The following is a 49,451-nucleotide window of genomic DNA, read 5'->3' as shown; positions in this document are numbered from 1 at the left end:
GCTCAAAGAATGTTACTGTCGTTTGATTTCCGAAGAAACCAAATTACCTATTAGTTCATATATATGAATTAACGTGTTAGTCACTCTTCAAGACTTAAAATCAAATATTTTTTTGATAGTGTCCTGTGAGTGCCCACACAGATTGTCTGATAAATTGTTAAAGAGCGGTGCGACTTAATCTTTTGATTATCGACTTTAGGTCGTTGTCGCGAGGTGTCGTATACTACGTTTTTTATTTAGAAAGTCAAGCGATTATTTTCAACTATTTTCTTTCTTCACCTCTGTTATCACGGGGCTTCGAGGTTTTCTTCGAGCCGGTTTGTCGTGACAACGGATGCGCATTATAGGGAGCTCGAAAAATCTCGCAAGTGTTTTTTGAATATTTTTATTCAACCGTTTCCTTTTTAAACAAATCGTGCAAAACAACCACGATTCGTTTAAATATCGAGCTAGAGATTATCAAATTCAGTTGCGAAAGCCGCAACATTATCCCAATTGGTATATTCAATTTCTGTATTTGGGTCGGTTGGTCCGTCTGTCATTTTCATAATGAGCCGGATCATCACTCTATCAAACCATTTATAGCGAGGGTAAAACAGCGCGCCTGCAAAAACAGACTTCACGGTAGGCTGCCATGGACACTTCTCTAAGAACTTACGAGTATAGGCATTCGTCTCAACGGTATTCTTGCCTTCTTTTCTTGCTGTAAGGTTAACGGCAAAGAACCCCGTTTTCATCGAATTAAGCTGAGTCTGATGGGTTGTGGCAAAACGTACTAACTGCTTATTGAAATGTCCATAACGAATAGAAGCTCCCACTAGCACCTTTTCGTAAGCAAATAAGTTAAAGCTTTTATCTGAATTCAAATCACGAATATCACACTCACGCCCAGCGCGACGTAATTGATCTGCCATTTTAAGTATGATTTTTTTGGTTTGCCCATCGGTGCTTGAGTGCAAAAGTAGATAACTCATTTTTATTCCTAATCGTTACTATCTATATACGTTAGCGGCGCAGCTATATTACTCACGCCAGAAAGTAGGGGTCAGTAATACTAATAAAGTAAACACTTCCAAACGACCAAACAGCATCGTGACAACTAAAATCCATTTACCTGCAGGATTCATTGTCGTGAAGTTATCAGCAACAGTACCTAAGCCAGGGCCTAAGTTATTCAACGTTGTCGCAATCGCTGAGAATGCAGAAAACTCATCCACCCCAGTGGCGATTAAAAGCAGCAAGCTAACCACGAAAACTAAAGCATAAGCAGAGAAGAATCCCCAGACAGCTTCAATGATCCTTTCTGGCAGCGCCCGTTGTCCTAATTTAATGGTATAGACCGCATTAGGATGCACTAATCGTTTTAACTCTCGGGAACCTTGCAGGAACAGTAAAAGGATACGAATCACTTTTAATCCCCCACCCGTTGACCCTGCACAACCACCGACAAACGCCGCACATAGTAGAAGCATTGGCAAGAACAGCGGCCAGCCAGAAAAACTGTCAGTGGTGAAACCCGCAGTAGTCGCCATCGAGACCACTTGGAAAAAGGCTTGATCCAACGTTTGCCCAAAGCCAGCATATACGGAGTGATACATCAGCACCGCGGTACAGATCACGACTAGAACAAACTGGAAACTGATGAACATTCTAAATTCAGGGTCGCGCCAATAAATTCCGAGGCTTCTTCCCGTTAAAACCGCAAAGTGCAAGCCAAAGTTACAACCCGAGATAATTAGAAACACGCCAATAATGGTATTAATGGAAGGACTATTAAAGTAGCCTATGCTGGCATCATGAGTAGAAAACCCACCGATCGCGATGGTTGAAAAACTGTGTGATATCGCATCGAACACATCCATACCGGCGATCCATAATGCAATCGCACACGCGATAGTTAGCAACACATAAATAAGCCAAAGGGTTTTTGCCGTTTCCGCAATTCGCGGACGCATTTTGTTATCTTTTAATGGCCCCGGCATCTCTGCACGATAGAGCTGCATTCCCCCGACACCTAAGAGAGGCAAAATCGCGACGGCGAGTACAATGATCCCCATCCCTCCAAGCCATTGCAGCATCTGCCGATAGAATAAGATCGCTTTCGGAAGAGAGTCTAATCCCGTCAGAGTTGTTGCACCGGTGGTTGTTAGCCCAGAAAAGGACTCAAAGAAGGCATCTGTAACAGATAAATTGGGTTTTTCAGAGAAGATAAACGGCAGTGCCCCGACACTCCCTAGCACCGTCCAAAACAGAACAACAATTAAAAAACCTTCTTTTGCTTTTAATTCATGTCGACTATTTCGCGTAGGCAGCCATAAAAAAAGCCCTATCAGCAACGCCGTTATAAAAGTTTGACTGAATGCTCGTCCCGCACCATCGCGATATATCAGTGCGACAATACCAGGTATGACCATAGTAAAAGAGAAGATAATGACGAGTAACCCGACAATACGAGTTATTGCGCGAAAATGCATTCGGCCGGTTCCTTGCTATGCTGTTTGCTCTTGTGACGGTTCTAAGAGAGTAACTTCCCCACGACTGATATCACGTAATTTATCATTGACCTCCTGCTCACAAGTAGCAGGAATAGAAATTTGCAAAGATACAGACTCATTATAATCACTGAGCAATATAGTACCATTTACCTGAGCTAATAATTGCTCAACTCCATTGATAAGTGAGTAATCACATACCACATTGAAGATTTTTTGAGGGACTTTAGTTTGTGTTGGGAGCAACTTCAGCGCCTGCTGAACCCCACTGCCATAAGCACGGACTAACCCACCCGTACCTAGCTTTATTCCACCAAAATAACGCACAACAACGCAAGTGATCTCACCTAAGTTGCTACCTAATAGCTGCGCCATAATGGGTTTACCTGCCGTTCCCGTAGGCTCTCCATCATCGGAAAAACCTAATTGCTGGGAATCATCAGGTCGCCCCGCAACAAATGCCCAGCAATGGTGCCGGGCATCGGGGTATTGCGCTTTAATCGATTGAATATAATCTTTCGCAGCGTCAATACCCTCCGTATGAGCGATATAAGTAATAAAACGGCTTTTTTTGATCTCTTCCGAAAAAGAGATCGTTTCTGCCGGAATTGAGTACGCTTTCATTACGGTAAATGCAAATCTCGAGTCATATTTTCAATATGGTTATGATGGATAACGATATTATCTTCAATTCGAATACCACCGTAAGGTTTGAAGTGCTCGATTTTATCCCAATTAAAGTGCTGACTGAACTCCCCTGTACGCCAGGCAGAAAGCAAGGACTCAATAAAGTAAAGACCCGGTTCGATAGTTAACACCATTCTTGGTTCCAAAATACGAGTACAGCGTAAGAATGGATACATTTTCGGCGCTGCTAAATGAGTACCATCTTCATCCTGCATAAAACCTGCTACATCATGAACTTGCAAACCTAATGGATGACCTAATCCGTGTGGTAAAAATGGTGTTGTTAAACCATTTTCAACCATAGCATCTTCGCTAATCCCTTTCACAATTCCATGCTTAGTAAGTAATTTCGCAATACGGTGATGCATATCTACATGGTAATCGGTATAACGCACGCCAGCTTTAATTGAAGCGATCAAAGCGAGTTGTTCTGTATTCAAATCTGCAACTAATTCTGCAAATTCGCTTTTGTTCTTAGCGGCATAAGTACGAGTAATATCAGCGGCATAACCGTTATACTCAGCACCAGCATCAATCAAGAAGCTACGTAATTCACTCGGAACCGTTTGCTGTAATTTAGTGTAGTGAAGCACGGCTGCATTTTCATTTAAAGCTACAATGTTACCGTAAGGCACATTCGTATCACGATGCCCTGTCGCTTCTAAATAGCTAATATTAATATCAAACTCACTTGCCCCAGCTTGAAAAGCTTCGAAAGCTGATAAGTGACCATTCACCGCCATTTTTTGGGCTTCGCGCATGCAGTACAGCTCATAGTCTGTCTTATATGAACGGTGATAGTGATAATAATCGAGTACAGGTTTTGGGTTGATATTGTGTGTCGAAATACCTAAAGATTCGGCTTTGTTTGCAGAGGAGCCGATATAAGCTAGATGCTCTTTCGGTAAATTCGCTAAAAAGCCTTTAATTTCATCCGCATTTTTCAGATGAATAAGCTCAACTTCTTTCGTCCAGAAGCTAGTTGGTAAAGGTTCAACGCTATGCCAATAATCAACTGGTGAGTAAAACCATAACTTCGGTTTATTCACTCCATCGACTAATAACCAAGAATGCGGGACGTCCGTCACTGGAACCCATGCTTTGAAATGTGGATTCACTTTAAATGGGTAGTCACTATCATCGAGGAAAATGCGAATTGGCTCTCCTGAATGAATCAAGATGGCATCTAATTTACTGCGTTGCAAAACTTGCTGAGTCGTTTTTTGTAGCGTTTTAATATGTTCTGCGTAGAGTCCAGCCAGTTTTTCCATTTCGTTCAACCTTTCAGTATTAGTTAGAAAAATCAAGCTTATCACGTTCTGCTAATAACGTGTATGCACTCAATGACAAGATAAGATTAATACATTGATTATTAATAGAAATATCATTTTCACCTTGTGTTATTTACCTTAATTCCTGTGAGCCGCCTTCCAGTTTTGTTATTAATCATTTGCATTTAATTAACATTATCGTCACACTGATTTTCATCTGGTCATACCAGATAAGACCGCCACATAAAGGAGAAAAGCATGCTTTATCAAAGTGAGACAATCTCTATTCAATGGTTGAAAAAAGGTATTGCAGAACTGGTGTTTAACTCATCAGGACCAATCAATAAATTGGATACTCATACCGTCGCTTCACTTGATGAAGCAGTTGCAGTACTCGAACAACAAAGCGATTTACAAGGCGTTATTTTGCGCTCAGATAAACCCGCTTTTATTGTTGGCGCAGATATTAAAGAATTTTTATCTCTATTCGAAGCATCCAAAGAAACCCTCAGTGACTGGCTTGGTTACGCGAATAGTATATTTAATCGCCTTGAAGATCTCCCTGTTCCAACTATTAGCGCAATTAATGGTTATGCCCTAGGCGGTGGATGTGAGTGTGTACTCGCTACCGATTTTAGAATTGCGTCACCCGATGCCAGAATTGGCTTACCTGAAACAAAGTTAGGAATTATGCCTGGCTTTGGCGGATCAGTCCGTTTGCCTCGACTTATTGGTCTTGATAGCGCTCTGGAAATTATCACTGCGGGTAAAGATGTTAGTGGATCTCAAGCATTGAAACTCGGTTTAGTGGATGCGATTGTCGAAACTGAAAAATTACCGCAGGCAGCCTTGCACATCATCGAACAAGCTATTTCTGGCGTATTAAATTGGCGTCAAGCACGGCAGCCAAAACTTGAGCCGCTAAAACTTAGCGCACTAGAGCAAGCAATGAGCTTTAACGTTGCTAAAGGTATGGTCTATCAAGTTGCTGGAAAACACTATCCAGCACCAATGAGTGCAGTCAATACTATCGAGAAAGCTGCAAACTGCACTCGAGATGAAGCTCTGAAACATGAAACTGCTGCTTTCGTCCCGCTGGCTCATAGTGATGTTGCTCGTGCATTAGTTAGCGTTTTTCTGAATGACCAACAGGTTAAATCGACCAGTAAAAAAATCGCAGGTTCCTCTACTGCACCGGCACACGCAGCTGTACTGGGTGCAGGCATTATGGGTGGAGGTATTGCTTATCAATCTGCGAGCAAGGGTGTTCCCGTTCTGATGAAGGATATCAATGAGAAATCCTTAGATTTAGGTATTGATGAAGCTAGAAAGCTGCTTAATGGTCAATTTGAACGAGGAAAAATCACTGCAGATAATATGGCAACAACCTTAGCCTCTATCCATCCGTCTTTATCTTATGCTGGCATTGATAATTCTCAGGTGATCGTTGAAGCTGTCGTTGAAAACCCTAAAATAAAAGCCGCCGTGTTATCCGAAGTGGAATCACTAATCACATCAGAGACTATACTGGCTTCAAATACTTCAACTATTCCAATCACTGAACTAGCGAACTCTCTTAAACGCCCAGAAAACTTCTGTGGTATGCATTTTTTCAATCCTGTTCATCGCATGCCTTTGGTCGAAATTATTCGAGGTGAAAAAACCAGTGATGCCACCATCGCTAAAGTGGTTGCTTATGCGAATAAAATGGGAAAAACCCCTATTGTTGTAAATGACTGCCCTGGCTTTTTCGTTAACCGCGTTCTTTTCCCTTATTTCGCTGGGTTTAACTTATTACTTCAAGATGGCGCCGATTTTAGAGAAATCGATAAAGTCATGGAAAAAGAATTTGGTTGGCCAATGGGGCCGGCTTATCTACTTGATGTTGTCGGGATTGATACCGCATTTCATGCAGAGCAAGTCATGGCTCAAGGATTTCCGCAAAGAATGCAAAAAGTCGGTAAGAACGCCATCGATATTATGTTTGAACAACAACGTTTTGGTCAGAAAAATGGCAAAGGCTTTTATCAATATGAAAAAGATAAAAAAGGAAAACCAAAGAAAATTGATGACCCAAAAACCGATGAATTATTAAGTTCGATTCGCCAAAGTAAGCGTTCATTTACTAAAGATGAAATTATTGCTCGAATGATGGCGCCAATGGTGAACGAAGTGGTTCGCTGCCTTGAAGAAGGCATTATACAAAGCCCTTCAGATGCCGATATTGCGCTAGTTTATGGACTTGGTTTCCCGCCATTCCGCGGAGGTGTTTTCTGCTATCTTGATACACTCGGTAGCCAGTCTTATGTCAAAACTGCGGAGTCCTACTCCCATTTAAGCCCGCTTTATCAAGTTCCAAATGGATTGAAAGAAAAAGCGGCCACTAACGCCAGATACTATCCGCAGCCACCGGTTGTGGCTATTGATGTTAAAAAAGTTGCGAGAGGTTAATCCTATGGAAAATGTCTTCATTATTGATGGTATACGCACACCAATGGGCCGTTCCAAAGGCGGTGTATTTCGTCATGTAAGAGCAGAAGACCTCTCTGCACACCTGATGAATGCAATTTTTGAACGCAATCCCAATGCGAAAAAGAAAGAGTTGGATGACATTATTTGGGGATGTGTTCAGCAAACCTTAGAGCAAGGTTTTAACATCGCAAAAAATGCCGCTTTATTGACTGATATTCCTCATACAGTTCCTGCGGTCACGGTCAATCGCCTATGTGGTTCTTCGATGCAAGCCATTCATGACGCAAGCCGTTTCATTATGACTGGAGATGCACATTCCGTTTTGATTGGAGGTGTTGAGCATATGGGTCATGTTCCAATGACTCACGGTATTGATTTCAATCCAAAGCTCACATTACGCGTAGCAAAAGCCTCTGGAGCCATGGGTTTAACTGCCGAAATGCTCGCCAAAATGTATAAAATCAGTCGCGAAGAACAAGATGCCTTTGCATTGAGATCTCACCAACGCGCGGCAGCGGCAACTAAGAATGGTAAATTTAGCCGTGAAATCGTTCCGATTTCAGGACATGACGCTGATGGCAATCTTATTTCAATCAACTATGACGAAGTCATCCGTTTTGATGCCAATTTGGAAGGACTTGCTGCATTAAGACCCGCTTTCGACCCTGTCAGTGGTACCGTGACCGCAGGTAATTCGTCAGCACTGTCCGATGGTGCTTCAGCCATGCTACTTGCCAGTGCGTCTTATGCCAAACTGCATGGATTGAAACCTCGTGCAAAAATTCGCGCCATGGCCGTGGTTGGTTGCGATCCTTCAATCATGGGTTTTGGGCCAGTTCCTGCCACTGAATTAGCATTAAAGCGTGCGGGGCTGACGTTGAATGATATTGATATTATTGAACTTAATGAAGCTTTCGCGGCTCAGTCTATTGCTTGCCTAAAAGGGCTGCAAATTTCAGAAAGCCAAGTGGATCAGAAAGTGAATTTAAGTGGTGGAGCAATCGCTTTAGGGCACCCTCTCGGTTGCTCTGGCGCAAGGATCACAACTGCGTTACTTAATCAGTTAGAACAACATGATAAGCAGTTTGGTTTAGCTACAATGTGTATTGGATTTGGGCAAGGCATCGCCACAATTATCGAAAGAGTCTAATTCATTTTGCCGTTACATTGTCGTATCTTGCAATGTTCCCGCCTAGTCAGGGGCGGGATTTTTTTATCCACGAACCAGCTCAGTGAAATCAATCAATCAACCAATCAACCAATCAACCAGAATATTGAATACAACTCAGTCCATCCCCTAAATAGTTCAGGTCACAGGTAGGCGGCAAGTAAAGCTATCCCTTGAGCATACTGGAGTATGTGATAGGGTAGCTTTATGAAGCTAACACCCCTGTGGCTTGAAATATGACGGGGATACTCAAATCACAAAAAGTCGAAGGCATCGCCGAACAACTGGGTGGACTTTGCCCCCCTCTCATTACAAAACCTATCCCGCGCAATCTTCGCCATCTCAAAACGACCCGCAATATAAATATCATGCCCAGATAAGTCACCGAAATCTTCTAGCACGGTACTCAAAACAGTTCCTGTTCTTCCACGCCAATTTTCATCCGGTTGCTCGACAACAGGAACCACTTTCAGATTAGGATAACGCTCACTAATAGCCTGCAATTCACCGAGGTCATACAAATGCTCTAACTGGCGACCGCCCCAATAGAAAGTAATATCCCGTTGAGGGTTTTCAGCCAAAGCAGCCAATAGAATAGAATGGGTATAAGAGAAGCCGGTACCGCCTGCGATCAAGATCATCGGGTTTTGGCTATTTTCGCGGAACCACGCTTTACCGTGAGGAATATCAATATCAATACGTTGCTGTTCTAAAATGCGATCCATCACCGCCATAGCGTATAAATTAAATTCCGACGCGCCAATATGCAGTTCGATAGATTGATTATTTTCGGGAGTAGAAGCCATAGAGAATGGTCGTTTGTCTCTTTCATCCATAACGACCATAAGATATTGACCCGCTTTAAAATGAAAAGGTCCGTCTGGCAACAAAATAACCCGATAAACTGTATCCGTGATAGATTCAACAGATGTGACTTTACAGCTCAAAGTTGCCATGATTTTCCTCTTACTTTTCAATAATATTTAACTGTTCCCAGATATCATCTACGCGGGATTTGACACTCTGCGTCATGACAATAGGGCGTCCCCATTCACGGTTGGTTTCTCCCGGCCATTTATTGGTCGCATCCATTCCCATTTTGGAACCAAGCCCAGAAATCGGTGATGCAAAATCGAGATAATCAATCGGCGTGTTTTCCATCATGACAGTATCACGAGCAGGATCCATACGTGTTGTGATGGCCCAAATAACATCTTTCCAATCACGAGCATTGATATCATCATCACAAACAATCACGAACTTCGTATACATAAATTGGCGCAGGTAAGACCAGACGCCCATCATTACTCTTTTTGCGTGTCCTGCATACTGTTTTTTCATGGTAACAACCGCCAGACGATAGGAACAACCTTCTGGTGGCAAATAGAAATCCACAATTTCAGGGAACTGCTTTTGCAAAATAGGCACTAAAACTTCGTTCAGCGCTTCCCCTAATACTGCAGGTTCATCTGGTGGACGGCCTGTATAGGTAGAGTGATAAATCGCATCGCGACGTTGAGTCACATGAGTCACAGTAAATACTGGGAAGTCATCAATCTCGTTATAATAACCAGTGTGGTCACCGTAAGGGCCTTCTGGTGCCATTTCGCCCGGTTCAATATATCCTTCAAGGATAATTTCCGCCCCTGCAGGAACCTCTAAGTCGTTAGAAATACACTTTACGACTTCCGTTTTATTGCCTCGGAGTAACCCAGCAAAAGCATATTCAGATAGCGTATCAGGAACTGGTGTCACTGCGCCTAAAATCGTTGCGGGGTCAGCACCTAGCGCCACAGCGACTGGGAATCGTTCACCTGGATGTGCCTGACACCACTCCTGGAAATCCAGCGCACCACCACGATGAGATAACCAACGCATAATAACTTTATTTTTGCCAAGGACTTGCTGGCGATAGATACCTAAATTTTGGCGTTCTTTATGGGGACCTTTAGTGACCGTTAAACCCCAAGTAATCAGTGGCGCAGCATCTTCCGGCCAGCAATGCATAACGGGGATCTTAGTCAGATCAACATCATCACCTGCCCAAATTTCTTCCTGACAAGGCGCTGAGCTTAAGCGTTTAGCTGGCATATTCAGCACTTGTTTGAATTTCGGCAACTTGTCCATTAAGTCACGAAAACCCTTAGGAGGATCCGGTTCTTTCAAGAAAGCGAGCAACTTACCCACATCATGTAAGGCTTTAATATCTTCTTGCCCCATTCCCATAGCAACGCGCTTGGTTGTACCAAACAAGTTACACAGAACGGGCATATTATAGCCTTTAGGGTTTTCGAATAGTAAGGCTGGTCCCCCTGCTCTTAGTGTACGATCTGCGATTTCAGTCATTTCCAAATAAGGGTCGACTTCCATCGTAATGCGTTTTAGTTCGCCTTGCTTTTCAAGCTGCGCGATGAAATCTCTAAGGTCACGGTATTTCATTATCTTCTTTTACTATTACAGGGGGAACCTCATTATAAGGTTCCCAGCCAAGGTTACAAGTTGCTGTTAAACATACTTAATAATCAATATCTTCAGATTAAGTATATCACTTTACTTGCAATCAAACGGAACATAATCCTTTAATGATACGGTATCAAATTGCTCAGGGAATGTTTTGTTGTGCTGAAACAGCTTGAAACCTTCATTTTTACCACTGAAGTAGCTTAATTCATTTCCTTTGATCTGTAATCCGCTACCTTCGCGTAACGCGACAACAACTTCATGAGGGTTAATAACACAGAATTCTTGTAAGCGCTCATCTCGTGTTTCACCCATATGCCCAGAAATATGCGCATCGATATAATGTGGGTTAATTTGCATTGGAAACAGCCCTAAAGACGGCATGATAACCGCATTGCTCACAGGCATATCATTCGTTGTACGAATACTTGGGGTCGCCACGTTACAACCCGCACTCCAACCAATGTAAGGTACACCGCGTTCACGTACTGCACGTTGGATAGCAACAATTAAGCCATTCTCATGCAAGCATTTGTTTAACCACCATGTATTACCGCCACTCACAAGAATACATTCTGCTTGTTCGATGGCTTCGACTGGGCTTTCAAAATGTTCAATCGAAGTTACCTTAATGCCTAAAGCATCGCTTAACTGCTCTGCACGCTCATCGTGAGAACCACGTAAAACAGCATAAGGCACTAATACTGCTGACTTAATCTGTTTACGTTCAATCATTTCGCTAATTCTTGGTAATGCGTAACTTAGCCATACAGGGTTGCCGGAAAGTTTGCCATTACTCAGTAAAAAGATATCCATGGTGTCTCCTACAAAAAGTGTATTAACTGCTATGTTTATTGTGTATCTAATTTCGTAACTATCGAATTAATCTATACTTGTGTAGATGAATAATATTGTGCAACTCATCATTAGTCACATTCTTATGCCTTAATTTGTTATCATGAGCATAAATTTGTTGGATGGGATCAAAAAATGGAAAAATGGTATTTGCTGTATTGCAAACGAGGGCAACTGGATAGAGCGGTTGAGCACTTAACTCGACAGCATGTGACTTGTATGACTCCAATGACTGAAATGGAGAAAGTCGTTCGAGGCAAGCGCACAGTTATTACTGAAGCGTTATTCCCCAATTACCTGTTTGTGAAATTCGACCATGAGCAAATTCATACAACCACCATCCAATCTACACGCGGTGTCAGCCACTTTATTCGCTTTGGCGCATTACCGGCTGAAGTTCCTGAAGAGATAATTGAACTCATACAACAAACGCCCGTCAGCCATACTCAATCACCGGATCTCCCCTCTCAGGGAGATAGTGTTGTCATTACTGAAGGTATTTTTGCCGGCGTTAAGGCCATCTTCAATGAACCAAATGGTGAGTCGCGCTCAATCCTCTTGCTTAACATCTTAAATACCACTGTCGCAAAAGTCATTGATAATACGCAATTTAGAAAAGAGTCTGAATAAGTTTTTCACGATATGTTTGCTTCAAACTGGCATAAAAAAAGCCCATCGATTGAATGGGCTTTTTATTTCACAATAATGTTGTCACCGTGATTATTCTTCAGGCTCTTCTTCTTCGTCATCACCTCTACGTCGACCTTTGCCAACATAGAAATTAGACAGTAATACCCCAAGCTCAAACAGCAAATACATCGGTACTGCAAGTAGAGTTTGTGATAAAACATCTGGCGGAGTCAGGAACATCCCGACAATAAACGCACCCACTAAGATATATGGACGTTTACGTCTAAGTGATTCTGGAGTCGTTACGCCAGTCCAGCATAGTAAAATAATCGCAATTGGTACTTCAAACGCAGCCCCGAATGCCATGAACAATGTCATGACAAAACTGAGGTATTTGCTGATATCAGGTATAAAGTTAACACTTTCTGGTGTTGTTTTTACAAAAAAACCAAAAGCTAACGGGAATACCACAAAGTAAGCAAAAGCCATTCCTAAATAAAATAGGAAGCTACTTGATACCAGTAACGGCAGCATTAATCGACGTTCATGCTTATACAGCGCAGGCGCGATAAATGCCCAGACCTGGTACAAAATGACGGGTATCGAAACAAATACAGATACCATCATGGTTAGTTTAATCGGAGTAAAAAACGTCGATGCTACGTCTGTCGCACTCATTTGAGAACCAACAGGCAGCTTATCAATCAAAGGCGCAGCAACAAGGCGATAAATATCATTTGAAAAATAAGCGAGCGCCGCAAAGACGATTAATACCGTAATCAAACAGTTTAGTAGCCGCTTTCTTAGTTCAATCAGGTGGCTAATAAGTGGTTGAGCATCATTGACAGCCATGTGTTATTTTTCACTTTCTGTTTGATTGGAGTTTGTTACTTTAGCATCGAGTGGCTTAGAGTCTGTTGGTGTTGCTGAAGCAGGTTTTTCTTCAACAACGGCAGCCATCTTAGCAGCATACTCAGGGTCAGGATCTGACTCTTGAGTTTGCGAAGAACTAGCATGGGATTCCTTTACCGCAGCATCGTAGTTTTCTGTGATCTCTTTTGCTTTGTTCAACTCAGATTGGACATCATTGGTTGTTGCCTGATAACCGCTTTGTAAAGACAAAGCAGCATGACGCAGGTCATCCATCGACTTTTTAAGTTCCGGAGAAAGAGTTTCCAAACCCGCCTTCTCTTCAACTTTTTTAAGAGTCTCTTGCAGTTCTTGCAATTTCAGTTCTTGTGATAGCTCATTCTGGACATTAGCAGCCATAGAGCGCATAGCACGAATCCAACCAGCAACAGTTCTCACTGCCACTGGTAGACGTTGGGGGCCTAATACCACAAGACCGATGATCGCAACTAGCAGTAGTTCACTAAAACCTATGTCAAACACGGTTTATCCCTGCTCTTTATTTTTGCTCTCAACTGGGCTGTCTTTTTTCTCAGGAGCCTGTTGTTCAGTGATGTTTTTCGGTGCAAAATCAGCATCTTGCTTCTCTTGCTCTGCTTTCGCTTTTGCAGCTTCATCATCGCTCATTGCTTTTTTGAAGCCCTTAAGTGATTCGCCCAGATCAGAACCTAAAGAACGTAATTTCTTGGTGCCGAAAATTAAAATGATAAGCAAAGCAATGATAATTAATTGCCAAGGACTACCGAAAGCAGCCATTGCAAAAGTTGATTCCATTGTTAATACCTCTATAGTTTTGGGATCAATTGTAACTAACTCTATTATATACAACCAACGCTAAATACGGAAATGATCACAGCCTTATAAACTTGTCGCAAAACAAAGTCTACTTAATTATCCTCTCCTTTACACCAACCTACAAGCCACGACAATGCACCTACAGCCATAAATGCTGCTGCAATTCGGGTTAAGTCAGAAATAAAGAATAAGCTACCACAAAGAATAAAGGTCGCCCCAATTCCTAATAGGTACTGTGATTTACGTTGTTTAGTGCGTTGGTGCTTTAACTCTTGTGTAAGCTGTTCAATATTGGACTGCAAGAAACGGTGCTGCTTTAATGCCCCATAGATCAAATCAGGGATTTCTGGCATTTTCTCTGCCCAATATGGCGCTTTTTCCTTTAACGCTTTGGTAATAGCCGGAATACCCACTTGGCTATGGATCCAATCCTCTAAGAATGGTTTTGCTGTTTTCCATAAATCCAACTGCGGGTATAACTGACGACCAAGACCTTCAACGTACAATAAGGTTTTCTGCAATAACACCAATTGCGGCTGAACTTCCATATTAAATCGACGAGCGGTATTGAACAGATTCAATAACACATGCCCAAATGAAATCTCAGCTAATGGCTTTTCAAAGATAGGCTCACAAACGGTGCGAATAGCAAACTCAAAATCTTCAACATTAGTATCTGGCGGAACCCAACCAGAATCCACATGCAATTCAGCGACTTTACGATAGTCACGATTAAAGAAGGCAATAAAGTTTTCAGCTAAATAGCGCTTATCTTCTTTGTTAAGCGAACCCACGATCCCACAATCAATACCAATGTAGAGCGGATCTTCTGGATGATCGTAACTAACAAAAATGTTGCCCGGGTGCATATCTGCGTGGAAGAAACTGTCACGAAATACTTGAGTAAAGAAGACTTTTACGCCCCGCTCTGCCAGCAATTTCATGTTCGTACCTTGCGCTTCTAATGCCTCAATATCCGAAACAGGAATACCGTAGATACGCTCCATGACCATCACGTTTTCACGGCAATAATCAGGGTAAACTTCTGGGATATACAGCATAGAGCTGTTTTCAAAGTTGCGTCGTAACTGGATAGCGTTAGCAGATTCGCGAAGAAGATTTAGCTCATCAATCAAGGTTTTCTCGTACTCGCGCACAACTTCTTTAGGACGTAAACGTCGTCCATCAGGAAGAAGAGGAACCCAATTGGCAATACGGTACATCAGCTTAATGTCCGCTTTGATGACAGGCAAAATATCAGGGCGAATAACTTTCAAAACAACATCTTTGCCATTTTCTTTCAATGTTGCAGTATGAACTTGGGCGATCGATGCAGAGGCAAGAGCCTGCTCATCAAAGTTATCAAACCACTGCTCTAATGGACCACCGAGTGACTCTTCAATATAACGACGGGCTAATTTACCATCGAAACTCGCCACTTTGTCTTGTAACAATGACAATTGATCAGCAATTGCAGGAGGGAATAAATCTCGGCGGGTCGAAAGCATTTGACCAAATTTTATCCAAACCGGTCCTAATTCTTGCAATGCTAAACGTAACCGTTCACCAAGATCTTTATCTTTGTGTTTATTTTTGATCCAGAAAAAACCTAACCGCCCGATTCTTAAAGGCAATGTCAGCTTAATTTTAGGGATCAGCTCATCTAGTCCATAAGAGAGAAATACCCGAATAATGAAGTAAAGACGTTTTATTTCACCGGGAGTCATTCTTCTCCTCCAACTGATTGAGTCGTTGTTCTAACTGACTCATTGAATTTGAAACCTGCTCAACTTCATCGCTAAAGTGCACTAATTCCAGCTGACTTGGTGCCATTTTCCACTCTTCTAGAATAATGTCTTTAACGTATGTTTTTTGACGACTAACTAATCGAGAAGCGAGGCAAGCTCCTTTACCCAACACTTTACTGATGCCTTCTGCCGCAATATCACCAATATAAGGCGATAAATAATGAGCTGGGTTCCAGATAGCTAAATCCAGTAATGAAGACCAGTGTTGAACAATTTGCATATCGCCTTCAATCACAATGTCGCCATTATTGATAAGTTGTGAAAGCTGCTGCTTATCTTTCAACTTAATCAACGTAAACAGTGACGTTTTGATAGTGCAATCTGCAGGTTCCTGCCATTCACTTAATACATCTACATGATTTTCAGCAAAAATAAGTGTCAGAGTTTTATTCAGCTCTTTAAGCTCAATCCCCATCACTTTACCTGCTAAACGCATTCTTGCAGGTTGCAGGACTTTTTCCTTGAACAACATATGGTTCAAGGAGGTTTCCATTAATGCCGTCATCAAGGAATATAAAACAGTATTAGGATTTTCAATATGCGCTGATGGTGCTTCCATCTTAGAATTTAAACCCTTTATGTAATGCAACAATACCACCGGTCATATTGTCATAAGAGACTTGCTCAAAACCTGCGTTTTCCATCATCCCTTTCAAGGTTTCTTGATTTGGGTGCATACGGATAGATTCAGCGAGGTAACGATAGCTTTCAGGATCATTCACAATCACTTGACCGATACGCGGTAAAATATGGAATGAGTAAGCATCGTAAGCTTTGTTCAGTGGTTCAAGAATTGGTTTAGAGAACTCAAGCACTAACAGGCGTCCACCTGGCTTCAATACACGGAACATGGAGCGTAATGCTTTATCTTTATCGGTGACGTTACGTAAACCAAAAGAGATGGTAATACAGTCAAAATAGTTATCAGGGAATGGCAACTCTTCTGCGTTAGCTTGTACGTAATTAACATTACCAACAATGCCTAAATCGCGCAGTTTCTCGCGTCCCATTTTTAACATTGAATCGTTAATATCTGCGAGAACCACTTCACCTTTTTCACCCACAAGGCGAGAGAATTTTGCAGTGAGGTCACCAGTTCCACCAGCAAGGTCAAGTACGCGTTGATTACGACGCACACCACTCGCTTCGATTGTGAAACGTTTCCAGATACGATGAATACCAAAAGACATTAAGTCATTCATCAGGTCATATTTAGAGGCTACAGAGTGAAAAACATTTGCTACTAGGCCAGCTTTTTCTTCTTTCTCTACAGTACGGAAACCAAAATCGATGGTTTCTTTTGTTGGTTCGGTCATTTCTATTATGCCTGTTAATCGTTCAAACTTTTTTGTGAAGTGTACCAGCCTTTGAGTGAAAACCCTATTATAACTCTAAGATTCCGCACAATTAGACTTGTCAGCCCGCTCAGCTAGCTGAGGGTCTATAGATTGCTTAACTTCCACACCTAACTCTTTAAAACTTTCCGCTTGAGCAAGCAAATTACCTCGGCCTTCAGCAAGGCGCTTCATTGCTGAAGAATAAGTGTGATTTGCTTTCTCTAAACTCGAGCCCAATACCTGCATATCATCAATAAATAAACGCAGCTTATCGTACATTTTAGCGGCTCTATCTGCGATTTCTTGAGCATTTTGCTCTTGCCGTTCATAGCGCCATAAATTATTAATGGTACGCACTGCCACCAGCAAGGTGGATGGGCAAACCAACATGATATTCAGTTTTAATCCTTCATCAAGTAGTTCAGGCGCTTCTTTTAATGCTAATAAATACGCAGGCTCAATCGGAATAAACATGAGCACATAATCTAAAGAGCGAACTCCCGGTAATTGATGGTAGTCCTTGCGACTGAGCATTTTCATATGGTTACGAATGGAAGCCACATGCTCTTTTATGCCTTGCTGCTGCTGTTCTGGGTCATCACTATTAAAATAGTGTTCATAAGCCACCAGCGACATTTTCGCATCGACCACCACATCCTTGCCTTCAGGAAGATGGATAATCACATCGGGTTGGTATCGGCTATTGAAGCCAGTGTTGATACTCACCTGAGTTTCAAATTCACTGCCTTTTCGCAGCCCTGAAACTTCTAAAATCCGCGTTAAAATCGTTTCCCCCCAGTTCCCTTGGATTTTGTTATCTCCTTTTAGGGCTCGAGTTAAGTTGACCGCTTCTTTGGTCATTTGATTATTTAACTGCTGTAATTGGCGGATTTCATAAGTGAGTGTATGGCGCTCTTTGGCTTCTTCGCCATAGCTTTGCTGCACTTGTTGGCGAAACCCTTCAAGTTGCTCACGAAACGGTGACAGCATAGCCATTAAATTTTTCTGATGTTGTTCGGATGCTCGACGTTCGTTCTGCTCAAAAATACGATTAGCTAGATTTTCGAACTGAGCCGTAAGGCGCTGCTCGCTATTTTGTAAAATCCGTTGTTTTTCTTCATTGGCAAGTTGCGTCTGTTCAAAGCGGGTCATCACTTCCCGCAGCTCTGCTTCTTGTTCGCGGTTAATATCTCGCTGTGTACGTAGCTCCTGATCGAGCCTGTCACATTCCTCTTTCCACAGCGCTAAATGCACATTTTTTTCATCACTCGCCGCCAATTGGCGGTATACCTCTTGTAGCTCTCGCTCTTTTCCCGCTATTTTTTGGACAATAGAAAACCAGACCGCTAAACCGCCGACCAAAATGCCACTTAAGGCGCCAATAATTGCATATAAAAGAGAGGTATCCACGAATCAATCCTTACTTTTTAAAATCTAGAGTAAGGTAATGGGATACTGTATAAGTGTCCAGAGGTAAATCTCCCAACGGCTACTTTTTGCGAGCGGCTTCGCAGCTTATCCCATCCAGCTCGCAAACCAACGTAAACCAAGCGCACCGGGGGCTAAAATACCAAATGCCCAAATCATCGCAGAGGCTAAGTTAGCGACTTGGAAATGTCGTTGCCGCATTTCACAAATCCCTGCAACAAGCGGTACCACCGCGCGTAATGGTCCAAAGAATCGACCGAAGAATATTCCCCAAACGCCCCACTTCTCAAAGAATCGATGTCCTTTGTCGATCATTTCAGGATTGCGGGAAATTGGCCACATTTCACGAACTTTTTCTTTATAGTGAAAACCAAACCAATAAGAGACCCAATCCCCAAAAAATGCACCTAATGCAGCGGCTAACCAAATCGGGAAAAAGGCAATTTCACTTTCACCAATCAATGCGCCCAGACCAAGTAAAATAACGGTCGCAGGGAGTAATAACGATAAAAACGCGAGGGATTCACCAAACGCAAGAATGAAAACAATAGGGATCGCCCACACTTCATGAGCGCGAGTAAATTCTGTAATGGCCGTGACAATTTCATTAATACTCAAGGGCGAATTCCTACAGTTTAAGATTGATTTGTTAACTATAAGTCGACTAAGTAACTATTATTCAGCTAAGTAAACATATTATAGTTCTTGGAAGTAAATAAAGTTGCAACAAAACTGACGCGTTGCAACTTCAATTCCGCAGAGGTTTATTCGAGGAAGTAACTTTGAAGTACACCGCGCTGAGCGTTATCTAAACCAAAGTCTTTTTCTAGCCAGTTATCCACGCTTCCATAGTTATTTTCTATGCTTTTCAATGCAGTTTGTAAAAACTCTTCACGAACAGAAAATACATACTCGAATTTTTTCACCACATTTTCACTCATGGTCTTGGAAAATTCTTCGAGTAAATGGTTACGAAATGGCGCTAACGTCTCGTTCGTTAAAAGGTAATCATCCATCACAGTATTCACATCTGCGCCCAGCGCAAACAGCACGAGAGCCGAGCCAACCCCTGTCCGGTCTTTACCCACAGCACAGTGTTGCACAAGCCCACCTTTTTCTGGCTGCTTCAACATGTTCACTAATTGGTGATAAGCGGCATTGTTCAACGGAAGCAACTCATAGAGGCGGAACATAAAGGCTTGAGGATCAAACTGTTCCAGCACTTCAGGAGTGAGTTTATCAAGGTTTGCACTCACTTCTTTTGCCAGCGGGTTTGCAGGGGCATGCACATAATGAGCACCACTCCACACCACATCTGGTTTATCTAAAATTTCAGCTTCATCGCGATAATCGATAATTTGGAAAAGGTTTTGTGACTGTAAGACTTTTTCATCATCTTGGGTTAAGCGGTCGAGCGCCCCAGAACGAAATAAAACACCGGGCTTTATTTTTCCGCCATTGGACAGTTTTTTTCCCCCTAAATCACGAAAGTTAATTCCACCGGTTAAAGGCAGCACAGAGGGGTGAAGGTAAGGTTTGGTTGACATACGTTTTCCCTTTTTAGCTCTGTCATTGCTCAAACTAAAAATAAACGAAATCATCAATTACTTGTAATTTGAGTAACTTAAGAGGCTTCTATTAATTGTTTTAAATGACAATAACAGATTCATAGATGAAGGGAATAAGAAAAACGCGAGAAAATAAATTTAGCGCTGATCATTTAGAGATACAAGAATATTTAAGATACATGGGTATAAGGATGATAACTGAACCCGTTTACCGAAAATCCACAACCGAGTGAAATCAGTAAACGGGTCAGCTAATTAGGATTACAGCAGGCGGCGAGCAGCTTCGACAACGATGCTCAGAACATTACCTTCTGTTTTTTTCAGTAGCGCTTCATTTGGAATTTCTTGCTGAGTACGGTTTACGATAACCCCAGCCACCATACCCGCACGCAGGCCTTGACTTGCACACATAGTTAACAGTGTTGCTGATTCCATTTCATAGTTCATCACGCCCATGTCTTGCCACTCTTTCATTGAGCCTCTGAAATGGCGCATTACGCGACCTGTGTAGGTGTCGTAACGTTCTTGACCTGGGTAGAAGGTATCGGAAGATGCGGTAATACCGACGTGTACGGTTGCACCCGCTTCTGTCGCCGCAGCATACAGCGCATTAGTACAAGTGAAGTCAGCGACTGCTGGGAATTCCAGTGGTGCAAAGTGCTGGCTTGCGCCATCTAAACGAACAGCACCTGTGGTGACAAGTACATCACCCACATTGATGTTTTCTTGGATTGCACCTGTTGTACCAATACGTAAGAAAGTACGGATACCTAACTGAGCCAGTTCTTCAACTGCGATAGAGGTTGATGGACCACCAATACCGGTTGAGCAGACAATCACAGCTTTGCCATCAAGCTCGCCACGCCATGAGGTGAATTCGCGTAATGAAGCCAGATGTACAGGGTTGTCCATCAGACGTGCAATTTTTTCAACACGGTTAGGATCCCCAGGAACAATAGCAACGGTTGCACCCTGTAAGTCACTCTTTTTTAAACCTAAGTGGAAAACGTCAGACATATCAAACTCCTTTACACAATGGCATCATTGAATTAGTACATTATTGTCAATATAGCGCTTAGCTTTGATTAATTTAGTGACCAATATCTACTTTAATGGAAACAGATTCACTTGAATTTCATTAAAACGAGATCAAGATCACAAATAAGTCTTATTGAGATGAATGTGAATAATGAGATACACCCAGTATAGATGAATGTTTGTGATTATCGAAAGAAAGCGCCCGAATGGGCGCTTTTATTAGGCAGAAGAAAAAAACACTATAATATCAATATGCTAAATTTACAGCACGACATCAAGGATCAAGACCCCAACCAACCCGATAGCCCAAGCTATTGTTGTTGGAATAGACCAAACAATCATTTGTTGTTTAACGTCTTTGATCCCCATCATTCTGTTCACCACCCAGTAAAGGCTGTCGTTAAAGTAACCGAAGAACAGAGATCCCATCGTTGCCGCTTGGGCCGCAACTAATAAGTTGATATCAGGAATTTGGCTAATGATTGGCGCAGAAATCGAAGCTGCGGTGATCATTGCTACCGTTCCTGACCCTTGAATTAAACGCACTAATGTCGCGATAATAAACGGGATTAATACAGGTGTAATCGGTAAATTCGCGACATGCTCCGCAAGAATTGTTCCCGTTCCGCTGTCACGCAATACTGCGCCTAATGCTCCACCAGCACCGGTTACAAGCAAGATGATACCCGCCGCTTGCAAACCTTCTTCCATACGGTCGATAACTTCTTCTTTCGACGCTTTTGGCATTAACGTATAAACCGAAATCAGGACGCTAATGGATAAGGCGATAATCGGTGCCCCTAAGAATTGGAATGATTGGAAATACCAGTTATCATCCATGCCTTGGAATGCGGCAGTTTTCAGTAATAATCCGTTGATAGCATTAATAAAAATCAACAGAATTGGCGTGATGATTGGTAACAATGATAAGAATAAGCTTGGTAATGGTTTGTTGGCTTTTTCTTCCATGTAACGCGCATGCACTTCTTTTAAATCTTCGCTGCCCGTTTCATCTGGCATGAATTCAGGGTATTTAGTTCCCAACCATTTGGCGTAGAACACAATCCCGATGACACACGGCACTGCCAGCGTCATACCCGCTAAAATCATGGCACCAACGTCAACCCCGAAGATCCCGGCAACACCGAGAGGACCTGGAGTTGGCGGCACAGTATGGTGGGTAACAACTAAACCACCCGCCAATGCAACACCAAGAGTTAAAATACTGCGTTTTCCATTCTTCGCTAACGCTTTTGCCAGCGGATACAAAATGACGAATGCAGAGTCTACAAAGATAGGAATACTGACAATATAACCGGTAATTGCCAGCGCCCACTCTTCGCGTTTTTTACCTAACCATTTGATAAAACTATAAGCTATCTGCTCAGCAGCACCGGACACTTCCAGCACCCTTCCCATCATTACCCCGAGACCGATAACAATACCAATGCTACCGAGGGTCGAACCAAAGCCCTTTGTAATAACGGTGACGGTTTCCGCCGCAGTTAATCCCCCTGATAACCCTGCGATTGCAGCCGCAATCAACATCGCTAACAAGGCGTGAACCCGCGTTCGCAATACTAAAAAGATAAGGACAAATATGGCCACCGCGAGGCCAATAATAGGAATATAGGACATTATTTAATCTCCTATTTTGCACAGCCGTGGTGCTTAATGAAGGAACGGATCGCATCGCTAAATGACCCATCAGCTTTAAAACCTAAATCCAGTGCACGGCGAATATCGAATTTACCCGGCCAGCTTGCCACAATGCGGTTGACGGCTTCATCAGGCTCAAAACGAATTAAATCAACCGCTTGTTGACCAGCGACATCACGCAGGGCATCAATCATCTCTTGCACTGTCACGGTAATCCCCGGCAGGTTCACAGTACGTGAAAGACCAAATTTCTCTGCTGGAATTGAAACCGCATGGATGAAGTTGTTGATCACCGTTTCTGGGCTAGATAACCATAACGCCAACTCTGGAGACACTGGGCAAACACTCTCAATCCCATTTAGAGGCTCGCGGATAATGCTGCTAGCAAAAGAAGATGCTGCTTTATTCGGGACTCCAGGGCGAATACTAATGGTAGGTAAGCGCATCACGCGTCCATCCACATAGCCTTTACGGGAATAGTCGTTCACCATCAATTCACACATGGCTTTTTGAGCACCATAAGAAGATTGCGGGTTAACAACACACAAGTCGGTGATCACATCGGGTAATTCACCGCCAAATACCGCAAGGGAGCTGGTGAATAAAAACTTGATGGCAGGGTTTTTCGCGCGAGCGACTTCAAGCAATTGGCGAGTCGCATCGAAATTCACTTTCATGCCTAAGTTAAAATCACTTTCAGCATGGCTACTGACAATCGCCGCAAGGTGGAATACCACGTCAGTTTGCGCATCAATCAGCTTATCTGCGGCTTCTGGCTGGGTTAAGTCTAATGCAACGCAACTCACACGAGGGTCTTCAATAGGCGATGTAGGGCATTGAATATCCGCTAAAACTAGCTGGTTAAATTTTAATCCTTGGTTGTTTTTAAGCAAAGCAGCGGCTAGCTGCTGGCCCAGAAAACCTGCGCCACCAGTAATAATAACTTTCATTGTCATTCTCCTTGCTATAACCCTGCCGGGTTATGCATCAGTAGGTAAGATGTTTTTTATGTATTTATTAAATGAAGTTTTATGTTTTTTTCGAGTATCCGTTGCACCACATCAGACGGTAAATGTTGGTCACAAATGATGTCGTGCAATTGATCTAATGGGCAGACACGGAACATACCGTATTTACCGAATTTACTGCTATCTGAAACCAGTACACACCGACGAGCGACATCCAATAACGTTTGTTTTATTTGGACTTTTTCCTCATGCGGTGTGGAAACCCCATGTTGCAAGTCCCATGAGCTGGTACTAATAAATGCAATATCCACGTTTAGTGTTTGCAACATAGCGGCCGCCGTATTGCCAACACAGGAATGGTTGCGTTTATCAACCTGCCCACCAGTGTGGTACAGGTTAAGTTGTGATTTATTCATCAAATACTGCATGATGGAAAAATCATTGGTCACGATAGTGAGATTAAAACGCTCACCCAATACGCGGGCAATTTCAAACGTGGTGGTGCCTGCATCGAGGTAAACCACCTGACCATCTTCAACTAGTGAACTGGCAAATTGACCGATTTCGCGTTTCGTTTGATGATGAAGTCTTGCCTTTTCGCTCCACGGTAGCTCTTGGCGTAACGCATCATTTAACCGAACACCACCACTAATTCCGACAACCTTCCCTTCCTCTTCCAACATGCGAATATCACGTCGAACCGTCATATGAGAGACATTCATTAAACCCACTAAGTCATTGATAGACACAGTTTGGTGCTCATAGACATAGCGATAAATAAAATCACGACGTTCGGAAGGGATCATTCGGTTCTCCTAGGAATTAGCTTGCTTTAGCCAGCCTAAACCGTCTTCGGTGCGTCCTGCTGGGTGGTATTCACATCCCAGCCAGCCTTCATATCCCATTTCATCGAGTTGATTAAAAATCCATGGATAATTGACTTCACCGCTATCAGGTTCATGGCGAAAAGGTACTGATGCTATCTGAATATGACTAAATTTACCCCAAAGACGCTCAATTGTTTTCAATAAGTCACCTTCCATAATCTGGCAGTGATACAAGTCCAATTGAATAAACACGTTTTCGCGATTGATTTCAGGTAACAGCGCTTCAGCCTGCTTTTGGGTCGTTAAGAAATACCCTGGCATATCGCGGGTATTAATCGGCTCGATAAGCACACGAATTCCGTGCTCAGCCATCACATCCGCTGCATGCTGTATATTCTTAATAAAACACGTTTTTTGCTCTTCAGGTGTGAATTTCTCATCCACTTTACCCGCCATGGCATGCACTTGTTTACAGCCTAATGCTAAAGCGTATTTCAGGGCAGTTTGTACCCCTTGAGCGAACTCGGCTTCACGACCAGGAATAGACGCCATTCCACGCTCGCCAGCGCCCCAATTCCCCGCAGGCATATTAAATAATGCTTGGGTAAGTTGATGTTTTTTCAATTCACCCGCAATAACATCCGCATCTTCTTCATAAGGGAAAAGATACTCAACGCCCTTAAAACCAGCCTGAGCGGCACGTTCAAAGCGTTGAATAAACGGAACTTCGTTAAACATCATACTGAGATTTGCTGCAAATTTAGCCATGTCTATCGCCTCATTTCTGTGGATAACGGCTTTCGAGCTCATGAACCTGCTCTTGCGTTAACGTGGTGAAGCCGTGTGGGCGCAATGTAATGTATAGGCGCGCGGTATCTTCTAATTCTTCCGCATTGAAAAACGCCTGCCTTAAGGTTTTTCCGCCAACAACAGGGCCGTGGTTAGAGAGTAAAATCGCATTATGATGAGGTGCTAATTTTGCGATTTCTTCACCAATACGGTCATCACCCGGTGGTAAATATTCAATCAAAGGTAATTTGCCCACACGCATTACGTAATAAGGTGTGATCGGTGGTAAACAGTTTGCGGTATCTAAATTCGGCAAACAGGATAGAGCCGTTAGCCAAGGTGAATGCAGATGAACCACCGCTTGGCAATCTGGACGCTGCAAATACATTGCCATATGCATGGAAACTTCTTTTGTTGGTTTGTCACCATCAATCCAGTTACCTTGCGCATCGAGCTTGCTCAGGCGCTCAGGATCTAAATCGCCAAAGCTCGAGTTAGTCGGGGTGACAATAATACAGCCATCCGGCAAGCGTGCGCTGATATTGCCTGCACCACCGCTGCTGTATCCGCGATTAAACATTGACTTCGCCCAATCCACTAACTCTTGGCGTAGCGCCTTTTCATTACTCATTAACCATCTCCTGTGCTAACTGGAAGAAATTCTCTTGACCAAAATTGCCTGATTTCAGTGCTAACCAGTTACCGCTTGCTAAGTCTTGTACCCAAGGCACACCCGGCGCGATAGGTGAGCCAATACTTAATTGTTCAGTTCCAAGGCTTTGAACCACTTTTCCAGACGTTTCGCCGCCCGCGATAATAAAAGTGTTATAACCTTGCTGCTGAAGTAACGTCACTACTTGCCCAAACACATTTTCCACCGCGGTACTCGATAATGCGGCGCCGTATTTTTCCTGCGTTTGCTTCAATAAGTCTGGTGGTTGGGTGGCATATAACAAAGGCGCTAACCCAGTGATTTTCTGATCTTTAACCCATTGTGCTAATACGGTTGCATAGTCTGGATTATTGATGCATTCACCCACATCTAGCGCTTTGCTAGGTGCAACTTGCTGATAGCTTTGTACTTGTTTGTTGGTCATTAGAGAGCAGCTTCCCGATAGAATGACCGTTTTTCTGTCTTTCCCTGTCGGCTTACTGCCACGGCTTTCCCCTTGTCCCCAAGCCACTTGGCTATCAATATTCGCAAGGGCAGCCCCCAATCCTGACCCACCCGTTAATAAAGGCAGTGATTGCGAAGCCTGAGCAATAGGCAGTAAATCATCCATCGTGAAGCTATCCATAACCGCATAACTGATACCCTGCTGGCGTAGCTGTTCTAACTGTTCAGTGATGGCGGCGCTGCCCTTTTGCACTGTCGCAAGATTAATCAGCCCTGCTTTACCGGCTGACTGTTTTTCCATTACACGCATTAGGTTGGCATCAATCATTGGTGTGACTGGGTGGTGCTGCATTCCACTTTCATTGAGCAATTGACCATTAACAAACAGGTGCCCATGTACCACGGTTCGACCGTTAACGGGCAATGCAGGGCATATTAATGATAATGACGTACCCAGCTGCTTCATCAGTGCATCGGTTACTGGACCAATGTTGCCTTTCTCTGTTGAATCAAAGGTTGAGCAATATTTAAAGAAAATCTGCTGACATTTCGCTGATTCTTTCAGCCAGCGACATGCATTTACCGAGGCACTAATGGCTTCATCTACTGGACAAGAACGGCTTTTCAAGCTCACCACAATGGCATCCACATCTTGAGGGATTGGAGTGTTTTCATTCGGCTCATTCAGTAGCTGCACCACTTTCCAGCCGTTTTGCACCATAAAGCCTGCAATATCTGTCGCGCCGGTAAAATCATCAGCAATCACACCTAATTTCACTGTCATGCCTTTTTCTCCGGTAAAGTAATGCCCTTAAAGGTTTTGATAACGGCGCTATCATCCTGTAAACCAAAACCTTCATTGCTGGCTGAGATAAACATTTGATGCGCCGTTGCTGCCAATGGCAGTGGGAAATTCAGCGCTTTTCCGGTTTGCATCACCAAACCGAGATCTTTCACAAAAATATCGACTGACGATTTAGGGGTATAGTCTCCATCAAGCACATGCTGCATACGGTTCTCAAACATCCATGAGTTGCCAGCTGCATGGGTGACGATGTCATACATCACATCTAAATCGATGCCCGCTTTTGCCGCCAGCGCCATACTTTCCGCTGCAACCGCAATATGTACCCCCGCCAATAGCTGGTGGATAGTTTTCACTGTGGAGCCAAGACCGATTTCATCTCCGACACGATAGAGACGCTCTGAAATTGCATCAAACACCGTAGAAAGCTGAGCGAATAGCTTAGGGGAACCCGATGCCATAACGGTCAGTTTACCTTCTGCCGCTTTAATCGCTCCGCCAGATATAGGCGCATCGACTAATGGAAGCTGGTATTCAGCAAGGCGCTGCGCGATCTGTTTTGTCTGCTCCGCAGCCAGTGTGCTGTACAACACAATGACAGTATTTGGACGAAGCTTCTCTACCAGTGGCTTCTCACCACCAAATAAAATCGCCTCAACCTGCCGACCATTGACGACCACCATAAGTAGCGCGTCTAGCTGTTGTGCATACTGTGCGGCATCTTGCCCTGTGGCTTTCGCCCCATATTCGAGTAGCGCCTCGCATGCCTGTGGATTTAAATCAAACCCATAGGTTGGGATCTTATTTCTTATTAGTGATTGCGCGATCCCCATCCCCATCGAACCCAGACCAATAACGCCAACATGGTTAACGGTATTTTTCATCTAGCCCCCTGATGTTGTCAGTTCCAACAAATGATAAATTCTGGTGAATACGGTTAGTTTTGGTAAACACTGTGAATTCTGGTGAATGTTGTGAATTTTCACATAACCAAATTCACAAACACATGACTAGCATCACACTAAAGATAATATAAATTTTAAACAATTAATTATTAATATATTGATATATATGAATTTTTATATTTAACATTCTTATACTACCCTTCACAAGAAAGTGTGATAAAAATTGTGATCGATTTGGTTGTTTTCTGATCTGCTGGTTTTTATACCTATTAAATTCCCTCTTTGTCTCTGATTTTCATTGACCTGTTGAGTAAATTCCCCAAAATAGCCGCCTATTATTTTTTGTAAAATGTTCCATACTTGGTATTGAACGCATCAATTACGTTATCGAGGAGTCAAAATGGGTCTGTTTGATCAAGTGTTAGGCATGGTTGCAGGCGATAAAATGCAACAGTTTCAATCTGTTATTGATTGGGTTGAAAAGCAAGGCGGGCTCTCAGGTGTCGTCGATAAATTTAACACTGAAGGCTTAGGCGGGATCGTTTCATCATGGGTTGCTGAAGGTGAAAATTTGCCAGTTAATGCTAGCCAGTTAATGCAAGTTTTCGGTGATTCAGGGATCCAAGAACTCGCTCAACGCGTTGGTTTAGATCCACAGCAAGCAACAGATATGGTTGCTAAATATTTACCGACTATCGTAGATAGCGCGAGCCCGAATGGTGTGCTACCAGAAAATATCGATTTAGCCTCAATTGGCATGAACTTACTGAAACAAAAACTGTTCGGTTAAGCCCAGTCTTTGGCACAAATAAAAGCCCACTTTAAAGTGGGCTTTTTACTAAACTAACCCGTTACTAGCTTTGATACTCATTTCGCAGTTTTTTCGCCGCTTCCACCATGTTTGCCAGTGCTTGGCGAGTCTCCGTCCATCCGCGGGTTTTTAAACCGCAATCTGGATTCACCCATAAACGTTCCACTGGCACTCGCTGTGCAGCCTTACGTAATAGCGCTACAATCCACTCTACATTTGGGACGTTAGGCGAGTGAATATCATAAACCCCCGGACCAATTTCATTTGGGTAATCAAAATCTTCGAATGCATCTAATAAATCCATATCCGAGCGCGAGGTTTCAATGGTGATAACATCAGCATCCAGCGCAGCAATCGAATCCATGATGTCATTAAACTCGCAATAACACATATGGGTGTGAATTTGCGTCTTATCATCGGCGATGGCTGCACTTAATTTAAAGGCATCCACCGCCCAAGTCAGATAGTCATTCCATTCATCGCGACGCAGCGGTAACCCTTCACGTAACGCTGGCTCATCAATCTGAATAATGCCAATACCCGCTTTTTGTAAATCATCCACTTCGTCACGCAATGCCAGCGCAATTTGCTTGGCTATCGTTTCACGGCTGGCATCTTCCCGAGGGAATGACCAACACAGGATGGTCACCGGACCTGTCAGCATTCCTTTCACCGGTTTATCCGTCAACGACTGCGCATACTTGGCCCACTCCACTGTAATGGCTTCTTGGCGGCTAATGTCACCAATAATCACCGGTGGCTTCACACAGCGAGAACCGTAACTCTGTACCCAACCATTTTGCGTAAAGACATAACCATCAAAGTGTTCACCGAAGTATTCCACCATATCATTTCGCTCAGCTTCACCATGCACGAGGACATCAATATCCAGCAGCTCCTGCTCCTTGATAGCTTGTTTGATGTGCTCACTGATACTGGTGCGGTAATTCAGTTGGTCTACATTCCCTTTTTTGAAATCAAGGCGCAAAGAACGAATTTCACTGGTCTGCGGGAAAGAGCCGATTGTCGTGGTTGGCCACAATGGCAGATTAAAACGTTGGCGCTGAAGTTCAGCACGCTCTACATAAGGGCGAGTACGCTCGGTATCTTTCGCGTTAATTGCCGCTAAGCGCTGAGCGACCTGTGCATTATTGACTCGAGAAGAGGTGCGTCGATCACGAATTGGTGCACTATAGGTTTCTAACGCTGCGATATTTTCTGCCGTTGGTTGATTGAGTGTTTTCGTCAATAGCGCCAGTTCTTCACATTTTTGCAGCGCAAATGCAAACCAGCTTTTCACTTCGGCATCCAGACGCGTTTCATCATTTAAATCAATTGGGCTATGCAGTAGCGAGCAAGATGAACCAATCCACAGAGTGCGCTCTCCTAGCAGCGGTTTCACCCGTTGGAATTTCTCGCCTAAATCCCCTTTCCATACGTTGCGGCCATTAATTAATCCGAGCGAAAGCACCCAGTCCGCAGGAAGCGCTTGATGCAATGCTGCGATATCATCCTTACCCGCAACCACATCCACATGCAGTCCTTGCACTGGCAGTTGTTTGATGACATCCAAGTGATGGCTAATACCGTCAAAATAGGTGGTTAACAGTAAGTTAGTTTTACCTGCGAGGGATTGATACGCTTGTTGGTAAGCATTCTGCCATTCAATAGGTAAATCGAGTACCAGTGCTGGCTCGTCAATTTGCACCCATTCCACGCCTTTTTCAGCCAGTCGAGCAAGAATTTCTTGGTAAGCAGGCAGCAGATCCTTCAGCAAGGATAGGCGGTCAAAGGCTGGTCCCTTCACTTTTCCTAACCACAGGTAGGTAATTGGACCAATGACGACAGGTTTAACGTTATGACCGAGTTTTAATGCTTCGTCGACTTCGTCAAACAGTTGATTCCACGACAGTTTAAATTCTTGTCCTTGCTGGAATTCTGGCACGATATAGTGATAGTTAGTATTAAACCATTTCGTCATTTCCCCCGCTGCCGCTGGCTTGCCTGTTGGCGCACGACCCTGAGCTACACGGAATAAGGTATCTAAATCGACAGAGCCATCTTCATTTTGATGACGCGGTGGAACGTTTCCTAGTAATAAACTAGTGGTTAAAACTTGGTCATACCATGCAAAGTCACCGACGGGTAGCAGGTCTACACCTGCATTTTTTTGTTGTTCCCAGTGACGAACACGTAGTTGGTAACCTGTTTCAAGAAGTGCAGATTGGTCAATTTTGCCTGCCCAATAATCTTCTTGTGCACGTTTGAGTTCTCTTTTCAGACCGACACGTGGAAAACCAAGTGTATGATTTATAACAGACATATTGACCCCTTAAAATATTTAGCCGTCTAGATGTTTACACATCTATAATCAACAGGTACTGTATAAAGCACAAGCGCAAATTATTCATCGTCTACTTGAAGGTTTCTCATGATCGAATTAAAACATTTAAAAACGTTGCAGGCGCTCAGCCAATACGGATCATTAGCTGCCACTGCGACGCACCTGCACCAGACTCAGTCTGCGCTATCTCACCAATTCAGTGATTTAGAGCATCGCTTAGGCTACAAACTATTTGTTCGTAAAACTCAGCCCGTCCATTTCACGCCGCAAGGGGAAGTTCTCCTGCAATTAGCGCAACGTATTTTGCCAATGGTGAAAGATGCCATTCGTGTCTGCAATGAACCGACAGTCAGTACGCTACGTATCGCGATTGAATGCCACAGCTGTATTCAGTGGCTGACCCCTGCATTGCAACAGTTTAGACAAGCATGGCCACAAGTGACCGTAGATTTTAAATCTGGCGTGACCTTTGACCCGCAACCCGAGTTACTTTCGCGAGAATTAGATATCGTGATGACCTCTGATATTCTTGCGGATCAAGATTTGCACTACACGCCGATGTTTGATTATGAAGTGAAACTGGTCGTGGCGAATGATCACCCTTTAGCTAAAAAACCGTTAATTGAGCCTCATGATCTTGCCAAAGAGACATTGCTGATTTATCCAGTTCAGCGTCAACGTTTTGATATCTGGCGTCATTTCTTACAGCCAGCCGGTGTTTCACCTAACATTAAAACCGTCGACAATACGCTGATTTTAATTCAGATGGTGGCGGCTAAAATGGGGATTGCGGCACTGCCACACTGGGCGGTGGATTCCTTTGAAAAGCAAGGTTTGATTACGACGAAAACGTTAGGAAGTGGGTTATGGAGCCGACTGTACGCTGCATGTCGTGAAGGAGAACAGCGCCAGCCAGCCATTGAAACATTTACCAATACCGCTACTGATCACGCGGTGGAGAATTTGTCTTACGTGAAGCCGGTGCGAGGATCCAGCGCTTATGCACCCACAGAGACGCAATTATCAGGCTCGACCCCATGGTGAAACTGAGCCAATTAGGATGTTGCTGCCAAATGGCAAAGTTCACTAATAAACCTGCTGGAACCATCATGTTATTCATTATCGCGAGGGTTCCGGCATCCACTTTCGTCGCACCATAGTTCCACAGAAAATAGCCTATCCCCGATGCAACCACACCCAACCAGAGTAAAACTATCCATTGAGCTTGGCTTGTCGGCACCATCGCCTTATTCCCAAACAGTAGCCATCCCATCAAGGCAATCAACGTCGCCCCGAGATAGAACCATGAAAAGGCTTGATGCTGGGGAATCGGGTGCACTTCCATTAAGCGCTTATAGCCTACTTGCCCAAGTGCAAAGAAGATGTTGGCGAGCTGTACAAACATCAATCCAATCCAAAATGATTCGCTGAGGTGGTCATAACGAATAATGGCAGCACCAATCACGGCTAATATCGAGCTAAACAGGTAGCCTTTACGTAGGCGTTGGCGCTCTAAGAGATCGTAAATTAACGTGACATACAGCGGGGTTAATACCGTAAATAGCAAAAATTCTGCCACGCTCAGGTATTTATAGGCTTGGAAAACAAAGTAATACATGATCCCCAGCTGGCAAGCGCCCACCAGCATATACAGTGAGATCACTTTGGCACTGAAGTTACGCCAACGCAGGAAAGGTAGGAATACCAGAGAAGCTAAACTCACGCGGATAAGCACAGACAACCAGCTATCCACCTGCCCTGCGAGGTATTCCCCCATTAAACTAAAAGACGCTGCCCAGAGCAGCGTCGTGAAAACGAGTAACCACATTGTTGTTCACTCTCAAGCACAATGATTTAACAAACAAGATGCCTGTAGAATACTCGTTTTTTCGTTTTAATGCTCTTTTTCAATCAGCACGGCTTCTAATAAATCCAAATCCACCAGCAAGCTTTGCAAGGTTTCATTACTGATTTTCCGTGTTGCACGTAAGTGATAGAGCTCACCGCGTTCTGCACGTAGCGCCGTTAAACGAAAACGCCGTTCAAGATCTTCAATCTGCAAGTTGTGTTCCATCTCGTCTTGGTCGGCGGTTCGACGACGTAAATGACCAATCACCCTTGTCGCGACCTCGTTGATGTCTTCCGAGTCTAATTGCTCTTCCACATCCGCAGATAAACGCTCTTGCATCTTGTTCAAGCTGACAATTGCCACTTCAGCCATTGCTGCTTTCGCCATACGGATTTCGTTAATATCCGCCTCTTTATCCCCCACTTTAAAATTGCGCAGCAGGAGTGGTAACGCCACAACGCCCGCAAAAATAGAGAATAAAATAACCCCAGCGGCGATAAATACTAGCTGGTACCTTGCAGGGAACGGAGAACCATCGGTTAAAAACAGTGGCACCGAGAGCACACCGGCTAAGGTAATCGCCCCGCGAACCCCAGCAAACGACGCTAACCACAATTCACGGACGGTATAGCTCGCGAACTGTAATGGGCGTTTTTTCAGGAACAGACGGCTGAATCTCTTCATCAACCATAACCAGCAGAAACGTAAAATCAGCAAGGCAAAATAGATGATAACGACCGCGGTAAACAGCATCCAAGTTTCGACGCTTGGGTCGAGTTCTGCTTGAATAACCGATGTTTCCCAAATCCCCGGTAATTGCAGACCGAGCATAATGAACACTAAGCCGTTAAAGACAAACTCTAACATCGACCAAACGCTATCAGCACGTAAACGCATCGCCAAAGGCGCATTGCGGATAACGCCGGATTTGGTGATAGTCATACCCGCAGCAACCGCTGCCAAAATACCTGAAAAACCGATATGTTCCGCAATCATGTAAGAGGCAAATGGTAACAGCAGCATGAAGACGATTTGCGTTGCTGGGTCATCCCCACTCCAGCGGCTCATTAAGCGCAGAGACTTGCTGTATAACCATGTAACAGCAACACCTGCCAACAAACCACCGACTGCGACTTTAAAGAATTCGATTGTGACGCCCGATACGCTGAAGACCATCGTTCCCATAGCAATCGCCACGGCGAACTTCAACGCCACCAGACCGGAAGCATCGTTCATCAATGCTTCCCCTTCGAGTACGCTCATCATGCGTTTGGGAATTCGCCCTTTCCCGACGATAGAGGACAATGCCACCGCATCTGTTGGGGAAAGTACAGCAGCCAGCGCAAAGGCGGCAATAAGCGGGATACCGGGCATCAGCCAGTAAATCAAATAACCAATCCCGATAACGGTTACCAATACTAGCACTAATACCAGAATGAAAATTTCTCGTCCATTCTGGAAAAATTCACGGGTAGGAGTTTTCCAACCATCGACGAATAACAGCGGTGGAATCAACAGAACCATAAAGAGTTCAGGGTCAAAAGAGACGTGTAACCCAAACTGAGGCCACGCTAATAATGCACCGATAGCAATTTGAATAAGAGGAAGGGGAATACGGATGGGAATGACTTTCGTCACCACACCAGAAACAGAGACAGCCAAGATCAAAATAAGAATAGTAAAGAAAATTTCCATGTTGCCCTTACTTATTAACTAATGCATACCCTAAATATCGCAGCTTAAAGTATAACGGGAGAACCCAAAATTTGCCTGCCGCCGCATAGTAAGAGATAGCACCGTCCAGACCATGAGATTTTCAGTCAAGGCAGCCACTGGTTAAAAATAGGCATTTTCACTTCATTTACCGCCTTAGCACTATTCTATCCTTAACAGGCTATCTGACGGGAAAATAATTTGGACTTTAGAACGAATCGCAACAATCCGTTAAAGGGCGACAGCAGCTGCCGCCCTATCATTAGAATTACCTTTAGATAGCGAGGTCGGCAGCATAAAACGCTACCAGCAGAACTGCGATAACTACGCTACCAATATTCAGTTTACGCCACTCACCCGCACAAATACGCCCGATAACCAGTGATGCGAAACCTAACATAATACCGGTGACGATATTACAGGTTAATACGATGAATACCGCACACAGTAAACCTGACATCGAATCCACAAAATCATCGAAATCTAATTTCGAGACATTGCTCAGCATCAGCAGACCCACATACATCAGCGCTGGTGCTGTTGCATAGGCAGGTACCAGATAAGATAATGGCGATAAGAACAAGATAAATAAGAATAAAACACCAACAACTACGGCGGTTAAACCTGTACGGCCGCCTGCTGCAGTTCCTGCTGCGGATTCAATATATACCGCAGCGGGTGATGCGCCGATCGCCCCAGCAAAAATGCTGCTGACAGAGTCAGCGGTTAATGCTTTTCCACCATCGATAATCTGACCGTCTTTATCCAGCAAGTTCGCTTGACCCGCAACAGCGCGGATAGTCCCTGTTGCATCAAAAACTGCTGTCATCACTAATGCCAGAACACTTGGCAGAACCGCCGCTTGAAGTGCGCCCATGATATCCATACTGAACATCAGCGCTAAACCATCTTCACCGAATGAAGGCAGTTTAAAGAAACCTTGGTATTTAACGGCTGGGTCGAAAATCAAACCAATAATCGAAATCGCGATAATGACTAATAACACCCCACCTGGTACACGGCGTTTTTCTAAACCGAAAATTACCGCTAAACCAATCAGAGACATTAAAACAGGGAATGAAGTGAATTCACCCAACGCAACAGGTAAACCTGCATTTGGGTTTTTAACCACTAAGCCAACGCCCGTTGCTGCTATCAACAATAAAAACAGACCGATACCAATACCCGTACCGTGAGCCACGCCCATTGGCATGTTACGTAAAATCCAACTACGGATACCTGTCACAGAGATAATGGTGAATAAACACCCCATTAAGAATACGGCACCCAGCGCAACTGGAATACTAATATGTTGCCCTAACACCAAGCTAAAGGCAGTAAACGCGGTTAATGAGATTGCACAGCCAATTGCCATTGGCAGATTCGCCCATAACCCCATTAATAAAGAACCGAAACCTGCCACTAAACAGGTTGCGATAAACACAGCAGTAGGTGGAAAGCCTGCTTGTCCTAACATACCCGGCACCACGATGACAGAATAAACCATCGCTAAGAATGTCGTTAATCCCGCAATGATTTCGCGGCGCACTGATGAGCCACGCGCTGTGATCTTAAAATATGAATCCAATTTGCAATTGGATGAAGCCTGTTGGCCTGCCATGGTATACCTCTGCTATTAATTTTAGAAAATTCTATGTCACTATTTTTGCTAAGTTTTTTATAAGCATTTATTCATTTTTGCTTGATAACTTAGCGAATATCACCTCAAACTGAAACTCACGTAAACGATTACCTTTTTGATAAATGTTCACTGAACCGAGATAACTGGTGAACAGAATGACTCTCTAGGAACAGTGCGCAAACGTTTGGCTTTTAGAACAAAGTGAGGCGAATTGTGAAGAGCGTAATTATCGTTCGAAAGGGGGGAATTGATCAAGTGTTTTATGGCTGGCCATTTTTTAACCATGAACCATAAAAACTGTGTCATATTCTTACAATCTTCCATAAAAGTCAGTCATATTCCGTTCTATATACTCTTTGTTTAAATATACGCGTGAGAGTGTTGCTAAAATCCCCACTAATATTGAGTTTTTAATAAATAGTCTGTTTATGAACATATTTACTTTCTAATACTAATTAAATAACTCATTTCCCTGGTGATTATTTTTATAAATATATTTTTTAATAATACTTAACACTCGCTATAAATATTATGTCAACCATTACAGCCTCAATTAAAACAATACCAAAAAGTGCCTTAATACTTTTTGCTGTATTTTTACTGATTTATCTCCTTCCCGGGATTTATGGGCATAGTCCATGGAAGCAGGATGAAAACTACAGTTTTGGTATTATTCAAACGATGTATGAAACGGGTAATTGGCTGGTTCCTACCAATGCGGGTGAGCCTTTTATGGAAAAACCGCCATTCTATTATTGGACGGCGACGGTTTTTTCTCATTTATTATCGGGAATGATGCCGTTATACGATGCCGCACGCAGTGCGAGCTTATTTTTTTCTATTATTAATTTTTCATTTTTTATTTTATTAGCTCGTCGCTTTTTTAAATCCGACAGCTTTTCTGATGCCCGTATTTGGACTGCCTTTGCGCTGTATATTTGTGCACCGGGAATATTGCGACACACCCATGAAATGTTCACGGATGTTTCATTAATGACCGGAGCAACCATCGGTTTATATGGCTTATTAGGGTTAATTCAGCAACAAAAAATTGCTGCATCCGCCTTCTGGCTGTGCCTTGGCACCATTATCACCACCTTATCTAAAGGCGTGTTTATTCCCGGCGTTCTGTGGATCAGCCTATTTTTGGCACCTGTATTTCTTATTCAATGCCGATCTAAACAGTTTTGGCTACCCGCACTATTCGCGGGTTTGGTTGCCCTCATTGCAATTCTACCTTGGCCAGTCATGCTGTATGTACAGCATCCCGAGCTGTTCGTGACTTGGTTTTGGGAAAATAACATTGGTCGCTTCCTTGGATTCTCCGTTGAGAAGTTAGGGGCTAAAGCCAATTTCACGCGTATTCCTTCTGCAGTCGCATTTTTTGCGCTTCCTGCTGGGCTACTGGCAACTGCCTATTTGTTACGTCATCCGTTCAGACGCCTGCGTGATCATAATGAATATTTGATTGCCATATTTCCTGTCCTTGGCGTGGTATTCTTGCAAATGTCTGCCAGTGGGCGAGCGCTCTATTTACTGCCCTTTATTGCTCCGATGGCGCTCCTCGCTGTACAGGCTCTTGGCTGGTTTTCAGAGAAAGTCTTAAACGCATTCGCACGCTTCGCCGCCTTCTTCTGGTCTGGGGTAATTCTCTTTCTGTGGGCTTGCTACGCTATCGTATTAACGGGTCATCACGCCCAATGGTTGCCTGTTTTTGGTCGTTGGCTACCTCTTGATTACCAAATGCATTTTTCTGTATTTGCGTTGATAGCGGGTATTTTTATTACCTGTTTTTGGTTCTTCCGCAATCATCTTATTTCCTCATCAAGCAGCGCTTTCCAAGCGATAAGAAACTGGTCACTGGGAATGGTGAGTGTGTGGAGCATTATTCTCACATTATTTGTTGGTTGGATTGATTATTCAAAAGGCTACGAAGGGGTTTTCCTGGATCTTCGACATCATTTAGAAGGGCAATTTACCCAAAATGACTGCATGGCTTCCGAAAACCTTGGGGAATCAGAAGCGCCGATGCTCTATTACTACACCGGTATTTTGCATCAAAGACAGATGGAATTTGAAAAACCACAACAGTGCCGATGGCTGATTGTATTATCCAAAGAAATTCAACCCGCTCCTGAAGACATGGAATTGTTTTGGTCAAATCATCGTCCTGATGAATTTCGCGAAAATTTAGTGGTTTATCGAGTAATAGAATAGTTGGTTGCGAATAAAAATCCCCGAGACAAAACTCGGGGATTTTTTAATACATTGGTGATAAAAAGACGTTACTGAGCTTGTTGCTCAATGGCTTGAGCACCATATTTTTCACGGGTAAACCATAAAAATAGCCCCGCTATTCCAATCAATAATATTGGCAGACCTGATGGCGAAATCGCCGTTGCAGCCCCTGCCAATAACGGACCAGAAAGGTTACCTATACCCCATAACATTGCCGCTGCGGCGTTGGCAATAATCAGCTCATTCCCTCTGAAGTATTGACCAATCTGCACTAAAGCGATGGTGTAAATGGCGCCAGCTGTCGCCCCCAACACAAACAATAAAACCCAGATAAAGTAAGTGTGAGTAATTAAGAATGGCAGCAGCATGCTGGCTCCTAACGTCACCACGCCACAAATACGATACAATTTTTCGCGATTCATATGATCAGCTAACCAACCAAACGGCATCTGCATAATCGCATCTCCTGCCAAAATTGCACTGATCATCATCGCCGCAACCGCCTCGGTATGCCCCATGCCCATCCCGTAAATTGGGAACATCGACAAGATAGTGCCATCGAAAAAAGCAAAAAATAGGATTCCGGCACAAATTCCAGGGGCAACTTTCACGAATTGCACAATTGAAAAGTTAGATTCTGACGCCGTTTCTGCGAGCCTATCTCCCACTTTCTGATCCATCAGTAGGAATAAAGCCACAGAAATTAAGTGAATCAAGGTACAAATAAACAGAGGCGATTTATCTTCCACACCGTAATAGGCAATAAATGACGGACCTAATAATTGGCTCACAGTAAATACCGTCGTGTAAATAGCCAATATCCGCCCTCTCTTGTTTTCAGGGGATAATTCGTTGATCCACGTTTCCCCCAAACAAATCATCACACCACTTGCAAGTCCCGTAATCAACCGCAAAGGGAAAAGTAGCCATAAAGGCAATGAACTTAGTAGTGGCAGTAAGCTAATGGCGGAGATCACCGTCGCGATTAACATAGCTTTGCGCTTTCCACACCACTTCACAATACGCTGTACCACAGGGGCAATCAAAAACATTCCCAAGGCAGGAGCCGCAGAGATAATGCCAATGTACAATTCACTCACACCAAAATTATTCAGTCGCAGCGCCACCATCGGGATACTGAGACCAATCACGATGCCGATAACGGCAATGCTGGTTGTAATCGTAAAAATAGCAAAAGAAGCAGAACGTCGAAAATGTTGAAAACTCGAATTAGCAGGGCTCATTTTTGTATTAATCTGCTCAATTAGGATTAATTGTCAGATATAAACTCCGAAAAGATATTATTTATTTGAAATAAAACACTGTGACACATTCAGTCATTAGAATAATACAAATTAAATTATATCATGAATTTATTCAACAAAATAACACACTGAAAAACAATAAATCTTATTTTTATAACTGTGTATTTAAAAAATAATTTTTAGATTATTTTTCCATTTATTCGCATTCAGCAAAATATTATTTTCATAATATCGGGTTTCTGACATTTCATATTTAAGATGTTAGAATTGGCAGCAGAAATGAGAATTTATAAAAATAATATTGTGGAAGACAGTGTCGTGGAAAATAAAATAAATATAAAAATTGGCCAGAAAGTACGTCTGTTGCGTCAGGCGAGAAACCTTTCTCTGAGTGAGCTTTCCCACTTATCAGGGATCTCCAAAGCCGCTCTTTCTAAGTTGGAATCAGGGGATTCAAACCCGCGCATCGACACCTTAGAGTCCATTGCAGCTGCGCTACGTTTTCCGCTCAGTGACTTATTTACACGCCAAAATGAATCTTATCCCTATTTGGTGAAGGCCACACAGCTTGAAGGCGATTATTTAGAGCAATTTAAATTCCGTATCAGTATGGGAAACGTCTCTGAAATTTGGCAACTCAGTATGAAACGAGGTGCAATTATTAACAGCCCCGCGCATATGGTCGGCACCCATGAACACATTATGGTACACGCGGGCTCCCTTATGCTGCGCTTAGACGATGAGCAAAATGTCGTTCTTGAGGCTGGAGATTTTTACGCTTTCAGCGGAGACTTTCCTCACGCTTACTTATGTATTGAGGGGGATGTACACGCCACCGTAGTGATGACCTATTCACATTTGAGTGATGGAGTTTAATAAGTCAGCCCACAATCCTTGTAGGCTGACCACATTCATTCAGAATTACTGCAAATAATCCTGCATGGTTTCAAACACACGCAAGTCATCGCTAAAACGAACTTCGCGGACGTCTTCCAATTTCTCAACTTGGTTGACCATCTGCGATAAACGCTCATCTTTCTGAACTAATAACCAAATTCGGCTTTCGTCCTTATCTTTAATTGGCATACATAGGATACCATCCACGTTAAAGGCCCGACGCGCAAACAACCCACAAATATGTGACATGACGCCCGGATGGTTGCGAACAATTAATTCTAAGGCGATTGGTTGATGTTCAAATACCATAATTACGCTCCGATCATATCAATATTAGCGGCACCAGGAGGAACCATTGGATATACCTTCTGATTGACATCAATCAGGGCATGAATTAAGCAAGGTCCTTTAGTGTTCATAATCGCTTCCAGCGCCATTTCAGGGTCGGATTCATTATTTAAATCGCACGTTTGGAAACCAAACCCAGAGGCAATTTTAATAAAGTCGGTCTGATACGGGTAAGCTGCTGCAAAGATACGATTCTCAAAAAACAGATCTTGCTGCTGATGAACCATGCCCAGTGCTTGGTTGTTCATTAAAACTATCTTAATGTTTAATTGATGCTCCGCTGCCGTCGCCAGTTCCTGAATATTCATCATCAAGCTACCATCACCAGAGAAACAAACGATGGTTTTATCTGGGTGAGCCAATGCCGCGCCAATGGCTGCCGGTAAACCAAAGCCCATGGTGCCCAAACCACCGGATGTTAACCATTGGCGAGGTCGTGATAATGGGTAAGCTTGCGCCGCCCACATTTGATGTTGCCCAACATCCGTCGTGACAATCGCCTCTTCCCCTGCGGCGCGCGCGGTGGCTAATACCAAACCGTAATGATCTAATGGATCATCCGCATTGGCTAAATTCAGCGGATAATTATTTTTCAGATCATTAACTTGCTGAACCCACTCTTGACGATCATTGCGCTCAACTAATGGCAGCAACAGCTCCAAAATCTGCCCCGCATCCGCATGGATAGCAATGTCTGGACGTTTGATTTTACTGATTTCCGCTTTATCGATATCAACATGAATAATTTTGGCATTCGGGCAGAACTTTTCCGCTTTACCAATGGCGCGATCATCAAAGCGAGCACCGATAACAATCAGTAAATCAGACTCTTCCATGATCATGTTCGTGCTTCGTGCCGCATGCATACCCAACATGCCCAAATACAGCGGGTGACGCATTGGGATCGTTCCCAACGCCATCAAGGTCATTGTCGTTGGTAAAGAGGCTTTTTCCGCAAAAGCGATAGCCGTCGCGGTTGAATCTGAGCTAATCACCCCTCCACCGAAATAGAGTACAGGACGCTTCGCACGGTTGATCATTTCCGCCGCTTGGATTACTTTTTCCATATCAAAACTTGGGGCTTTATCTTTCGGTAAAATCTCTGGCAGCGCATCTAACTCAATGGTCGCAGTCTGTACATCTTTTGGAATATCAATCCAAACAGGTCCTGGACGCCCAGACTCAGCAATACGAAATGCTTCGCAGATAACACGAGGTAGGTCTTCAATGCTGCGTACCAAATAGTTGTGTTTCGTAATTGGAATTGAAATACCGTAAGTATCAACTTCCTGAAACGCATCGGTACCAATCATCGAAGATGGCACTTGCGCAGTGATGCATACCAGTGGAATTGAATCCAGCTTAGCATCCGCAATGGCTGTCACTAGGTTAGTGGCACCAGGACCGCTTGAGGAAATACACACCGCTGCTTTGCCTGTGCTACGTGCAATTCCCTGTGCAATAAAACCCGCACCTTGCTCGTGACGCGCCAGTATGTGGCGAATTTTTTTGCTTTGCCCCAGCGCATCATAAAATGGCAATGCAGCCCCACCAGGGATACCAGAAACGATGGTAATGCCATGTTTTTCCAACAAATGGACTATCAATTCTGCGCCTGTAAAACAGTTTTTTTGTGGTGATGTTGTGCCCGACTCGCTCATAATTTTTTATTCCTTCACTAGCCTGCGGATCCGAGTTTTAGGTCATAAAAAAACCCCGCTCGGTTTGCGCCGGCGGGGTTTCTAAATCGCGTGATTTGTTCCCGTTACGGCGCTAAGCCCACGACCACCACCACACGCACGACTACCGCTGCTAGTGGCGCGGTAAGTAGTAGGTTTGAACGGTTAGCAGTCATTTTCACGAGAGTTTCCTGTAATTTAATTCTGTCTGATTTAGCTAAAATCCATATTTAATGAATTTCTTGTTTAGCTAAAGTCTGTCTGATTTTTCATTTTTGTGTTTGCTGCATCTAAGAAACCATAAAACCCTAACCTTCACAACCCTTTTTTTCGTTTTTCTTGGTTGTGGATTTCAAATGAGAGGCATATCACAGAATGTTGTTGAGTTGTGATAATTTGAGTTGAATTTGCTCATAAAAAATTAAAGCCCTTAAAATTAAGGGCCTTAATCGATGATTTTGATTTTCTAATTTAGAAATTAGAATGGGATATCGTCATCAAAATCCATTGGTGGTTCATTGGTTTGTGGCGCTGGTGAACGCGCTGGAGCTGCGCCGCCGCCACTGAATTGTTGTGCTGCTTGTGGCTGTTGTGGTTGACCCCAACCGCCTTGACCGCCACTTTGACCTTGTGATGGTGCATCGCCGCCGCGACCACCCAGCATTTGCATTGAACCGCCGATATTCACCACAACTTCGGTGGTGTAGCGATCTTGACCGCTTTGGTCTTGCCATTTACGGGTTTGCAATGAACCTTCGATATAAACTTGTGAACCTTTTTTCAGGTATTCACCAGCAACTTCGGCTAATTTACCGAAAATCACAACACGGTGCCATTCGGTTTTTTCACGCATTTCACCGGTTTGCTTGTCACGCCAACTTTCAGAAGTTGCCAGAGTCAGGTTAGCGACAGCTCCGCCGTTAGGCATATAACGGATTTCTGGATCTTGTCCTAAGTTACCGATAAGAATTACTTTATTTACGCCTCTGGTGGCCATTTATTACTCCTGATGCATTGAATTTTTAATCTCTGGACTGACCGTGAAGTTTACCACGACCTATCTGTATTGCACCATAAATTGAGATTGCTGATGAGAAGTTGCGAAGCGCTTTCCAAATTTAAGTGAAATCTGCATTACTGATTTTTAGTATAGACGCTAATTATTGGCGCCACAGATAAGTTGCTATCAGTCCCCTATGGAATGAAATATAAAGAGCACATATACTGTATATCCATTCAGCAAATTTTGTGCAATACTAAATCGTTTATTAATACTGGCTCGTTAATTAAGACTACCAAGTTCATTTTTGTTCACTATCAATTCATTCGGGAAGTGGTAAATGGAGAATATCGAAGTCCGCGGCGCACGCACGCATAACCTAAAAAATATCAATCTCATCATCCCCCGAGACAAGCTGATAGTTATTACAGGGCTATCTGGTTCAGGGAAATCTTCCCTTGCCTTTGATACCCTCTATGCTGAAGGTCAGCGTCGTTATGTTGAGTCACTATCCGCGTATGCTCGTCAATTCCTTTCTTTAATGGAAAAGCCGGATGTTGACCATATCGAAGGGCTGTCGCCTGCTATCTCCATTGAACAGAAATCCACTTCTCATAACCCACGTTCAACGGTTGGGACCATCACCGAGATCCATGACTACCTGCGTCTATTGTTTGCCCGTGTAGGTGAGCCACGCTGCCCTGATCATGATATTCCGCTTGCGGCACAAACCGCTAGCCAGATGGTGGATAACGTCCTCGCACAGCCGACCGATCGCCGCATGATGCTGCTGGCTCCGGTCGTAAAAGAACGTAAAGGTGAGCACGTTAAGTTACTCGATAACTTAGCGAGCCAAGGGTATATTCGCGCCCGTATTGATGGTGAAGTTTGTGATTTATCCGATCCACCAAAACTCGAGTTACAGAAAAAACATACCATTGAAGTCGTGGTTGACCGTTTCAAAGTACGCGACGATATCGCCCAGCGTCTTGCAGAATCCTTTGAAACTGCACTCGAGTTATCTGGCGGCACCGCTGTTGTCGCTGATATGGATGACTCAAAAGCCGAAGAATTAGTGTTCTCTGCTAACTTTGCGTGCCCTGTTTGTGGCTATAGTATGATGGAGTTAGAGCCACGCCTGTTCTCATTCAACAACCCAGCAGGGGCTTGCCCAAGCTGCGACGGCTTAGGGGTTCAGCAATTTTTTGATCCTGAGCGTGTGATTCAAAATCCCGAAATTTCCCTTGCGGGCGGGGCTATTCGCGGCTGGGATCGTCGTAATTTCTATTATTTTCAGATGCTAATGTCATTGGGCGAACACTATAAGTTTGATGTTGAAGCCCCCTATGACTCACTCAGCCCAGCTATTCAAAAAGTAATTTTGTATGGTTCAGGCAAAGAAACTATTGAATTCAAATATCGTAATGATCGCGGAGATATTACCGTACGCCACCATCCGTTCGAAGGTGTGCTTAACAATATGGAACGCCGTTATAAAGAAACGGAATCCACCGCGGTGCGCGAAGAGTTAGCAAAATACATTAGCAACCGCCCTTGTGTGACTTGCTCCGGAACCCGTCTGCGTAAAGAAGCTCGCTTTGTGTTTGTGGAAAATACCACCCTGCCTGAAATTGCAGATTACAGCATCGGTCATGCAATGGAGTTTTTCCAAAACTTAAAACTCAGTGGGCAACGCGCCAAGATTGCCGAAAAAATCCTGAAAGAGATCAGCGACCGTCTGAAGTTCTTAGTGAATGTGGGACTCAATTACTTAAGCCTTTCACGCTCCGCAGAAACATTATCCGGCGGTGAGGCCCAGCGTATCCGTCTAGCAAGCCAAATCGGTGCGGGTCTGGTCGGTGTGATGTATGTGCTGGATGAACCGTCTATCGGGCTCCACCAGCGCGATAATGACCGATTACTGGAAACCCTGATTCACCTACGTAACTTAGGGAACACCGTGATTGTGGTTGAGCACGATGAAGATGCGATCCGCGCTGCTGACCATGTGATTGATATTGGTCCAGGTGCCGGTGTTCACGGTGGTCAAATTGTGGCGCAAGGTACATTGGAAGATATCGTTGCTAACCCAGAATCCTTAACGGGTAAATTTTTAAGTGGTGAGCGCAAGATTGATATCCCACAAATGCGGGTTCCATTTAATAAAGATAAAGTGTTGACGGTGATGGGCGCAACAGGCAACAACCTGAAGAATGTCACCCTGAATATTCCTGTTGGCTTATTTACATGTATTACAGGGGTTTCTGGTTCCGGTAAATCCACGCTCATCAACGATACGCTATTCCCAATTGCTCAGCGCCAGTTAAATGGGGCAACAGTGATTAACCCTGCACCGTATACCAATGTCGAAGGTTTAGAGCATTTCGATAAAGTGATCGATATCGACCAAAGCCCTATTGGACGTACACCGCGTTCTAACCCAGCCACTTATACGGGTATATTTACGCCAATTCGTGAGCTGTTCGCAGGTGTACCAGAATCACGGACTCGTGGCTATAACCCAGGGCGTTTCAGCTTTAACGTGAAAGGCGGTCGTTGTGAAGCCTGCCAAGGGGATGGGGTAATTAAAGTCGAAATGCACTTCCTGCCCGATGTCTATGTGCCGTGTGACCAATGTAAAGGTAAGCGCTATAACCGCGAAACCTTAGAAATCAAATACAAAGGTAAAAGCATTCATGAAGTGTTGGATATGACCATCGAAGAGTCCCGCGAATTCTTTGATGCCGTGCCTGCGCTAGCGCGTAAGCTGCAAACGCTGATGGATGTGGGTCTCTCCTACATTCGCTTAGGTCAATCTGCGACAACCTTATCCGGCGGTGAAGCCCAGCGCGTAAAATTAGCTCGCGAGTTGTCTAAACGCGGCACCGGACAGACCATCTATATCTTGGATGAGCCAACCACCGGATTGCACTTTGCCGATATCCAGCAACTGCTTGTTGTCTTGCACCAATTGCGTGATCAAGGCAATACCATCGTCGTCATCGAGCATAACTTGGATGTGATCAAAACGGCAGACTGGATTGTTGACCTAGGCCCAGAAGGTGGTAGCGGTGGAGGTGAGATTTTAATTTCAGGTACCCCTGAGCAAGTGGCTGAGTGTGAAAAATCCCATACTGCGCGTTTCTTGAAGCCTATCTTAGCGCGTGGCTACTGAGTTAACTGAAGTAAAAATAGTTAACAGAAACCGCCAATCAAAATAGAAAAAGGGGAACTCAGTTCCCCTTTTTAATGCTTATATAACCGTTCGTTACTAACGATTACTGGCTAACTGCCGCGAACGCTTCCACGATACGCTTCACGTTATGACGGTTTACACCTGCCATACACACGCGACCTGTTCCAACTAAATAAACCGCAAACTCATCTTTCAGACGGTCAACTTGTTGTTGAGAAAAACCCGTGTAGCTAAACATACCGCGCTGTTTTAACAAGTGGTCGAAGTTTTTGTTTGGTAGTGCTTTTTTCAGCTCATCCACCAAAACAGTACGCATATCTAAAATACGCAAACGCATCTCTTCCACTTCGTCCAGCCATTTGGCTTTTTGTTGGCTATCAGTCAGTACTGCCGCAACAATTTTTGCGCCGTTAGACGGTGGGCTTGAATACAGACGACGGACACCCGCTTTCAATTGACCCAACACGCGGTCGCGCTCATCTTTATCTTTACAGATAACAGATAAACCACCCGCACGTTCACCGTAGATACCAAAGATTTTCGAGAATGAATTGCTGACGAATACTGGCAGACCCGCTTTTACCATCGTGCGAATTGCATAAGCATCTTCATCGATACCTTCCGCAAAACCTTGATATGCGATATCTAAGAATGGGATCAATTTGTGTTCAAGTGCCACTTTCGTCACTTCATCCCACTGAGCTGGGGTTAAATCCGAGCCGGTTGGGTTATGGCAGCAAGGGTGCATTAAGATGATGCTGTTCTCTGGTAACTTCTTGAAGGTTTCCAGCATTTCATCAAACTTAACCCCTTTAGTTTTTTCATCGAAATAAGGGTAGTAATGCACTTTCGTGCCTGCGCCAGAGAAGATAGAGGCGTGGTTTTCCCATGTTGGGTTACTGCACCAGACTTCTGAATTCGGGAAATAATGGTGTAAAAAATCAGCCCCAATTTTCAGTGCGCCAGAACCACCGATGGTTTGTACGGTAGCAATACGCTCTTGAGCAATTAGCGGACAATCTTCACCGAACACCAATTTTTGTAATTCAGTACGGTAATCTTTCAAACCTTCCATTGGCAGATAAAGCGATGCACTTGCCGGAAGTTTTCTCAGTGCAGCTTTCGCTGTGCCGACGGTTTCCAGCTCAGGGGTTTTCCCCTCTGCATCATAATAAAGACCAATACTCAGGTTAATTTTGCCTTCACGAGTATCTTTATTAAATTCATCCATCAGCGACAAAATTGGGTCGCCCGGATAAGCATCAACATGTTGGTACACAGGATATCTCCTACTTGTAGGTTTTCTTTATTACTTTTGTCTTGTGAAAATAACCCTTTAAAACCTATTCGTCTACATATTCCATTGCGACTCGTGAGGTCAATTTCGTCAAAAGCTCATAGTTAATGATGCCTGTTTGTGTGGCAATTTCTTCCACAGGCAGAGCATTTCCCCATAGAATGACGTCATCCCCCACTTTATCGGTGGCATCTGGTCCTAAATCCACGACGGTCATGTCCATGGAAATTCGTCCAATAATCGGCACTTTTCGCCCATTTACTAGAACGGGTGTTCCTGATGGTACGTTACGCGGATAACCATCTCCATAACCAATCGCTACCACCCCAAGGCGGGTATTGCGTTCACTGCACCATGTTTCGCCGTAGCCAACACACTGCCCTACCGAATGCTCTCTCACTGCAATTAGGCTGGATTTTAAAGTCATGACGGGTAATAAACCAAAGCTTGCAGCGCTTTTGCCTTCTTGCGGTGAGGCGCCATACATCATAATGCCGGGGCGAACCCAGTCATAATGGGCTTCTGGCCATAAAAGGATCCCCGCGGATGCCGCGATGGATTTTTCACCCGGTTTATCAGAGACAAACTGTTGGAAGCATTCGATTTGTTTTTTGGTGGTTGGGAGTTCAGGCGCATCGGCCTGACAGAAGTGGCTGACAATGTTGATAGGTAAATCCACGTTGCTACAGCTTTGAAGACGTTGGTAAAAACTTTCCGCATGCTGAGGAAGTACGCCAAGGCGATGCATGCCAGTATCGAGTTTCATCCATACTTTGATTTTTTTAGCGAGCTGGGCATTTTCCAGCATTTCCAGTTGTTCAATGCAGTGGATCACCGTATCGATGTTGTATTCCACCATCAACTGCAAATCGGATTTTTCGAAGAAACCTTCTAATAAAACAATCGGTTTTGTCACGCCTTGATGTCGAAGCAGCAGGGCTTCATTTAAACGCGCCACCCCAAAACCGTCGACAATTCCTTGAATTTCGGTGCCAACTCCAATTAATCCATGACCATAAGCGTTTGCTTTAACAACTGCAATCAGACGGCTATTCGGGGCCAATTCTCTCACGCGTTGCAGGTTGTGTCGCAGAGCGCGGCGGTTTATTAATGCGGTTGCCGCTTTCATTTCTTCCTCTTAATTATTCATTTTAAAATTTAACTTATTTAGTCTTCAGTCTTCA

At 43.8% G+C, this 49,451-nt stretch carries 43 protein-coding genes; 8 read left to right on the top strand and 35 right to left on the bottom strand.

What is annotated here, in order from left to right; translation table 11 throughout:
• Positions 1-449 precede the first annotated feature (449 nt).
• Genes hemG through pepQ form a run of 4 tightly spaced genes read right to left on the bottom strand, consistent with a single transcriptional unit; the run spans position 450 to position 4,450 of the window.
• Positions 450-974 carry a menaquinone-dependent protoporphyrinogen IX dehydrogenase gene (gene hemG, locus GKR71_RS17295; RefSeq protein ID WP_036954913.1) on the bottom strand — a complete coding sequence of 175 codons (525 nt, stop codon included), beginning with the start codon at positions 972-974 and terminating at the stop codon, positions 450-452.
• A 48-nt stretch (positions 975-1,022) separates the two neighbouring features.
• Complete coding sequence (gene trkH / locus GKR71_RS17290; RefSeq protein ID WP_036954916.1) at positions 1,023-2,474, bottom strand: Trk system potassium transporter TrkH; 1,452 nt, start codon at positions 2,472-2,474, stop codon at positions 1,023-1,025.
• Positions 2,475-2,489: 15 nt separating this feature from the next.
• Entirely contained in the window at positions 2,490-3,116 is a 627-nt protein-coding gene (locus GKR71_RS17285) for an IMPACT family protein (protein ID WP_036954919.1), read from the bottom strand.
• Entirely contained in the window at positions 3,116-4,450 is a 1,335-nt protein-coding gene (pepQ, locus tag GKR71_RS17280) for a Xaa-Pro dipeptidase (RefSeq protein WP_154634633.1), read from the bottom strand. The genes GKR71_RS17285 and pepQ overlap by 1 nt, the downstream gene beginning before the upstream one ends.
• A 258-nt stretch (positions 4,451-4,708) precedes the next feature.
• Between pepQ and fadB the strand changes: the two genes are divergently transcribed.
• Positions 4,709-6,901 carry a fatty acid oxidation complex subunit alpha FadB gene (gene fadB / locus GKR71_RS17275; RefSeq protein ID WP_154609724.1) on the top strand — a complete coding sequence of 731 codons (2,193 nt, stop codon included), beginning with the start codon at positions 4,709-4,711 and terminating at the stop codon, positions 6,899-6,901.
• Between the two features lie 4 nt (positions 6,902-6,905).
• A complete protein-coding gene (fadA, locus tag GKR71_RS17270; RefSeq protein WP_154599622.1) occupies positions 6,906-8,072 on the top strand; it encodes an acetyl-CoA C-acyltransferase FadA in 1,167 nt (388 codons plus the stop codon).
• 272 nt (positions 8,073-8,344) lie between these two features.
• Here the strand turns inward: fadA and fre are convergent, their stop codons facing one another.
• The 3 genes from fre to pepE form a co-directional block, all read right to left on the bottom strand.
• A complete protein-coding gene (gene fre, locus GKR71_RS17265; protein WP_036954929.1) occupies positions 8,345-9,046 on the bottom strand; it encodes an NAD(P)H-flavin reductase in 702 nt (233 codons plus the stop codon).
• A 10-nt stretch (positions 9,047-9,056) separates the two neighbouring features.
• Positions 9,057-10,529 (bottom strand): 4-hydroxy-3-polyprenylbenzoate decarboxylase, encoded by a 1,473-nt coding sequence (ubiD, locus tag GKR71_RS17260; protein WP_006658346.1) that lies wholly within the window; start codon positions 10,527-10,529, stop codon positions 9,057-9,059.
• A gap of 111 nt (positions 10,530-10,640) precedes the next feature.
• The gene (gene pepE, locus GKR71_RS17255) at positions 10,641-11,366 is read right to left on the bottom strand and encodes a dipeptidase PepE (RefSeq protein WP_036954932.1); all 726 of its coding nucleotides are present in this window, start codon (positions 11,364-11,366) and stop codon (positions 10,641-10,643) included.
• Positions 11,367-11,540: 174 nt separating this feature from the next.
• Between pepE and rfaH the strand changes: the two genes are divergently transcribed.
• The gene (rfaH, locus tag GKR71_RS17250) at positions 11,541-12,035 is read left to right on the top strand and encodes a transcription/translation regulatory transformer protein RfaH (protein WP_036954935.1); all 495 of its coding nucleotides are present in this window, start codon (positions 11,541-11,543) and stop codon (positions 12,033-12,035) included.
• Positions 12,036-12,125: 90 nt separating this feature from the next.
• Here rfaH and tatC read toward each other — a convergent pair whose 3' ends face one another.
• The 17 genes from tatC to ltnD form a co-directional block, all read right to left on the bottom strand.
• The gene (gene tatC / locus GKR71_RS17245) at positions 12,126-12,887 is read right to left on the bottom strand and encodes a Sec-independent protein translocase subunit TatC (RefSeq protein WP_036954937.1); all 762 of its coding nucleotides are present in this window, start codon (positions 12,885-12,887) and stop codon (positions 12,126-12,128) included.
• 3 nt (positions 12,888-12,890) lie between these two features.
• Complete coding sequence (gene tatB / locus GKR71_RS17240) at positions 12,891-13,427, bottom strand: Sec-independent protein translocase protein TatB (protein ID WP_036954940.1); 537 nt, start codon at positions 13,425-13,427, stop codon at positions 12,891-12,893.
• Positions 13,428-13,430: 3 nt separating this feature from the next.
• Positions 13,431-13,718, bottom strand: coding sequence for a twin-arginine translocase TatA/TatE family subunit (tatA, locus tag GKR71_RS17235; protein WP_036954943.1), 288 nt, complete (start codon positions 13,716-13,718; stop codon positions 13,431-13,433).
• Positions 13,719-13,831: 113 nt separating this feature from the next.
• Complete coding sequence (gene ubiB / locus GKR71_RS17230; RefSeq protein WP_036954945.1) at positions 13,832-15,466, bottom strand: ubiquinone biosynthesis regulatory protein kinase UbiB; 1,635 nt, start codon at positions 15,464-15,466, stop codon at positions 13,832-13,834.
• Positions 15,453-16,106 carry a ubiquinone biosynthesis accessory factor UbiJ gene (locus GKR71_RS17225; RefSeq protein WP_036954948.1) on the bottom strand — a complete coding sequence of 218 codons (654 nt, stop codon included), beginning with the start codon at positions 16,104-16,106 and terminating at the stop codon, positions 15,453-15,455. Before GKR71_RS17225 ends, ubiB begins: the two co-directional genes overlap by 14 nt.
• Before the next feature lies 1 nt (position 16,107).
• The gene (ubiE, locus tag GKR71_RS17220; protein ID WP_036954951.1) at positions 16,108-16,863 is read right to left on the bottom strand and encodes a bifunctional demethylmenaquinone methyltransferase/2-methoxy-6-polyprenyl-1,4-benzoquinol methylase UbiE; all 756 of its coding nucleotides are present in this window, start codon (positions 16,861-16,863) and stop codon (positions 16,108-16,110) included.
• A 75-nt stretch (positions 16,864-16,938) separates the two neighbouring features.
• Positions 16,939-18,294, bottom strand: a complete 1,356-nt coding sequence (rmuC, locus tag GKR71_RS17215) for a DNA recombination protein RmuC (protein WP_051422791.1) — start codon at positions 18,292-18,294, stop codon at positions 16,939-16,941.
• Between the two features lie 105 nt (positions 18,295-18,399).
• Positions 18,400-18,930, bottom strand: coding sequence for a DedA family protein (locus GKR71_RS17210; RefSeq protein WP_154599624.1), 531 nt, complete (start codon positions 18,928-18,930; stop codon positions 18,400-18,402).
• Between the two features lie 146 nt (positions 18,931-19,076).
• Positions 19,077-19,859 carry a tyrosine-protein phosphatase gene (locus GKR71_RS17205; RefSeq protein WP_036954957.1) on the bottom strand — a complete coding sequence of 261 codons (783 nt, stop codon included), beginning with the start codon at positions 19,857-19,859 and terminating at the stop codon, positions 19,077-19,079.
• A gap of 282 nt (positions 19,860-20,141) precedes the next feature.
• Positions 20,142-20,897, bottom strand: a complete 756-nt coding sequence (gene udp, locus GKR71_RS17200; protein ID WP_006658334.1) for a uridine phosphorylase — start codon at positions 20,895-20,897, stop codon at positions 20,142-20,144.
• Positions 20,898-21,179: 282 nt separating this feature from the next.
• Positions 21,180-22,556 carry a GntP family permease gene (locus GKR71_RS17195; RefSeq protein ID WP_036954960.1) on the bottom strand — a complete coding sequence of 459 codons (1,377 nt, stop codon included), beginning with the start codon at positions 22,554-22,556 and terminating at the stop codon, positions 21,180-21,182.
• An 11-nt stretch (positions 22,557-22,567) separates the two neighbouring features.
• A complete protein-coding gene (gene denD / locus GKR71_RS17190) occupies positions 22,568-23,527 on the bottom strand; it encodes a D-erythronate dehydrogenase (RefSeq protein ID WP_154634632.1) in 960 nt (319 codons plus the stop codon).
• Between the two features lie 56 nt (positions 23,528-23,583).
• Positions 23,584-24,351, bottom strand: a complete 768-nt coding sequence (locus GKR71_RS17185; protein ID WP_036954967.1) for a DeoR/GlpR family DNA-binding transcription regulator — start codon at positions 24,349-24,351, stop codon at positions 23,584-23,586.
• 9 nt (positions 24,352-24,360) lie between these two features.
• On the bottom strand, positions 24,361-25,140 hold the full coding sequence (gene otnI / locus GKR71_RS17180) for a 2-oxo-tetronate isomerase (protein ID WP_036954971.1): 780 nt from the start codon (positions 25,138-25,140) through the stop codon (positions 24,361-24,363).
• Positions 25,141-25,150: 10 nt separating this feature from the next.
• Positions 25,151-25,792, bottom strand: coding sequence for a 3-oxo-tetronate 4-phosphate decarboxylase (gene otnC, locus GKR71_RS17175; RefSeq protein WP_036954976.1), 642 nt, complete (start codon positions 25,790-25,792; stop codon positions 25,151-25,153).
• Positions 25,785-27,062, bottom strand: a complete 1,278-nt coding sequence (otnK, locus tag GKR71_RS17170; protein ID WP_154634631.1) for a 3-oxo-tetronate kinase — start codon at positions 27,060-27,062, stop codon at positions 25,785-25,787. The genes otnC and otnK overlap by 8 nt, the downstream gene beginning before the upstream one ends.
• Positions 27,059-27,967, bottom strand: a complete 909-nt coding sequence (gene ltnD, locus GKR71_RS17165; RefSeq protein WP_154634630.1) for an L-threonate dehydrogenase — start codon at positions 27,965-27,967, stop codon at positions 27,059-27,061. The genes otnK and ltnD overlap by 4 nt, the downstream gene beginning before the upstream one ends.
• A 421-nt stretch (positions 27,968-28,388) precedes the next feature.
• Between ltnD and GKR71_RS17160 the strand changes: the two genes are divergently transcribed.
• Entirely contained in the window at positions 28,389-28,778 is a 390-nt protein-coding gene (locus GKR71_RS17160; protein WP_036954990.1) for a YidB family protein, read from the top strand.
• Between the two features lie 64 nt (positions 28,779-28,842).
• On the opposite strand, the gene metE is transcribed toward GKR71_RS17160, so the two are convergent.
• Positions 28,843-31,122, bottom strand: coding sequence for a 5-methyltetrahydropteroyltriglutamate--homocysteine S-methyltransferase (metE, locus tag GKR71_RS17155; RefSeq protein WP_154634629.1), 2,280 nt, complete (start codon positions 31,120-31,122; stop codon positions 28,843-28,845).
• 108 nt (positions 31,123-31,230) lie between these two features.
• Between metE and metR the strand changes: the two genes are divergently transcribed.
• The gene (metR, locus tag GKR71_RS17150) at positions 31,231-32,187 is read left to right on the top strand and encodes an HTH-type transcriptional regulator MetR (RefSeq protein WP_036954997.1); all 957 of its coding nucleotides are present in this window, start codon (positions 31,231-31,233) and stop codon (positions 32,185-32,187) included.
• Here metR and GKR71_RS17145 read toward each other — a convergent pair.
• From GKR71_RS17145 to GKR71_RS17135, 3 genes are all read right to left on the bottom strand, one after another.
• Positions 32,084-32,971 carry a carboxylate/amino acid/amine transporter gene (locus tag GKR71_RS17145; RefSeq protein WP_036983738.1) on the bottom strand — a complete coding sequence of 296 codons (888 nt, stop codon included), beginning with the start codon at positions 32,969-32,971 and terminating at the stop codon, positions 32,084-32,086. The two genes, metR and GKR71_RS17145, sit on opposite strands and share 104 nt — an antisense overlap.
• A 66-nt stretch (positions 32,972-33,037) precedes the next feature.
• Positions 33,038-34,687, bottom strand: a complete 1,650-nt coding sequence (locus GKR71_RS17140) for a Na+/H+ antiporter (protein WP_036955001.1) — start codon at positions 34,685-34,687, stop codon at positions 33,038-33,040.
• Positions 34,688-34,979: 292 nt separating this feature from the next.
• Positions 34,980-36,326, bottom strand: a complete 1,347-nt coding sequence (locus GKR71_RS17135) for an NCS2 family permease (RefSeq protein WP_036955005.1) — start codon at positions 36,324-36,326, stop codon at positions 34,980-34,982.
• A 552-nt stretch (positions 36,327-36,878) separates the two neighbouring features.
• Here GKR71_RS17135 and GKR71_RS17130 point away from each other — a divergent pair.
• Positions 36,879-38,564, top strand: coding sequence for an ArnT family glycosyltransferase (locus GKR71_RS17130; protein WP_154634628.1), 1,686 nt, complete (start codon positions 36,879-36,881; stop codon positions 38,562-38,564).
• A gap of 68 nt (positions 38,565-38,632) precedes the next feature.
• On the opposite strand, the gene GKR71_RS17125 is transcribed toward GKR71_RS17130, so the two are convergent.
• Positions 38,633-39,829 carry an MFS transporter gene (locus tag GKR71_RS17125; protein WP_108479336.1) on the bottom strand — a complete coding sequence of 399 codons (1,197 nt, stop codon included), beginning with the start codon at positions 39,827-39,829 and terminating at the stop codon, positions 38,633-38,635.
• Positions 39,830-40,168: 339 nt separating this feature from the next.
• Between GKR71_RS17125 and GKR71_RS17120 the strand changes: the two genes are divergently transcribed.
• The gene (locus GKR71_RS17120) at positions 40,169-40,726 is read left to right on the top strand and encodes a helix-turn-helix domain-containing protein (protein WP_036955464.1); all 558 of its coding nucleotides are present in this window, start codon (positions 40,169-40,171) and stop codon (positions 40,724-40,726) included.
• Positions 40,727-40,771: 45 nt separating this feature from the next.
• Here GKR71_RS17120 and ilvN read toward each other — a convergent pair whose 3' ends face one another.
• The 4 genes from ilvN to GKR71_RS17100 form a co-directional block, all read right to left on the bottom strand.
• Positions 40,772-41,056, bottom strand: coding sequence for an acetolactate synthase small subunit (gene ilvN, locus GKR71_RS17115; RefSeq protein ID WP_036955016.1), 285 nt, complete (start codon positions 41,054-41,056; stop codon positions 40,772-40,774).
• 2 nt (positions 41,057-41,058) lie between these two features.
• Positions 41,059-42,756, bottom strand: coding sequence for an acetolactate synthase large subunit (gene ilvB / locus GKR71_RS17110; RefSeq protein ID WP_036955019.1), 1,698 nt, complete (start codon positions 42,754-42,756; stop codon positions 41,059-41,061).
• 104 nt (positions 42,757-42,860) lie between these two features.
• Positions 42,861-42,950 carry an ilvB operon leader peptide IvbL gene (ivbL, locus tag GKR71_RS17105; protein ID WP_108479355.1) on the bottom strand — a complete coding sequence of 30 codons (90 nt, stop codon included), beginning with the start codon at positions 42,948-42,950 and terminating at the stop codon, positions 42,861-42,863.
• A 302-nt stretch (positions 42,951-43,252) separates the two neighbouring features.
• Positions 43,253-43,771 carry a single-stranded DNA-binding protein gene (locus tag GKR71_RS17100; RefSeq protein ID WP_036955024.1) on the bottom strand — a complete coding sequence of 173 codons (519 nt, stop codon included), beginning with the start codon at positions 43,769-43,771 and terminating at the stop codon, positions 43,253-43,255.
• Between the two features lie 343 nt (positions 43,772-44,114).
• Here GKR71_RS17100 and uvrA point away from each other — a divergent pair, with 343 nt between their 5' ends.
• Positions 44,115-46,949 carry an excinuclease ABC subunit UvrA gene (gene uvrA, locus GKR71_RS17095; protein WP_154634627.1) on the top strand — a complete coding sequence of 945 codons (2,835 nt, stop codon included), beginning with the start codon at positions 44,115-44,117 and terminating at the stop codon, positions 46,947-46,949.
• A gap of 103 nt (positions 46,950-47,052) precedes the next feature.
• Here uvrA and GKR71_RS17090 read toward each other — a convergent pair whose 3' ends face one another.
• Positions 47,053-48,249 (bottom strand): amino acid aminotransferase, encoded by a 1,197-nt coding sequence (locus GKR71_RS17090; RefSeq protein WP_036955033.1) that lies wholly within the window; start codon positions 48,247-48,249, stop codon positions 47,053-47,055.
• A 64-nt stretch (positions 48,250-48,313) separates the two neighbouring features.
• Positions 48,314-49,396 carry an alanine racemase gene (gene alr / locus GKR71_RS17085; protein WP_154599633.1) on the bottom strand — a complete coding sequence of 361 codons (1,083 nt, stop codon included), beginning with the start codon at positions 49,394-49,396 and terminating at the stop codon, positions 48,314-48,316.
• Positions 49,397-49,451: the final 55 nt, after the last annotated feature.

It is taken from the genome of Providencia sp. wls1922, assembly GCF_009706505.1.
GTDB classification, from domain to species: domain Bacteria; phylum Pseudomonadota; class Gammaproteobacteria; order Enterobacterales; family Enterobacteriaceae; genus Providencia; species Providencia lanzhouensis.
Note: the sequence above shows the minus strand (reverse complement) of the source record. Positions and strands in the feature narration are given on the sequence as shown.

Bases quoted from the DNA above. Each gene is read 5' to 3' on its own strand.
- pepQ (WP_154634633.1), bottom strand. From the start codon at position 4,450: ATGGAAAAACTGGCTGGACTCTACGCAGAACATATTAAAACGCTACAA.
- GKR71_RS17135 (WP_036955005.1), bottom strand. From the start codon at position 36,326: ATGGCAGGCCAACAGGCTTCATCCAATTGCAAATTGGATTCATATTTT.
- GKR71_RS17225 (WP_036954948.1), bottom strand. From the start codon at position 16,106: ATGGAAGCACCATCAGCGCATATTGAAAATCCTAATACTGTTTTATAT.
- metE (WP_154634629.1), bottom strand. From the start codon at position 31,122: ATGTCTGTTATAAATCATACACTTGGTTTTCCACGTGTCGGTCTGAAA.
- rfaH (WP_036954935.1), top strand. From the start codon at position 11,541: ATGGAAAAATGGTATTTGCTGTATTGCAAACGAGGGCAACTGGATAGA.
- denD (WP_154634632.1), bottom strand. From the start codon at position 23,527: ATGAAAGTTATTATTACTGGTGGCGCAGGTTTTCTGGGCCAGCAGCTA.
- GKR71_RS17195 (WP_036954960.1), bottom strand. From the start codon at position 22,556: ATGTCCTATATTCCTATTATTGGCCTCGCGGTGGCCATATTTGTCCTT.
- fadB (WP_154609724.1), top strand. From the start codon at position 4,709: ATGCTTTATCAAAGTGAGACAATCTCTATTCAATGGTTGAAAAAAGGT.
- GKR71_RS17160 (WP_036954990.1), top strand. From the start codon at position 28,389: ATGGGTCTGTTTGATCAAGTGTTAGGCATGGTTGCAGGCGATAAAATG.
- GKR71_RS17185 (WP_036954967.1), bottom strand. From the start codon at position 24,351: ATGATCCCTTCCGAACGTCGTGATTTTATTTATCGCTATGTCTATGAG.
- ilvB (WP_036955019.1), bottom strand. From the start codon at position 42,756: ATGAGCGAGTCGGGCACAACATCACCACAAAAAAACTGTTTTACAGGC.
- fre (WP_036954929.1), bottom strand. From the start codon at position 9,046: ATGGCAACTTTGAGCTGTAAAGTCACATCTGTTGAATCTATCACGGAT.
- udp (WP_006658334.1), bottom strand. From the start codon at position 20,897: ATGTCTGACGTTTTCCACTTAGGTTTAAAAAAGAGTGACTTACAGGGT.
- metR (WP_036954997.1), top strand. From the start codon at position 31,231: ATGATCGAATTAAAACATTTAAAAACGTTGCAGGCGCTCAGCCAATAC.
- alr (WP_154599633.1), bottom strand. From the start codon at position 49,396: ATGAAAGCGGCAACCGCATTAATAAACCGCCGCGCTCTGCGACACAAC.
- tatC (WP_036954937.1), bottom strand. From the start codon at position 12,887: ATGGCTGTCAATGATGCTCAACCACTTATTAGCCACCTGATTGAACTA.
- GKR71_RS17205 (WP_036954957.1), bottom strand. From the start codon at position 19,859: ATGTCAACCAAACCTTACCTTCACCCCTCTGTGCTGCCTTTAACCGGT.
- ubiE (WP_036954951.1), bottom strand. From the start codon at position 16,863: ATGACCGAACCAACAAAAGAAACCATCGATTTTGGTTTCCGTACTGTA.
- ubiD (WP_006658346.1), bottom strand. From the start codon at position 10,529: ATGAAATACCGTGACCTTAGAGATTTCATCGCGCAGCTTGAAAAGCAA.
- hemG (WP_036954913.1), bottom strand. From the start codon at position 974: ATGAGTTATCTACTTTTGCACTCAAGCACCGATGGGCAAACCAAAAAA.
- fadA (WP_154599622.1), top strand. From the start codon at position 6,906: ATGGAAAATGTCTTCATTATTGATGGTATACGCACACCAATGGGCCGT.
- GKR71_RS17285 (WP_036954919.1), bottom strand. From the start codon at position 3,116: ATGAAAGCGTACTCAATTCCGGCAGAAACGATCTCTTTTTCGGAAGAG.
- ubiB (WP_036954945.1), bottom strand. From the start codon at position 15,466: ATGACTCCCGGTGAAATAAAACGTCTTTACTTCATTATTCGGGTATTT.
- otnI (WP_036954971.1), bottom strand. From the start codon at position 25,140: ATGGCTAAATTTGCAGCAAATCTCAGTATGATGTTTAACGAAGTTCCG.
- GKR71_RS17145 (WP_036983738.1), bottom strand. From the start codon at position 32,971: ATGTGGTTACTCGTTTTCACGACGCTGCTCTGGGCAGCGTCTTTTAGT.
- ivbL (WP_108479355.1), bottom strand. From the start codon at position 42,950: ATGACTGCTAACCGTTCAAACCTACTACTTACCGCGCCACTAGCAGCG.
- otnK (WP_154634631.1), bottom strand. From the start codon at position 27,062: ATGACAGTGAAATTAGGTGTGATTGCTGATGATTTTACCGGCGCGACA.
- pepE (WP_036954932.1), bottom strand. From the start codon at position 11,366: ATGGATATCTTTTTACTGAGTAATGGCAAACTTTCCGGCAACCCTGTA.
- otnC (WP_036954976.1), bottom strand. From the start codon at position 25,792: ATGAGTAATGAAAAGGCGCTACGCCAAGAGTTAGTGGATTGGGCGAAG.
- ilvN (WP_036955016.1), bottom strand. From the start codon at position 41,056: ATGGTATTTGAACATCAACCAATCGCCTTAGAATTAATTGTTCGCAAC.
- uvrA (WP_154634627.1), top strand. From the start codon at position 44,115: ATGGAGAATATCGAAGTCCGCGGCGCACGCACGCATAACCTAAAAAAT.
- tatA (WP_036954943.1), bottom strand. From the start codon at position 13,718: ATGGAATCAACTTTTGCAATGGCTGCTTTCGGTAGTCCTTGGCAATTA.
- ltnD (WP_154634630.1), bottom strand. From the start codon at position 27,967: ATGAAAAATACCGTTAACCATGTTGGCGTTATTGGTCTGGGTTCGATG.
- GKR71_RS17125 (WP_108479336.1), bottom strand. From the start codon at position 39,829: ATGAGCCCTGCTAATTCGAGTTTTCAACATTTTCGACGTTCTGCTTCT.
- GKR71_RS17140 (WP_036955001.1), bottom strand. From the start codon at position 34,687: ATGGAAATTTTCTTTACTATTCTTATTTTGATCTTGGCTGTCTCTGTT.
- trkH (WP_036954916.1), bottom strand. From the start codon at position 2,474: ATGCATTTTCGCGCAATAACTCGTATTGTCGGGTTACTCGTCATTATC.
- GKR71_RS17130 (WP_154634628.1), top strand. From the start codon at position 36,879: ATGTCAACCATTACAGCCTCAATTAAAACAATACCAAAAAGTGCCTTA.
- GKR71_RS17100 (WP_036955024.1), bottom strand. From the start codon at position 43,771: ATGGCCACCAGAGGCGTAAATAAAGTAATTCTTATCGGTAACTTAGGA.